58 protein-coding genes are annotated in these 51,257 nt (G+C 70.2%); 20 read left to right on the top strand and 38 right to left on the bottom strand.

Annotation, left to right across the window (positions count from 1 at the left end; translation table 11 throughout):
- Positions 1–1,005 precede the first annotated feature (1,005 nt).
- Positions 1,006–2,139 carry a pentapeptide repeat-containing protein gene (locus tag ABZU32_RS35560; protein ID WP_354929665.1) on the top strand — a complete coding sequence of 378 codons (1,134 nt, stop codon included), beginning with the start codon at positions 1,006–1,008 and terminating at the stop codon, positions 2,137–2,139.
- A 238-nt stretch (positions 2,140–2,377) separates the two neighbouring features.
- Here ABZU32_RS35560 and ABZU32_RS35565 read toward each other — a convergent pair whose 3' ends face one another.
- The 3 genes from ABZU32_RS35565 to ABZU32_RS35575 all read right to left on the bottom strand — a co-directional run bounded on the left by ABZU32_RS35565 (position 2,378) and on the right by ABZU32_RS35575 (position 3,859).
- Positions 2,378–2,902 carry a hypothetical protein gene (locus ABZU32_RS35565; RefSeq protein WP_354929667.1) on the bottom strand — a complete coding sequence of 175 codons (525 nt, stop codon included), beginning with the start codon at positions 2,900–2,902 and terminating at the stop codon, positions 2,378–2,380.
- Between the two features lie 194 nt (positions 2,903–3,096).
- Complete coding sequence (locus ABZU32_RS35570) at positions 3,097–3,297, bottom strand: hypothetical protein (RefSeq protein WP_354929670.1); 201 nt, start codon at positions 3,295–3,297, stop codon at positions 3,097–3,099.
- A 1-nt stretch (position 3,298) separates the two neighbouring features.
- Positions 3,299–3,859, bottom strand: coding sequence for a hypothetical protein (locus ABZU32_RS35575; RefSeq protein WP_354929673.1), 561 nt, complete (start codon positions 3,857–3,859; stop codon positions 3,299–3,301).
- A gap of 912 nt (positions 3,860–4,771) precedes the next feature.
- Here ABZU32_RS35575 and ABZU32_RS35580 point away from each other — a divergent pair.
- Positions 4,772–5,776 (top strand): helix-turn-helix domain-containing protein, encoded by a 1,005-nt coding sequence (locus tag ABZU32_RS35580; RefSeq protein ID WP_354929825.1) that lies wholly within the window; start codon positions 4,772–4,774, stop codon positions 5,774–5,776.
- On the opposite strand, the gene ABZU32_RS35585 is transcribed toward ABZU32_RS35580, so the two are convergent.
- Positions 5,691–6,302 (bottom strand): DUF4238 domain-containing protein, encoded by a 612-nt coding sequence (locus tag ABZU32_RS35585; protein ID WP_354929676.1) that lies wholly within the window; start codon positions 6,300–6,302, stop codon positions 5,691–5,693. The two genes, ABZU32_RS35580 and ABZU32_RS35585, sit on opposite strands and share 86 nt — an antisense overlap.
- Before the next feature lie 23 nt (positions 6,303–6,325).
- A complete protein-coding gene (locus tag ABZU32_RS35590) occupies positions 6,326–7,456 on the bottom strand; it encodes a tyrosine-type recombinase/integrase (protein ID WP_354929679.1) in 1,131 nt (376 codons plus the stop codon).
- 422 nt (positions 7,457–7,878) lie between these two features.
- On the opposite strand from ABZU32_RS35590, the gene ABZU32_RS35595 reads away from it, so the two are divergent.
- Positions 7,879–9,111 (top strand): pentapeptide repeat-containing protein, encoded by a 1,233-nt coding sequence (locus tag ABZU32_RS35595; protein ID WP_354929682.1) that lies wholly within the window; start codon positions 7,879–7,881, stop codon positions 9,109–9,111.
- Between the two features lie 257 nt (positions 9,112–9,368).
- Here ABZU32_RS35595 and ABZU32_RS35600 read toward each other — a convergent pair whose 3' ends face one another.
- Positions 9,369–9,941 (bottom strand): hypothetical protein, encoded by a 573-nt coding sequence (locus ABZU32_RS35600; RefSeq protein WP_354929685.1) that lies wholly within the window; start codon positions 9,939–9,941, stop codon positions 9,369–9,371.
- Between the two features lie 718 nt (positions 9,942–10,659).
- Positions 10,660–10,785 carry a hypothetical protein gene (locus ABZU32_RS35605; protein WP_354929688.1) on the bottom strand — a complete coding sequence of 42 codons (126 nt, stop codon included), beginning with the start codon at positions 10,783–10,785 and terminating at the stop codon, positions 10,660–10,662.
- Positions 10,786–11,099: 314 nt separating this feature from the next.
- Here ABZU32_RS35605 and ABZU32_RS35610 point away from each other — a divergent pair, with 314 nt between their 5' ends.
- The gene (locus ABZU32_RS35610; protein WP_354929691.1) at positions 11,100–11,867 is read left to right on the top strand and encodes a hypothetical protein; all 768 of its coding nucleotides are present in this window, start codon (positions 11,100–11,102) and stop codon (positions 11,865–11,867) included.
- A gap of 303 nt (positions 11,868–12,170) precedes the next feature.
- Here the strand turns inward: ABZU32_RS35610 and ABZU32_RS35615 are convergent, their stop codons facing one another.
- The 4 genes from ABZU32_RS35615 to ABZU32_RS35630 form a co-directional block, all read right to left on the bottom strand.
- On the bottom strand, positions 12,171–15,899 hold the full coding sequence (locus tag ABZU32_RS35615) for an NACHT domain-containing protein (protein WP_354929694.1): 3,729 nt from the start codon (positions 15,897–15,899) through the stop codon (positions 12,171–12,173).
- Between the two features lie 287 nt (positions 15,900–16,186).
- Positions 16,187–16,990: a Crp/Fnr family transcriptional regulator gene (locus tag ABZU32_RS35620; RefSeq protein ID WP_354929697.1), complete on the bottom strand. Its 804-nt coding sequence runs from the start codon at positions 16,988–16,990 to the stop codon at positions 16,187–16,189.
- Positions 16,991–17,760: 770 nt separating this feature from the next.
- Positions 17,761–18,225, bottom strand: coding sequence for a hypothetical protein (locus ABZU32_RS35625; protein WP_354929700.1), 465 nt, complete (start codon positions 18,223–18,225; stop codon positions 17,761–17,763).
- 264 nt (positions 18,226–18,489) lie between these two features.
- Entirely contained in the window at positions 18,490–18,618 is a 129-nt protein-coding gene (locus tag ABZU32_RS35630; protein ID WP_354929702.1) for a hypothetical protein, read from the bottom strand.
- A 1,306-nt stretch (positions 18,619–19,924) separates the two neighbouring features.
- Between ABZU32_RS35630 and ABZU32_RS35635 the strand changes: the two genes are divergently transcribed.
- The gene (locus tag ABZU32_RS35635; protein WP_354929705.1) at positions 19,925–20,239 is read left to right on the top strand and encodes a pentapeptide repeat-containing protein; all 315 of its coding nucleotides are present in this window, start codon (positions 19,925–19,927) and stop codon (positions 20,237–20,239) included.
- Between the two features lie 99 nt (positions 20,240–20,338).
- Here the strand turns inward: ABZU32_RS35635 and ABZU32_RS35640 are convergent, their stop codons facing one another.
- The 22 genes from ABZU32_RS35640 to ABZU32_RS35745 form a co-directional block, all read right to left on the bottom strand.
- The gene (locus ABZU32_RS35640; protein ID WP_354929708.1) at positions 20,339–21,304 is read right to left on the bottom strand and encodes a TIGR03086 family metal-binding protein; all 966 of its coding nucleotides are present in this window, start codon (positions 21,302–21,304) and stop codon (positions 20,339–20,341) included.
- Positions 21,301–21,624: a metalloregulator ArsR/SmtB family transcription factor gene (locus ABZU32_RS35645; RefSeq protein WP_354929711.1), complete on the bottom strand. Its 324-nt coding sequence runs from the start codon at positions 21,622–21,624 to the stop codon at positions 21,301–21,303. Before ABZU32_RS35645 ends, ABZU32_RS35640 begins: the two co-directional genes overlap by 4 nt.
- A gap of 21 nt (positions 21,625–21,645) precedes the next feature.
- On the bottom strand, positions 21,646–22,806 hold the full coding sequence (locus tag ABZU32_RS35650; RefSeq protein ID WP_354929714.1) for a helix-turn-helix domain-containing protein: 1,161 nt from the start codon (positions 22,804–22,806) through the stop codon (positions 21,646–21,648).
- Positions 22,807–23,230: 424 nt separating this feature from the next.
- Positions 23,231–23,530: a hypothetical protein gene (locus ABZU32_RS35655; RefSeq protein ID WP_354929717.1), complete on the bottom strand. Its 300-nt coding sequence runs from the start codon at positions 23,528–23,530 to the stop codon at positions 23,231–23,233.
- Complete coding sequence (locus ABZU32_RS35660; protein ID WP_354929720.1) at positions 23,527–23,727, bottom strand: hypothetical protein; 201 nt, start codon at positions 23,725–23,727, stop codon at positions 23,527–23,529. Before ABZU32_RS35660 ends, ABZU32_RS35655 begins: the two co-directional genes overlap by 4 nt.
- On the bottom strand, positions 23,727–24,098 hold the full coding sequence (locus ABZU32_RS35665; RefSeq protein WP_354929722.1) for a hypothetical protein: 372 nt from the start codon (positions 24,096–24,098) through the stop codon (positions 23,727–23,729). Before ABZU32_RS35665 ends, ABZU32_RS35660 begins: the two co-directional genes overlap by 1 nt.
- The gene (locus ABZU32_RS35670; protein ID WP_354929725.1) at positions 24,095–24,439 is read right to left on the bottom strand and encodes a hypothetical protein; all 345 of its coding nucleotides are present in this window, start codon (positions 24,437–24,439) and stop codon (positions 24,095–24,097) included. The genes ABZU32_RS35665 and ABZU32_RS35670 overlap by 4 nt, the downstream gene beginning before the upstream one ends.
- Positions 24,436–24,996 (bottom strand): Pycsar system effector family protein, encoded by a 561-nt coding sequence (locus ABZU32_RS35675; RefSeq protein WP_354929728.1) that lies wholly within the window; start codon positions 24,994–24,996, stop codon positions 24,436–24,438. Before ABZU32_RS35675 ends, ABZU32_RS35670 begins: the two co-directional genes overlap by 4 nt.
- Positions 24,997–25,094: 98 nt before the next feature.
- Complete coding sequence (locus ABZU32_RS35680) at positions 25,095–25,337, bottom strand: hypothetical protein (RefSeq protein WP_354929731.1); 243 nt, start codon at positions 25,335–25,337, stop codon at positions 25,095–25,097.
- Positions 25,338–25,377: 40 nt separating this feature from the next.
- Positions 25,378–26,049 carry a M48 family metalloprotease gene (locus ABZU32_RS35685; RefSeq protein WP_354929734.1) on the bottom strand — a complete coding sequence of 224 codons (672 nt, stop codon included), beginning with the start codon at positions 26,047–26,049 and terminating at the stop codon, positions 25,378–25,380.
- Entirely contained in the window at positions 26,049–26,174 is a 126-nt protein-coding gene (locus ABZU32_RS35690; protein WP_354929737.1) for a hypothetical protein, read from the bottom strand. The genes ABZU32_RS35685 and ABZU32_RS35690 overlap by 1 nt, the downstream gene beginning before the upstream one ends.
- Positions 26,175–26,333: 159 nt before the next feature.
- Complete coding sequence (locus ABZU32_RS35695) at positions 26,334–27,809, bottom strand: hypothetical protein (protein WP_354929740.1); 1,476 nt, start codon at positions 27,807–27,809, stop codon at positions 26,334–26,336.
- Positions 27,806–28,675, bottom strand: a complete 870-nt coding sequence (locus ABZU32_RS35700) for a hypothetical protein (RefSeq protein WP_354929743.1) — start codon at positions 28,673–28,675, stop codon at positions 27,806–27,808. Before ABZU32_RS35700 ends, ABZU32_RS35695 begins: the two co-directional genes overlap by 4 nt.
- A gap of 23 nt (positions 28,676–28,698) precedes the next feature.
- Entirely contained in the window at positions 28,699–29,172 is a 474-nt protein-coding gene (locus ABZU32_RS35705) for a hypothetical protein (RefSeq protein ID WP_354929746.1), read from the bottom strand.
- A gap of 13 nt (positions 29,173–29,185) precedes the next feature.
- Complete coding sequence (locus ABZU32_RS35710; RefSeq protein ID WP_354929749.1) at positions 29,186–31,057, bottom strand: hypothetical protein; 1,872 nt, start codon at positions 31,055–31,057, stop codon at positions 29,186–29,188.
- Between the two features lie 136 nt (positions 31,058–31,193).
- On the bottom strand, positions 31,194–31,418 hold the full coding sequence (locus ABZU32_RS35715; protein ID WP_354929752.1) for a hypothetical protein: 225 nt from the start codon (positions 31,416–31,418) through the stop codon (positions 31,194–31,196).
- A gap of 50 nt (positions 31,419–31,468) precedes the next feature.
- Positions 31,469–31,945: a hypothetical protein gene (locus ABZU32_RS35720; protein ID WP_354929755.1), complete on the bottom strand. Its 477-nt coding sequence runs from the start codon at positions 31,943–31,945 to the stop codon at positions 31,469–31,471.
- Entirely contained in the window at positions 31,945–32,376 is a 432-nt protein-coding gene (locus tag ABZU32_RS35725; RefSeq protein ID WP_354929758.1) for an ATP-binding protein, read from the bottom strand. Before ABZU32_RS35725 ends, ABZU32_RS35720 begins: the two co-directional genes overlap by 1 nt.
- Entirely contained in the window at positions 32,373–32,642 is a 270-nt protein-coding gene (locus ABZU32_RS35730) for a hypothetical protein (protein ID WP_354929760.1), read from the bottom strand. The genes ABZU32_RS35725 and ABZU32_RS35730 overlap by 4 nt, the downstream gene beginning before the upstream one ends.
- Positions 32,639–33,055 (bottom strand): SsgA family sporulation/cell division regulator, encoded by a 417-nt coding sequence (locus ABZU32_RS35735; RefSeq protein WP_354929762.1) that lies wholly within the window; start codon positions 33,053–33,055, stop codon positions 32,639–32,641. Before ABZU32_RS35735 ends, ABZU32_RS35730 begins: the two co-directional genes overlap by 4 nt.
- The gene (locus ABZU32_RS35740; RefSeq protein ID WP_354929764.1) at positions 33,055–33,996 is read right to left on the bottom strand and encodes a hypothetical protein; all 942 of its coding nucleotides are present in this window, start codon (positions 33,994–33,996) and stop codon (positions 33,055–33,057) included. Before ABZU32_RS35740 ends, ABZU32_RS35735 begins: the two co-directional genes overlap by 1 nt.
- On the bottom strand, positions 33,996–34,259 hold the full coding sequence (locus ABZU32_RS35745; protein WP_354929766.1) for a BldC family transcriptional regulator: 264 nt from the start codon (positions 34,257–34,259) through the stop codon (positions 33,996–33,998). The genes ABZU32_RS35740 and ABZU32_RS35745 overlap by 1 nt, the downstream gene beginning before the upstream one ends.
- Before the next feature lie 328 nt (positions 34,260–34,587).
- On the opposite strand from ABZU32_RS35745, the gene ABZU32_RS35750 reads away from it, so the two are divergent.
- The 6 genes from ABZU32_RS35750 (at position 34,588) to ABZU32_RS35775 (ending at position 39,063) form a co-directional block, all read left to right on the top strand.
- Entirely contained in the window at positions 34,588–35,127 is a 540-nt protein-coding gene (locus ABZU32_RS35750) for a UTRA domain-containing protein (RefSeq protein ID WP_354929768.1), read from the top strand.
- A 17-nt stretch (positions 35,128–35,144) separates the two neighbouring features.
- A complete protein-coding gene (locus ABZU32_RS35755; protein ID WP_354929771.1) occupies positions 35,145–35,864 on the top strand; it encodes a GntR family transcriptional regulator in 720 nt (239 codons plus the stop codon).
- Between the two features lie 179 nt (positions 35,865–36,043).
- Complete coding sequence (locus tag ABZU32_RS35760) at positions 36,044–36,793, top strand: ParA family protein (RefSeq protein WP_354929774.1); 750 nt, start codon at positions 36,044–36,046, stop codon at positions 36,791–36,793.
- Positions 36,790–37,596 (top strand): hypothetical protein, encoded by an 807-nt coding sequence (locus tag ABZU32_RS35765; RefSeq protein ID WP_354929777.1) that lies wholly within the window; start codon positions 36,790–36,792, stop codon positions 37,594–37,596. The genes ABZU32_RS35760 and ABZU32_RS35765 overlap by 4 nt, the downstream gene beginning before the upstream one ends.
- A 319-nt stretch (positions 37,597–37,915) precedes the next feature.
- Positions 37,916–38,794, top strand: coding sequence for a DUF2637 domain-containing protein (locus tag ABZU32_RS35770; protein ID WP_354929780.1), 879 nt, complete (start codon positions 37,916–37,918; stop codon positions 38,792–38,794).
- Positions 38,795–38,826: 32 nt separating this feature from the next.
- Complete coding sequence (locus ABZU32_RS35775) at positions 38,827–39,063, top strand: pentapeptide repeat-containing protein (protein ID WP_354929828.1); 237 nt, start codon at positions 38,827–38,829, stop codon at positions 39,061–39,063.
- A gap of 329 nt (positions 39,064–39,392) precedes the next feature.
- Here the strand turns inward: ABZU32_RS35775 and ABZU32_RS35780 are convergent, their stop codons facing one another.
- Positions 39,393–40,589 (bottom strand): tetratricopeptide repeat protein, encoded by a 1,197-nt coding sequence (locus ABZU32_RS35780; protein ID WP_354929783.1) that lies wholly within the window; start codon positions 40,587–40,589, stop codon positions 39,393–39,395.
- Positions 40,590–40,844: 255 nt separating this feature from the next.
- Between ABZU32_RS35780 and ABZU32_RS35785 the strand changes: the two genes are divergently transcribed.
- From ABZU32_RS35785 to ABZU32_RS35820, 8 genes are all read left to right on the top strand, one after another.
- Positions 40,845–41,021 (top strand): hypothetical protein, encoded by a 177-nt coding sequence (locus ABZU32_RS35785; protein WP_354929786.1) that lies wholly within the window; start codon positions 40,845–40,847, stop codon positions 41,019–41,021.
- 148 nt (positions 41,022–41,169) lie between these two features.
- A complete protein-coding gene (locus tag ABZU32_RS35790; RefSeq protein ID WP_354929789.1) occupies positions 41,170–41,730 on the top strand; it encodes a hypothetical protein in 561 nt (186 codons plus the stop codon).
- A 2-nt stretch (positions 41,731–41,732) separates the two neighbouring features.
- The gene (locus tag ABZU32_RS35795; protein ID WP_354929792.1) at positions 41,733–42,131 is read left to right on the top strand and encodes a pentapeptide repeat-containing protein; all 399 of its coding nucleotides are present in this window, start codon (positions 41,733–41,735) and stop codon (positions 42,129–42,131) included.
- Between the two features lie 246 nt (positions 42,132–42,377).
- A complete protein-coding gene (locus ABZU32_RS35800) occupies positions 42,378–43,856 on the top strand; it encodes a pentapeptide repeat-containing protein (protein ID WP_354929795.1) in 1,479 nt (492 codons plus the stop codon).
- Positions 43,857–44,015: 159 nt separating this feature from the next.
- A complete protein-coding gene (locus tag ABZU32_RS35805; protein WP_354929798.1) occupies positions 44,016–44,729 on the top strand; it encodes a hypothetical protein in 714 nt (237 codons plus the stop codon).
- 114 nt (positions 44,730–44,843) lie between these two features.
- A complete protein-coding gene (locus tag ABZU32_RS35810) occupies positions 44,844–45,107 on the top strand; it encodes a DUF1883 domain-containing protein (RefSeq protein ID WP_354929801.1) in 264 nt (87 codons plus the stop codon).
- A gap of 115 nt (positions 45,108–45,222) precedes the next feature.
- Positions 45,223–45,876: a hypothetical protein gene (locus ABZU32_RS35815; protein ID WP_354929804.1), complete on the top strand. Its 654-nt coding sequence runs from the start codon at positions 45,223–45,225 to the stop codon at positions 45,874–45,876.
- A gap of 835 nt (positions 45,877–46,711) precedes the next feature.
- Entirely contained in the window at positions 46,712–47,017 is a 306-nt protein-coding gene (locus ABZU32_RS35820; protein ID WP_354929807.1) for a hypothetical protein, read from the top strand.
- 287 nt (positions 47,018–47,304) lie between these two features.
- Here ABZU32_RS35820 and ABZU32_RS35825 read toward each other — a convergent pair whose 3' ends face one another.
- From ABZU32_RS35825 to ABZU32_RS35835, 3 genes are all read right to left on the bottom strand, one after another.
- Positions 47,305–47,532: a hypothetical protein gene (locus ABZU32_RS35825; RefSeq protein WP_354929810.1), complete on the bottom strand. Its 228-nt coding sequence runs from the start codon at positions 47,530–47,532 to the stop codon at positions 47,305–47,307.
- Between the two features lie 136 nt (positions 47,533–47,668).
- The gene (locus tag ABZU32_RS35830) at positions 47,669–47,962 is read right to left on the bottom strand and encodes a hypothetical protein (protein ID WP_354929813.1); all 294 of its coding nucleotides are present in this window, start codon (positions 47,960–47,962) and stop codon (positions 47,669–47,671) included.
- 785 nt (positions 47,963–48,747) lie between these two features.
- Positions 48,748–48,930, bottom strand: a complete 183-nt coding sequence (locus ABZU32_RS35835) for a hypothetical protein (protein WP_354929816.1) — start codon at positions 48,928–48,930, stop codon at positions 48,748–48,750.
- A 257-nt stretch (positions 48,931–49,187) separates the two neighbouring features.
- Between ABZU32_RS35835 and ABZU32_RS35840 the strand changes: the two genes are divergently transcribed.
- Positions 49,188–50,270 carry a tetratricopeptide repeat protein gene (locus tag ABZU32_RS35840; protein ID WP_354929819.1) on the top strand — a complete coding sequence of 361 codons (1,083 nt, stop codon included), beginning with the start codon at positions 49,188–49,190 and terminating at the stop codon, positions 50,268–50,270.
- A 530-nt stretch (positions 50,271–50,800) separates the two neighbouring features.
- On the opposite strand, the gene ABZU32_RS35845 is transcribed toward ABZU32_RS35840, so the two are convergent.
- Positions 50,801–51,004 (bottom strand): hypothetical protein, encoded by a 204-nt coding sequence (locus tag ABZU32_RS35845; protein ID WP_354929822.1) that lies wholly within the window; start codon positions 51,002–51,004, stop codon positions 50,801–50,803.
- Positions 51,005–51,257 lie beyond the last annotated feature (253 nt).

A 51,257-nucleotide genomic window follows, 5' to 3' on the forward strand; every position in this document is an offset into this window, starting at 1 on the left:
CGCCCGGCGGCGCCGGCCGGGACCGGCCGAAGAGCCGCATGCCCGGTCCGGCTGGCCGCAAGGGCGCGCGGCCCGGCCGCGCGGCCGCCGGCCGCCGCCCCTTGACAGCTGGTGCGGAACACGCGGGGCCGTGTCATCCCGGTCACGCCGCTGTCACGTCACGCTGGCAATTATGCGGTGAAAGGCCAAACGGGCTGCAACAGGGGCTCGCGGCCGGAAAGGAGTCGCTCATGTATGGAAAGCGACATCTGCTGCTAGGGCCAGCACTGCTGGCTACGCTCGCCTTGTCCCCAGTGGCATCACACGCCTCCGGCACACCCAGCTCAGCGCAGGTGACGACTACAACGGCCATCAACATCCTTCCGAAGGCGCCATCGTTGACACCAAAGGACGACGACGATGACCGCCGTAGCGAAAAGAAGAGGCGCGAAAGCTCCCAGTACTACTCCGGGTATGCAAACGGACTGGCACGAGGACTCCGCGACGGCCACAAAGACTGCGGCAAGAAGCCCAGATTCGCGAGGAAGAGCGGGGACTACAACAGGGGGTGGGCGGACGGATATATGACGGGATACACCCGCTACTGCGGCTAGGTCCGGCCGTACCCCTCCATCGAGGGCCGGTTCACCCGCAGGCGCATGTGGGGGAGAGTAGGCACCGGCGGCTAGCGCTGCCAGGCGAGCTCGCAGAGCGGTCGCGCCTGGCGCGCGCGGCCGCCGGTGTCGGGGGAGGCCTGCGGCCGCGGGCCGCCGCCCTTGATGACCTACTAGAACAATTCGGCAACGTACATGTGGCGGTGGGCTCGGCCATCGATCCTGAGCCCAGCGGAGGGGTGCAATAGGGGGTATGGCAGTTAGATCTCCCCGTGTGCCGCCGCGTGCGGTCATCGCCTCCGCCGCTACCGCCCGCGCCCGGCGGGCCGCTCGCACCGCGCCCCCGGCTCCGCAGAGCGCCCCGGGAGTTTCGCCACGCCGCCGATTATGGTGGCCGCTTCCGTTCCTTGTGGTGATCGCGGTCGCCGTCTGGGCCGCCTACACGCTGAACATCCCCGGCTGGGCTCGCTGGACGCTGGCCGGCGCCGCCCTAGCCATCGTCACCGGCCTGGCAATCGCCGTCCTGGTCGGTCCCGCCGCCCGGCGCCTGGCAGGCCAGCCTGCTCCCCTCACCGCGACCGACCTTGAAGAACTGACCGCAAGCGAACGCCTGGAAGCCGTCAACGCCGCCCGCCACACCCTCATCCAGGCCGCCACCGGCCTGGTCGTCATCGGCGGCGTCGTGTTCACCGCCCTCGGTCTGTGGTACACCGCCCGCACTGTGGAAACCGCCCAGGAAAGCCAGCTCACCGACCGCTACACCAAAGCCGTCGAGCAACTCGGCTCACCCAAACCGGACGTGCGACTGGGCGGCATTTACGCCCTGCAACGCCTGGCCGCCGATTCCCCCCGCGACACCATCACCATCGGCAACGTTCTGGCGGCCTACGTCCGCAACCACGACACCTGCACAACCAACGCCCCGCAGACCAACCTCCCCAAACAATGCACCACCCACAACGTCAAAACCTCCCAGGACACCCCCCTCGCCAGACCCGGCACTGACGTACTCGCGGCCCTTAGCATCGCCCTCGCCCTGACACCCCGCGCACCCGATGGCAGGCCAACCAGCCTCACTGACTTCACCCAAGTGCGTTTCCCGTACACAGACCTGACCGGCGTGAACCTGACAAACGCGGACCTGACCGGCGCGGACTTGACGGGCGCGAACCTGAGCCACGCGAACCTCACTCACGCAGACTTATCCGATGCGAACCTGACTAACGTGTACTCGTTCAGGGCGGACCTGCCCGGTGTGAGTCTGGCCGACACGGACTTGACCGGCGCGACCCTACTCGCCGTGAACCTGACCGACGCGACTCTGGTAGGCGCGAACCTCAGGGGCGCGGACCTGGGGGTTGCGAACCTGACCCGCGCGTACGTGGGCGCCGCGAACCTGACCCGCGCGACCCTGAACGACGCGGACCTGACCGACGCGGATCTGACCGATGCGAAGCTGGCCGGTGCCGACCTGCGACATACGACTGGGATGACCGAGAAACAGGTACGGGCGGTGGCCAAGGTCGACGCGACAACGAAGTTTTAAGGCCTACTTACGGCAACGAGCACACGCGTGCCGTTTTTCAAATAGACCCGCCAGGGCGGCGGCCGCATCGCGGCCGCCCTTGAAGACGTAAAGATAATTCTCATTGGATCTTGGTCGGGGGTCGTGGACGTGGGCCCGTGGATCGAGATGCATGGGTACATCGCGGGTCTGGCTCGTCTTTCGGCAATGGCGGCCGCTGTTGCCCTGGTGCTCGCCGGCAGTGGCCTGTCGCCATGGGTCACGGCTCGTACCAGGCCTCGAACTCGGGCACCGGATCGTCGTCGCCGAGCGGCTCGGTGTCGGCGTCGACCACGGGGGCCGGCCGTTGCTCCTCGCGCTGGCGTCCGCGTCGTCGGCGTCGGGTGCGGCGGCCGCGGGCGTTCTGGGAGATGGCCCAAAACTCCGTCACCGTCTCATCCAGCAGGTTCCAGGACTGGCGGGCGCGCGCCGAGATTTCGGCAACTTTGGCGCGCAGCTGCTCACCGCCGTCGACCTTGGCGAGTTCCTTGAGCATGTTGACGAAGGCGTGCAGGCGGTGCTCCATGCGGAACAGCCGGTGCACGGCCGCGCGGGTGTCGGGCGGGAACTCCTCGCGGGCGGCCGACAGCGCCGCGTCGGCCACGAACGCTGCCATGGTGAGGTTCTCGGCCGCGGCCGCGATCTCGGCGTACTCGCCAGCCGACAGCCGCAGATTCACCCGGGCCGTGCGGTGCCCCTCGTCGCGATCCCGCGCCCGTCGATGCGGCCCCTCAAATCTCGCCACCGCCGCCCCTCTCGACCGTTTGGGGTACCCAATGCACTAACTTGCTCCGCTGCCAAGACGTACCAGCCGAGAAGCCTGCCGGGGCGCAAGTCGGATTTACGACATAACTTGCTACACGGCACGGGCCGTGTTGAGCGACGAAAACCCCGCCTCGGCGGGCCGGGGCGGGGTCGGAGATTCGATCTGTAGTCCGGTCACCCGCCTGGTCGGTTGGCGGCGATCCACTCGGTCCATTCCCGGCTGTGGGTCACCCGGATGTAGTCCTCGAGTTCGGCCGGCGGTAGCGACTCGTCGTAGAGCGCGGCGCGGATCTCCTCATCGTCGCCGCAGCACTGCTCACACCCTTCGATGTGGGTGACCATGTCGCGGATCTGGGCGGGGGTGTAGGCGGTCACGTCATGCTCCTTTGGCGGCGCGGGCCGGGCTCGCCGGCCGGGCCCATCGCTCGTGGGCGGACTGGCGGGTGATGCCGACCGCTTCACCGATGTCGGCCCAGGAGTGGCCGGCCTCGCGTGCGGCGTGCACGGCGTCGGTCAGCCGCACCTGAGCGGCGGCGGCCTCCTGGGCGTGCTCGCGGACGGCCGCCAGCTCCTCGGCCGGGAGATGCCGGCGCCACTCGTTGCCGATGGCGTTCTCGACGTCGGCCGGGGCGTCGGCGTACTGGTCGAGGTCGGGCCACCAGATCCGGCGATCGGTGGTGTCGTGCTCCTGGGCGGAGTCGACCCGCTGCCACAGCGGGCCGCGCCAGCCGCACTCGCACATCCCGCGCCAGCCGATCGCCTCGCGGCCGTCGACCACCTCCGGAGGCGCCAGCCGCTGGGCGGGCAGCCGCCCCGGGCCCGGGCCGAACGCGCGCACCAGCGCGCCACCCTCGCCGAGCCCCACCGAGAACCGGTTCCCGGGAAACTCCGTGGCGGCCCACCCCTCGTGCACGCCGTCCTCGTTGGTCCAGGACATGACCCTCCCTCCACAACGTCAGGGTTCCCTGACACATGGAGGGTGACAGGGAACCCTGACACTCGCAAGCGGAACGGCGGAATCGCTTCACCGTCGGCGACGCCCTCGTGCCCGCCCGCGCGCGGTAGAGGCGTCGCGAAAGTCGCAAAACTGCGGAAGCCGGCGGCCGCGCGCCCGCGCTTAGAGCTGTCTCGAAAGTCCCGAAAATGCCGTCCCGCGCGGGCACGCGGTAGTGCCTCACGAAACCCACGAAACCTTGGTCAGCGAGGGGCGTTACGGCAGTTTCGTCAGAAGGTCACGCGCGGGCGTGGTCCGACGGGGTGAGCTTGGCGGGGTCGACGCCGGCGGCGGTGGCGGCGCGGCGCAGCGCGATGGTCATCCGCCGGCACGCGGGCGCACTTCGGGGCGGCGCCTGCGCCGACGTTGAACAGATCGAACTGCCCTGGGCGCGGCGTCGCTGCGGTGTTCCCCGGAATTCACGCGGTCCGTACGGGTCTCCTCTACAGGGAGTAAATCCGTGTTTCGCCAGCATCGCCACAGAGGAAGTTCACACCTGCGCCTTCTTGTGAATTTCTGCACGCTTTCTTGTCCGTTCCTGCACGGAGAGCGCGGATGGGCCAGGGCGGTGGCCTCGCCGGTGTCCGGCGCCTGGTGGTCGACGAACGCGGCCATCGGGTGGAACCCGAAGGTTTCGACGCGTCGCGGCCGACCAGCCGTACTACTCGGGCAACACCCCGACTCCGGCGATCGGCACGCGAGTTCCTCACCGGCAATGCGCCGGCCATGGCTTCATAAGGCTCAGCCGAAGTATGCTAATGCAGTGGACTGGAATGGAAGGCTGGCGATGAGGAGCGGCACTTAAACCCATAGAGGCATGACCGTTATCGTGGCCAGGACGAGGGATAACTGGTGATGAGTGTCAAGGGGATACGGACGGGAAGTTACGCGCCCCGAGATGAGTTCGCCCGCTGGCTCGAGCTGACCCAGCGCTCACATTTTCCTTCGCGGGTCACCTGTGATGATCCAGCCAATTTCCGCGCCTCAGCCCACGTGCTGGATATCGGTACGGCCCAGGTGTCCACATTGGCCCATCCGACCGTGGACGTTCACCGAACCGCCAAGATGGTCCGGCAGTCCGATCCAGAGGTATACCATTTGCATCTGGTCACGAGCGGATGTGGCCGCGTGGCTCAAGCCGGCCGGGAAACCGTTTTCAAAACGGGTGAATTCGTGATGCTGGACTCATCGCGAGTCTTCGAAGGCCGACGGTCTGCGACGACCGCTGGCCAGACCAGGGCGGTGGTGGCGCAAGTACCCAAGGCGGCTCTGGGCCTGCGCTTCCCCATGGACCAGCTGGTCGCGGCGACCTTCTCCTCCCGGCAGGGGATGGCAGCCGTGCTGGCCGCCCATTTACTGACCGTGATGGATCACACGCAGCAATACACCGCCGCCGACCGCGTCGCGTTGGGCGAGGTCACGCTGGATCTGATCGCCGCTACCTGCGCCCACCACCTGGACATCGCACAGCACCTGTCACCCGAAGCACGCCGACGAGCTCTGTTGGCACAGATCCACCGGTTCATCCAGCTACACCTGCCCGATTCCAGCCTGAACGCCGAACTCATCGCCGCAGCCCACCACATCTCCACTCGCCAGCTCTACAACCTTTTTCAGAGCCACGGCTCGGGCATGAGCGTCATGGCCTACATCCGTCACGCCCGCCTGGAACGCTGCTACCGCGACCTGGCCGACCCGAACCTGCGATCGCACACCATCCACACCATCGCCGCCCGCTGGGGCCTGCCTGACAGCGCCCAGTTCAGCAAGCTCTTCAGTGCCGCCTACGGTCTGTCGCCCCGCGAGTACCGCCATCAGGCGGCACCAGGGACTGTACGGTTTGGACCGCACCGGGTTTGATAGAGCCACGAGGACGCGGTGACGCAACAGGCGCGACGCGGGCCCGGCGGGCACGCTCGTCCAGGCGGGCCTCGGCCTCAAGGTTGTGCTCCCGCAGGCTGGCCGGAATCTCCTGCCACTCCAATTGGAGGTCGTCACCGGGCCCCAACGGCGCAGTTTTCTGGAGTAGGACGGCCGTCTCATCGTCGATGACGCCGAGCATCGCCTCGACCTGGTTGTGCGGCCCGTGCTGGGGGTCGGTGACCCTGTAGAAGTTCTCCTCCACGCAGGTGTCTCGCAGGCCACGTAGCTTGTCGAGTCCGTTCCTGGTGTCCAGGACGCGGACGCGTTTGCCGTCCGGGCTCCATGCCCGCAGGTAGGACTGGGGCACGTAGTGGTGTCGGCGCGACACGCAGTCACGCTTGGCCGCCACCTCCGCAACCCGGGCCATGTATGCCTGCACGTGCGGATCGACACTTTGGCCGTCCGCCGTCATCGTCACCCCACCGCAGGGGTTGGGCACGCTGCTAATGAGCTTCCACGCCATGACGCGTTCGTTTCCTTTCCCGCTCAGTGCTGCGGTCCGCCGGCGAGGATGGCCGCCATCCGGTAAGCGGCGTGGCCGTCGAGTTTGCGGCGGCCGCGGTTGTAGCGCTGGGTGGTGACCGGGGAGGCGTGGCCGAGCATCTCCTGGACATCGGCGATCGGCACGCCGGCGTCCAGCAGCGCGGTGGCGGCGGTGGCCCGGGCGGTGTGCGGAGTCAGCCGGGCGGGGTCGACGCCGGCGGCGGTGGCGGCGCGGCGCAACGCGGTGGTCATCCGCCACCGGTCGAAGGGTCGGCCATCGGTCCGAGTGAACAGCGGCTCGCCCGGGCCGCGGTCGGCCAGGAGCGGGTCCAGCAGGGCGCGGACTCGGGGCGGGATGGGCAGGTGGTCGGTCTTGCCGCCCTTGCGGCGGAACAGGATGACGGTGTGCCCGGCGTCGGTGGTGACCGAGCCGACGGTGAGCGCGACCAGCTCGCCGACGCGCACGGCGCAGACGGCCAGCAGCGCGACGGCCGCGGCGTCGACCGGATACCGGGTGGCGATGGCTTCGGCGCCGTCGACCAGGGCGGTCTGTTCAGTGACGGTGCGGGCCGGGGTGGTGCCGATCGCGGAGACCTCAGGGCGGTCGACGACGTCGGCGGGGTTGGTGGCCAGGACGCGGCGGCGCACGGCGTAGGCGTACAGGCTGGAGGCGTTGGACAGCCGCCGGGCCACGGTGGACGGCGCGAGCGGCCGACCGGGGCGGGACAGGCCGGCGCGGGCGATGCCGGTGGCGATGGTGTCGCGGTAGTGCGTCAGGTGGTCCTCGGTCACCGCCAGCAGCCCGACACCGGGCGCCTCGGCCTCCAGCCACCGGGCGAGCGCGGCGGTGTCGGCCAGGCGGGCCTGGCGGGTGGTGACGGCCTTGGACGCGCGCAGCCACGCCGCGACCGTCGACCACACCGCGCCCGGCAGCGCGTCGATGATGTCCACGTCGGCGCCGGGCACCTCCCCGCCGTCCCCGCGGGTCCGGCGCGGCCGCAGACCGGGAATGTCGCCGACGCTGGCCACCATCGGCGCCGGCAGCGCGAGCGCGCCCGCCCCAGCGGCGGCCGCCGAGGACGGGACGGGAGCGGTGGCGGGGCGGTGGACGGCGGTCGGGATGATCTCGGTCACGCCCGCGAGGATCTCACATAATCAGCATTGTGTGAGAGAAAATCCGGGCCGGGAACCGACTCGGAACGACACCCGCCGACAGGCTCAGGGAGCCGGCGCGGGACCGCCTCTTGCCCGGTCGCCCCCGACGCTCATGGGACCGGACAGCGACATCCACAGGCAGCAGCCGGTCGCCGGAGATCTCACGCCGGGCCAGCGCCGTGGCCCAAAGACCCCCCGCCGCCACCTCCAACCAGTCGGCCCGGCATGTCCGAACTTGGGCAAAGTCTGGCGCATCAGTATCCCCTGAGGTTCCTCCGAGCACGCCCGGCGCGCGAGGCTGGAGATGGGTTCTGCCTTCCGGATCGGACTTGCATAAAGAGCGCGGCGAGAAGCGGTGCAGGGCGCCGGGCCGCGCGAGGACCTCAAAGGGAGTGAGGAGCATGCCCCTCACCAATTCACGCACGCGGAGATGGCGAATCGTCCTGGCTGAGGGGCTGCTGGTGGTACTCCTGCCCCTGGTAGTGGTGGTAGCAGCGTGGGCTCCGTTGGCCTGGTACCCGCTCATCGTCACGGTCATGGGCGTATTAGTGGCGGTCGTACACCTCTCAGCGGCAGCTGTACACCGTCTGTACAGGTGGGCTTTCAGCGGCATCGATCCTCCCGTCGATGGCGACGCCGTCTCGCAGGCCGAGCAGCCCACGCCGGCACTGGGGGTGGCCGCGCCGAATCAGGCGGAACTGGATGCCCTACCGGTCGAAAAGCGGCTGGAACTGCTGGAACTGAACCGTCAGCGGGAGGACCGCGATCGTGACCGGCGAGACGCCGAGTTGGATCGGTGCCGGCAGTCTCGTCACCAGCGGCTCAACAGCATCGGCATCCTGGCCGGTGTGCTGTTCACCGGCGGCAGCCTGATCGTTACCGCTCTGACGTTCATGACCGGCCAAGAAGAGTTGCGCACCGCCCGCGAAGGACAGATCACCGACCGGTACACCAAGGCCGCCGAACAGCTCGGCTCTACCAAACCCGAAGTCCGCACCGCCGCGATCTACGCCCTTGAACGCATCACCACCGACTCAGCCCGCGACACCCTCACCATTCGCGACGTGCTCGCCGCGTACGTCCGCGAGCACGACCCCGCGCCCACCATCAAGGACGACGAACTCCCCCAGCAGCCCGATACCGACGTCGCCGCCGCCCTCACCATCCTGGCCCGCCGCCCTATCGACACCGTCGCAATCCGCGGGGAGTATGCCCCCGCCGCGCCCCCGAGTCTTGACCTGCACGGCATCCGCATCAGGGGCGCATCCTTCCCCTTATTCGCACACCTGTACGAGGCGAACCTGGCCGGCTCGAACCTGAACGGCTCGTACCTAACCCGCGCGAATCTGAACTTCGCGAACCTAAACCGTGCGAACCTAAACGGCGCGAACCTAAACAACGCGTCCATGCTGAGAGCGGACCTGACCCGCGCGGACCTGATCGGCGCGGACCTGCGCGACGCGAGCCTGCTCGAGGCGAACCTGACCGGCGCGAACCTGACTCACGCGAACCTGGCTCACGCAGACCTGACCGACGCGGACCTGCGCGGGATGGTGGGCGTTTCTGAGGCAGAGGTTCGCAAGGTGGCGAAGGTCAATGCGCATACCCGGTTCGGGGCAGCACCAGCCGACTGAAGATCACACTGGCCCGACGCTAGCCAACAGCGACCGAGATCGACGGCGGCGGCCCGACGGCCACCGCGTTGCTCGACGACAAGGTCGCCGACGCCGAGATCCGCGCCGCACGTCGACGCCGGGACCAGGAAACGCGCTTGGGAAGCTTCGCAACCAAGAACAGCCTCAGCTCCCTGTAATCAAGATCCATCTCAGCGCCAACGGCTGTCCGCCGGTTCCTCGCCCCCGTCATCGCACGGACCCGAGCGGAGGGCCTCCTACGGGAACTGCTTCTCCTCGCGGCCGATGTCGTCGATCGGGCCGAGGATCGTCCAGCCGGGTCCCAGGGGGCAGGTGGAGCGGAAGCCGCGGGCGTCCGCGTACTCCTCGGCCTCCTCCGCGGTGTCCTCAGGGGCGCGCATGATCGTGTAGCGCGGGGGGTCCTCGTGGTAGAAGCGGTAGAACGTGCGGCCCTCGTCCTTGGGCTGGTAGAGGATCACGCTGACGCCCCAGAGGGCGTCGTACACCTTCTGGTCGCGCGGGAGCGTCGTCGTGCACGTGTCGGAGGGGCGGCCGGGCTCGCGGACGCAGGTCCGGTACCGGCTCCAGCCGATGCGTTCGGCGCGGGGATGTTCCGCGATCAGCTCCCACATTCGGGCGTCGGCCCGGGCGAAGGCATCCTCGCGGCGGTCGTACTCCTGCTGCAGCCGGTTGAAGCGCTGCTCGTCGAAGCCGCTGCCGAAGTGGGCTTCCAGGCCCGCGAGGACGGCGACTCGCCAGGCCAGGTACCCGGCCGTCACGACGAGCAGCGTGACGACCAGGACCCGGCCTGGCGAGCGCTTGTGGGGCATCAGGTCGGCGAGGTCAGAACGTGCCGCTGATGGGGATCTCGATGTCCGCCTGCGCGATCGGCGGGGGGTACTTCCCGTCGAGCCGGTCATAGCGCTGGAGCGTAAACCCGTCGATCAAGCCGTACTCCGTGATCTCGTCGTCCGGGTCGAGACCGAAGTGGTCGTAGGAATGGTGTACGGGTGACGCAGCTCGCACCGGAGGTCGGGGCAGATGCCTGCGAGCCACTCGAACCACGATTACGCAGAGCTACCTTGCCCCTGGTGACGGCGACCCGAGCGCCGGGCCTGGTGGTTCGGTTGCTGCTCAACCCCCGCAGCCCGCCGAGTTGTGTCGCGCCTTAGGTGGCGCGGCCTGTGAAGGCGACGAGGCGGTCCATCACAGGTGCATTTCCGCTGATCGGGATCGCGGGGTCAAAGCCAACGCGCTCGCGCGGCCAGGACCCGGGCGCGGTGAACAGCTGCAGCCGGAACGTCGCCGGTGGCTGGCCGGCTGGTCGACTGCGAACATGTGATCATCGACCTGCGGTGGAACTCATAGTGTCTGAATAGGAAAAAGCGCAGACCAAGAGGAAGACAGCGACAGAATAATGCTCTAAAGGCTAGAAGAATATTCTAGGGTTCAGGTGATTAGCCGATACCCTGCATAGAACGGGCCTCCTACCTGCTGAGCTTGCTGGCTGCTGGTAGGAGGCCCGGCGCCCTACATCAGGCGCTGGAACTAACCACGGGGGTCCCAGAAGAACCAGGCCAGCCAGGTGATGACCCTGACGGCCGACGCCAGGTACAGGCGGGCCTCCCGGTAACGATGGTCGTCCCAATCCTCAGGACGGGCGTGCTTACCCAACTTGTCCCCTCCTTCCTCGCCGGTCCATCCGGCGACGGCGAGCCGGACGGCTATAGGCGGAGAAGGCGAGCGTCGGCAGTACCCCCATCCATTAGGAAATGGTCCCGCACATCACCAGGAGTCTGGGTGCGCTCCGATCGCCCAGGGTTAGGATCCCCCGCCCCAGGTAGGCTTCTTTCCCCTACAACGCGGCGGGTCGTGTCTGGCCACGGGCGGCGCAGCCTTCGGCGGGTCCAGGTCAGGTGGCCGCCCCCTGGGGGCCATCGCTCGTTTCACGTCCGGATGGACGGCGACCGGCTGGCTACCCTGTCGGGATGCAAATCCGTAGCCAGGTCCTCAGACTGATGGCCACCCCGCATGCCGACAGCCGCTTTCACGCCGCCTACCTGCCCCAGTCCATTGCGGCGGCCACCGGCTGCCGGCCGCACGAAGCGTGGGAAGCGTTATGGGGTTTGCTCGCCGATGGCCTGATCTATCTGGATCCCGAACGTCAACCGGCCAGTGACAACTGGCGATGGAAACTGTCGGAGCGAGGTCGCAGGGCGGTCGAGGGCGGGCCGTGGGAGCCTTACGACCCCGAAGGCTACCTACGCCGACTGCGCCGCCAGGTGCCGGACCTGCATCCCATCGCTTACCAGTACATGCAGGAGGCTTTGCAGTCGTTCAATGCGGGCTGCTACCTGGCCTGTTCGGTGATGCTCGGCGTCGCCGCAGAGCAGGTTTTCATCAGAGTGGCCGAGGCCATGGTCGCCGCGCTGGGCGACTCGGCCGAGAAGCTGCGCAAGGAACTGGACAACCCCAAGAGCTCCCAGAACGCACGCTTCCAAGCACTGCGCGCCCGTCTTGAGCCACTGCGGAACACGCTGCCGGACGATCTGGGCGACAACCTGACGATGGACGCGGTGGCCGACCTACTCAGGGTCACCCGCAATGAGGCCGGCCATCCCCGTGGGCGAGCCGTCGACGAGGACACCGCCTACACTCACCTGCAACTGGCCGCCCGTTACCTGGGAAAGATGACGGCGCTTGCTGAGCACTTCACCCGGCAGGTTGCTGCACGATCCACCGCCGCTGGGACCTGAGCAACGGCTCCGTCCCCAGAAGGTGCCATGCCGAGAGCCCCGCGGCCAGGGGGTCGCGACAGCCTCGGCAGACCCGACGAAAGATCACTGTTCAAGATCGCCACCAGCATCCGCCGCAGGGTCTTCTCGCGCAGCGAGAGCCGTTGCGAGCGGCCGCGGCCGCCAGGCCGTCCAGGGTCCGCCCGCTCAATACCGGTCACCAGCGTTTCGGGATCGGTTTCGGGACGGCCTTCCTGGGCGAACGCGGCGCCAGGCTGCTCGGCTGGTCGTTATCCCGTATACGACCGTTTGTGAGACAGTTCATTAGGGCTCCTTCGCCAGGTGCCAGGCGGCAGCATGATCGCCTTGATCGGCGCGGGCCCGGAGTTCCTCGACACGCCCCTCCTGCACAAGCAGCTCGGCCAGCTGCCAGGCCGCATCATGCTCGCCTTGGTCGGCGCGAGCGCGCAGGAAGGTGATGGCCTCCTCCGCACGTCCCTCCCGCACAAGCAGTTCGACCAGCTGCCAGGCGGCATAACGGTCGCCTTGATCGGCGCGGACACGCAGGACGGTGATGGCCTCCTCGGCACGTCCCTCCCCCGCGAGCAGCTCGACCAGCTGCCGGGCGGTATGACGGTCACCTTGATCGGCGCGGACGCGCAAAAAGGCGATGGCCTCCTCGGCACGTCCCTCCCCCGCGAGCAGCTCGACCAGCTGCCGGGCGGCAGCACGGTCGCCTTGATCGGCGTGGACGCGCAGGACGGTGATGGCCTCCTCGGCACGTCCCTCCCCCGCGAGCAGCTCAGCCAGCTGCCGGGCGGCAGCATCATCGCCTTGATCGGCACGAGCGCGCAGGACGGTAATGGCCTCCTCGGCACGTCCCTCCCGCGCGAACAGCTCGACCAGCTGCCGGGCGGCATAACGGTCACCTTGATCGGCACGGGCCCGGAGTTCCTCGGCACGTCCCTCCCGCGCAAGCAGTTCGACCAGCTGCCGGGCGGTATGACGGTCGCCTTGGTCGGCGCGGACGCGCAGGACGGTGATGGCCTCCTCGGCACGTCCCTCCCGCGCAAGCAGCTCGACCAGCTGCCCGGCGGCAGCACGGTCGCCTTGATCAGCGCGGACGCGCAGGACGGTGATGGCCTCCTCGGCACGTCCCTCCCGCGCAAGCAGCTCAGCCAGCTGCCGGGCGGCAGCATCATCGCCTTGATCGGCACGAGCGCGCAGGACGGTGATGGCCTCCTCGGCACGTCCCTCCCCCGCGAGCAGCTCAGCCAGCTGCCGGGCGGCAGCATCATCGCCTTGATCGGCACGGACGCGCAGGAAGGTGATGGCCTCCTCCGCACGTCCCTCCCGCACAAGCAGTTCGACCAGCTGCCAGGCGGCATAACGGTCGCCTTGATCGGCGCGGACACGCAGGACGGTGATGGCCTCCTCGGCACGTCCCTCCCCCGCGAGCAGCTCGACCAGCTGCCGGGCGGCATAACGGTCACCTTGATCGGCACGGGCCCGAAGTTCCTTGACACGTCCCTCCCGCGCGAACAGCTCGACCAGCTGCCGGGCGGCATGACCGTCGCCTTGATCGGCACGGGCCCGAAGTTCCTTGACACGTCCCTCCCGCGCGAACAGCTCGACCAGCTGCCGGGCGGCATAACGGTCGCCTTGATCGGCACGGGCCCGAAGTTCCTTGACACGTCCCTCCCGCGCGAACAGCTCGACCAGCTGCCGAGCGGCATAACGGTCACCTTGATCGGCACGGGCCCGAAGTTCCTCGGCACGTCCCTCCCGCGCAAGCAGCTCGACCAGCTGCCGGGCGGCAGCATCATCGCCTTGATCGGCGCGGACGCGCAGGAAGGCGATGGCCTCCTCGGCACGCCCCTCCCGCACAAGCAGCTCAGCCAGCTGCCGGGCGGTATGACGGTGGCCTTGGTCGGCGCGGACGCGCAGGATGGTGATGGCCTCCTCGGCACGTCCCTCCCCCGCGAGCAGCTCAGCCAGCTGCCGGGCGGCAGCATCATCGCCTTGATCGGCACGAGCGCGAAGGTGGTGGAGGCGTGCTGGATGGGCGAGGTGTTGCTGGAGGATGAGGTGGCGCAGTTGCCAGGTGGTTCCGGTCTGGCGGAGGGTGCCGCGCTGATGTTGGTCACGCAGGAAGCCGTGGAGGCGAGGCGGTAGCCGGTGCCGGAGGGCAAGGTGCAGGTGGGTCGCGCGGTACCGGAGCCAGGTCCATAGTCCGCCAGGGCATGCGGCGGTCCACCCGTACACCAGCAGCGCGGTGAAAGCCGTTTCTGCCGGGGAGTGCCTGCTGGTCAGCATGGTTGTGGTGGCGGTGATCGTGGCGCCGGGCAGCGCGTTAAGGATGGCGGCGTTCAGGGTGGCGCGGTGGTGGGCGGCGAGGGTGGCGCCGGGGGTGGCCGTGCGGGGCTGGGGTTTGATCCGGTCGGTGGGCAGCCACGCCCAGCACAGGGCCGAGCAAACGGCGCCCAACGCGGCCGTGGCCACATCGCTGAGGATGAGGCCGCTGAACAGGCTGCACCAGGCCCCGACCGCAGCTCGCGCCCAGCGTGTCTGGCGCCGCCGGATGCGGGCGGGCCGGTAGGTGGCGGGCTGGTAGGCGGGGTGGTTGTGCGGCCACACCAGGCGCAGGATTGCACTCGAGGCCAGGACGAATGCCCCGCCCACCACGATCGCCGCGCAGATCCCGCCCCACACCCCTGCGACCGGTGTGACGGCCAGAGCGGCCAGCGCAGTGAGCCCCACCGCCAGGCAGGTGCCGGCCAGGTGCACATGACGGGTGTACAGGTCGGGCCGCCACTGCCACCACACCAACTCCACCGTGCCGGACAACTCCAAGTTCAGGGCCAGGGTCTGCAGATAGCGGCGGGCGGCATCCGGCGTGTAGCGGCGTAGCGGAGCTCCGACCGGCGAGGCGGGATGGTCTGGATCATGGACGCTGTCGAGGTAGGTGTCCATCAGCTTGGCACGGATCTCGATCCGGCCGCCGGCACGCAAAAGCTCCCCCGGATCGGTGCTCGGCCGCTGATAGGCGACTCGGGCCAGCGACACCATCAGTGGTGTGGTCAGCACCGACGCGAGTGCCCCGCCGGGCTCGTCTTTCATGTGGGAGAACACCTTCTGCCAGCGGGGCCGGGAGGTGGCCGGATGGGACAAAAAGGCGATCGCCAGATCCGGGGTCACGGGCTGCAGCTCCACGACCGCGGCCCGGGACACAATGTGCCCGCCGGCCTGCACAGCCGTGTCGAACTCGCGGCTGCGGCAGGTCACCACCAGCTGCCGTCCCGCCGCCGCGTACTCATCCAGCTTCCGCACCGCCGCCGCATGCAGGGCCGAGGAGATCTCATCCAGGCCGTCCAGCACCAGCAGCAGCCGCCCCTGCTCCACCAACCGCCGCGCGACATCCCTGCCATCGCCGGCCCCCACCGCGTCGGGATAGTCCTCGGCCACACGACGCGCGGCGAACTCCGCCACGCTCTCCTTACCGGGACTCCAGGCAGCGACCGGCAACAGCACCGGCAGCGGCTCCCCCTCCACCGGGTCCTCCAGCAGGCCGAGCGTCAGCAGCAACGCCAGCACGCTCTTACCCGCCCCGCCCTCGCCGAGGATCACCAGCTGACGGTGCTGCAACTGACGAAAGCGCCCCACGATCTGCCCGGTATCACCGGTGAAAGGCCGCTCCTCCCAGGTGAGGTTAGGCTCATCGAGCACCGCTTCCCGGGCCGCGGCCACCGGCCGGCCCGTCGAGGACCATGTCACCCGCAACGGCATCGGCTGCCGCAACCGCCGCACCACCGCTTCGTGCTCCCACTGGCCCCGCACCCGCACGCGCAGCGCCGCCACCGCACGATCCTCCACAACCCCCGGATCGAACGGCCCCGGCCTACTCGACAGCCACCCCAGCAGCACCGCGGCCACGATCAGCACCCCGGTGGCCGTCCACACCGCCGGCCCCCACCACCCCGCCTCAACCCGCACCGTGCCTGTCGCCAGGTTCCCCACCAAGCCGATTCCGGCCCCTACCAGCAGACTCGCCACTGCCAGCGGCCTGGCCCACCGGCGCCCACCACCGCCCGCACCCGCCATCCCCCCACAATCACCGGCGCCCCCGCCCGGCAGCAACACAAACGACCCACCTCGTCCCAATCCGTAACCACCGTTTCCGGGATGGCCGCCTGTGTGGGACGGAACGCTCGAGTTCTACGACGAGAGCCTGCCGTCGGCTGAACTCGAGGACTACAGCCGCACACCGGCCCGCTTCTTCGTAGAAGACGGGCCGGAACCGGGGTTTCAGTCCTCGCACCTGGTACTCGAAGAGCCGCCTACTAGCTGGCCATGGTCTCGACAGGTGTCGTGAAAGGCAGGGACGGCAGGTAAGCCGAGTGAATGCCCGCGATCCGCATCAAGTCGCGCGGTCGGAGGACGGTGATAGCGCGGTAGTCAGTGCGCACGATGGACCGCTGCCGCCAACCCCGCAACGTCCGTTCGACGGTCTCGCGGGAGGTGCCGATCCAGGAAGCGAGTTCCGCCTGAGAGAGAGGGAGCGTGACCTTAGTCCAGTCGTTTCTCATCGCCTCGTTGTGGTCGATGAGAGAGACGAGTGCCCGAGCCAGCCGGCGATTGGCCGCTTCAGGAGCCACGCGGATTCGAGTTTCCGCCTCGTTCAGCCGGGTGCGTAGCTCCATCGCCAAGGCGACACCCGCGGGGGGATGAGAGTTGAGAAGGTCTTGAAACGCCATGGCCTCGACCGTTATGGCAGTTACCCGCTGCAAAGCTTGCGCGGTGGCACGACGGACGGTCGTCCCACCGCGCTGTAGGGCCTCGTCTTCCCCGAGCAGCTGGCCGGGGGAGCGAATGGACAGCAAGGTCTGCTGCCCACTGGCTGAGTCGGCCATCAGCTTGGCGTGGCCCCTCAACAAGATGAGCACGTAGCTGCTGGTATGCCCCTGGCGGTAGATGTAGTCCCGGTTGTCGTACACCTTGGGCTGGCCGCGCTGCAGCAACTTCCTGCGGCCAGCGGTGTCGAGCTCTGCCCAGAAGCTCTCGTACCGACCAGTCAACGTGGCCGCTGCCGTGGATACCTCATCACGGAGGTGTGGCGTCCAGGCGTGTCGCTTCGTCGGCATCATCGTCGGCCCCGCATGGCCTTGATGATCGGGGGAATGGCCGCCAAGAGTGCAGCCAGCCCGGTGAACGTTCCCGCGATAACGGTGGGGTCTGCAGGGGTGAGCCGGGTCACTGCATACCCAGCGAGAACAATGACGGCTAGGACCACCACAGTCCCAGCACAGATCATTGGCCAATCGTCTCTTCTCACGGCTAAGCCGCCTCCTTCGCCGAGCCCGACCCACCGCTCGGCAGATGAGTCCGGTCTCCTTGGTAGGAGGAGAGGCCCCTTGGTAGTAGAGGCGGAGAACTCACCCGTGAGCGGCGGGGTGCTTGACCTCCACGTTAAGCGCTGTGGAGGGTTAAGGGACGAGGCGATGGAGTCGACTGGTGAGGTGAAGAGGCACCAGTTCGGAGAGAAAAAGGGTATGGCAGGGCCTCCGGGCTACCACCCCCGGAGAGCTCCTGCCTGCGGCTATGCGTCGGGCTCGGCGAAGAGACTCGACCACGCCTGCACTTCAATGTACGTCCATTTAGCGCGAGCCGATTCCGGCAGATGCCGGAATCGAGGTTCTGTGACTTTTTTTCAACCGTCGGCAGTGGTAGCGCACTACCCCCTCCCTGCACAGAGGGTACATACGTGCAGGTCACCCACGGTAGTAACTATTTGTGAATGCGCGATCACCATACGAGTCGTCTCGCCTGTCACTCCTGCCACGAGCCGCCGTACAGATCCGCGTGCGTCACCATGGCCGCCGACTCCGGCCACACGAGCCGACACCAGCCAAGATCGTCAACGGCCCACGCGAGCGGCGGCCCTGCGGTGGGGCGGCTCGAAGTGAGCGGACTCCGATTCGACTCCTTGCAGCCACCGGGCGAACACCTTCTTCTCGCCCTGGCGGCGGTCCAGCGAATCGGCGGCGACGTTCACGTGCAGGGTGGTCACATCACCGCGGCGATGTTCGTCGTAGCGCGTCTCCCGTGCGGCCTCGTACACGCCGTAGCTGCTGATGTCGTGGCTGGACATCCGCCCGGCCCGGCCGAACACCAGCGCAGGCTCCAGGTGCTCGAAGAACACCCATGTCTGCCCAATCCCACCGCCCATGCCGGCCAAGCCGACCGCGTAGCCGTGCAGGACGATGTGGCTCTCGGTGCGCCGAGCGCGTGGCATCGTCTCGGCGCGGTGGATGTGGTCGTAGTTCGGAACCTTGCCGGACGTCCACGGCGCGCCGCACTTCGAGCATTCCTCAGGGATCATCCGCTCATCGTGACAGCAACGGCTGAGCTTGAGGTTCCCGCTGCACGCCCCTCCGGCAGGAACCCATGCGCGCATCTTCGCAGGTAGTAGCCGGTAAGCATGAATCGACTTGAGGTGGCGTTACCGCATTCATCCGGATACGCTGAGATCGAACTTAGGCACCATGCGCCTAGTTGGCAGGACGGTAAGACATGCAAAAGGGGCCCCGAACACTGGCTGGGCGGCCAATCGGGACCCCTCGTGTACTACGGGCTCAGGGGTGGGTCAGATCCACCACCTGGGCCCGCCGCCGTTGATCCACCAGTCCACGACGATCAGCACCCCTCTGCCCACGAGGGGCCACCAACCGTCCCGGCCTGACTTCTTACGGCTCCGCCGTCGCTTGCCATCCATCGGCCACACTCCTTCGCCCCCCTCTTTGGGCGAGAGCCCGACCGGCGGGGGCCGTCCGATCGGCCCCCGCGCGGAGGGCCGACGACCGACTTTCCAGAGTGTTGGCTTGGATGTACGACAAGACCGACAAGAGCAACGTTAGCGGGGCCGCCTAACAAAACGCGCCGATCTGTGCCCGGCCGCCATCGCCCGCGGTTGCCGGGAGTCCTTCGCTAGAACAACCCCGGCGCGTCCACTACGCCTGCGGCTATCGCGGCCGCGATGGCGGCCCCCACCGCGGCCCGGCCGACGCGCAACCACGTGGCATGCTGAATCCCCTCGGCGCGGCCGCGCGTCCCGCGCACGTCAGCGAGTGGGCCCCGGCTCGGCAGCGGCGCGCGAGGTAATCGGCGATGTTCTCGATACGGCTGCCGAGGCTCCCGTGTCCGGCGCTCTGTAGCGCTTCGCGGTGTCGACGAGCAGAATCCGCCACGGTACGCCCGTCGTCACACCGCGGCCTCCTCCCGCTCTGCTCGACTCGCCGTTGACGTTGCCGTCCCCGGCCAGCTGAGCCCGAACTGCTCGAACGGAGGTCCGCTCATCGTCGGCTCGCCAGTTTTCCTGTTGCCGGTCCTGCGAGCGGGCTCCTCGCCCCGGTCGACGTCGTCGACGTCACCGGCATGGAACGACGCCGCGGCCGGCCGGAGCAGCGGCGCCGGCCAGCCGGCCGTGGCGCAGAGGCCCCGATGCCGCACCGGGCGACGTCGGATCCGGGCCCGGCGGGCCAGCACTATCGCGGTGTACTACAACCCCACGCCCGCGCCAGCCAACTGCACCAGCGGTCCGGGGCGCCCGAAGAGCTTGCACGCCCCGGACCGAGCAAGGGTGACAGCGCTCGCCCCACACTCGCCCCACACTCGACGCACGCTCTGCGCACCTCGCCGCGCCTCCGGGGCGGGGGCTCGCTGCCGCGCTAAGACCTCGACGCTGGGGTGGGCGAACGCTGGGGCGAGTCTGCTCGCCGGGAACGACCCGCCCTGCCGTGCGTTCGCGTACAGCGCTGCAGGAGTGCTCTCCCTCACGCGCAGGTGCGCGCCTAGGCGCGTAGGTACGCGCGTACCCGCGCGGGCAGCTGCGACCGCGGCCCACCGAGCACGGTCTTACGCGGGGCGGAGGGCGCTGGGGTCGACGAGCTGGCGAACGGGCGAGGCGCTGGGCTCGCCGAGCGGCTCGGGGGAGCGCGCGAGGCGCTCGGCCAAGCGTTGGCGTAGCGCGGCCAGCTGCTGGATCTGGTCGCTGGTGGCGGGGCGGGCCAGGCGCGGCCGCGGTGTGGTGGACCGGGCACCGGTGGTGCGCGCGCTGTCGGCGAGCGCGGCCAGGCGCTCGGCGAGCGGGCCGCTCGTTCACCGGGGCAGCGCTCTTCAGCCGGACGGTGTTCAAAGACCAGGCCGTCTTCCAGCAAGCCCGGTTCGCGGGGACAACCAGCTTTGATGAGGCAGTGTTCGCAAGCGTGCCTGCCTTGCAGGAGGCCACGGCGCAGCCCACTCTCAATGCCCGACGATCCTGGCCCGCGGGATGGAGCGAGGCGGCCAGATCCGACGGATCAGAAACCCTGAAACTGGTGTGGCAGGACACCCCGTAGCAGGGCCGCAGAAGGAATACCACAGAAAAGTCCTTCCTCGCCTGGCCACGGGGCGACCGGGGGGCGCTGTGGTCGCAGCCCGCCGAGTTGTGTCGCGCCTCAGGTGGCGCGGCCTGTGAAGGCGACGAGGCGGTCCATCGCAGGTGCATTCCCGCTAATCGGGATCGCTGGGTCAAAGCCAACGCGCTCGCGCTGCTCGGGCGTGATGATCTGTTCGGCGAGGCCGAGGACGTAGGTGGCGACCTCGTCGGACACGGCCACCTTCTGCCCTGTGGCTGAGGCGAAGTCCCACGCGTGCACGAGGAACTCCACGGACAGGATGCTCGCTGCGATGGTCGCCGGCAGCTCCTGCGGTCCGGCCTGCACCGTGCCCTCGATGCCTCGTTTCATCCAGGTCTCCATCGCCTGCTGTGCCGCGCCGGCGATCCGGGACTCCAGGTCACTGGCTGACGCGGGCACGAGCGTGCTGCCGGCGAGGCTGGTCAGGGAGCTCAGCGAACCCAGCAGGTGCCCCTCGAGCTGGCTCACCGTGAAGTCGGTGCACGGCGTTGACTTGCTGAGGTCGTCTTCGCTTATGCCGCGCAGCACGTGCTGCAGCACGGCGAGCGTGGCGTTGGCGGAGGTGAGTGGGTTGAGGTCCGCCGGGGCGGCGGCCCACTCGTCTGGACCCGCGTCGCCGGTGACCGCGGCGCGCTCCAGCCGCTGGAAGAAGTGGGTCCAGCCCTCGAGGACGTCCTGAACCTGGTCCTCCGGAAGGCCCTGGTGGATCAGGCGTACGAGGGTGCCGCCTTCGGCGGGCTCGATCGTGATGGTCACCGTGTCCGTGCGGGGCCGGCCCGACTGCTCCAAGCCGAAGCCGAGCACGATCCGCCGGCCGGGGTCGACCTCGGTGACCGTGCCGGCCGCGACGGCCATGGGGGTGAGGGTCCAGCGGAACTCTCCGCCCGCACGCAGGTCCACCCGGGCGGAGATGGCGAGCCAGCGGCGCAGGCGGTCGGGCTGGGTGATGAGCGCGAATGCCTCGTCGGCAGAGACGGGTAGTAGCGCGGTCTTCTCGATGGTCATGAGCCATGCTCCTCGGGTTGCGTGGTGGCCCTCTTGGCAGCCTCGTCCGCCAAGAGATCGAGCTCGGTGCTCCAGAAGCGGTCGATCTCGGCACGCAGTTGGGTGATGCCGGCGGGTACGACGCTGTAGAGGCGCCGCCGACCGTCCTTGCGGGCGGTCACAAGACCGGCGTCGGCCAGCACCGCAAGGTGCTGGGAGATCGCCGGCCGGGTCACCGTGAACTGCTCGGCCAGCTCGCTGACCGTCCGCGGACCTGTCGCCAGCAGCTGCAGCAGGCGTCGCCGGGTCGGCTCGGCTGCTGCGGAGAGGGCGTCGATCACTCGAAATACGTTAGCCTAGGCTTACGCTTTTTCGCAAAGGGCCGCCGTGGTCACCATTTGGGTCAGGGTCACCACACCCGGGCGGATCGTCCGCGCCGCGACCTTTACATCGTAAAGGTGGGCGCGTGGGGCCGAGAGGGACCGCGGCTTGTCAGGCAGGTGGCGCTGACCGATGCCGCGGGCGGCCAGCATGGCGCGGGCCTGGCCGGCGTGGTGGTGGACGTCGACGAGTGCGGCGGCCGCCAGGGCGCGGGTGTGCTGCTCGCGGCGAGCCTGTTGGGCGGCGAGTTGGGCTTTGGCAGCGGCGGTGCGCTCGTGGCTGGGAAGGCGCACGCCGGGGCGGAGTCGGCCGTGCTCGTCGAGCCATACCGACAGTCGGTGGCGGATCCATCCGGGCAGGTAGCGGGGGGTGCCGGCGAGGGTCCAGGGCTTCCCGTCCGGCAGGTGGTTGATCATGTGGAGGGCGTCGCCGAGGGTGGCTCCGCAGGCGAATACGGCCCTGAGCAGGCTACGAAGGTGCCGGTCGGACACCCGCCTGAGCGTCAGGTCGGCCCGCCGGGCGGTCCGGCAGGCCTGGATCATGTCGCGCTTGGTCGCCGGCGTTGCGGACAGCGGCCAATCTGGGCCGGTGTCGTTGATCTTGGTTGCCTCGCGCGCGCGCCCGCGTAGGGCGGGACTCTTGTCCCCCTGCGGGGGACAAGAGGGGGTCCGAGTTTCCTCCACAGGGCTACGAGCTGGGCAGGCGTCAGCGCGAGAGGTGAGGGCCGGGACGGCTAGGACGTACTCGGCGGCCTCGTTGCCCCGCCCGTCGTCCAGCAGGCCGCAGGCGGTGCCGCGCCGGTAGCGCACGGTGGTGCCCGGAGTGACGGTGCCCAGCAGGCCGGCCCTGCGCAGCCAGGCCAGCCAAGCCGCCACCGTGGATCGGCCAAGGCCGGTGCGTTCCATCAGCACCGCCCAGGTCGGCCTGGTCGTCAGTGTCGTCCAGTCGGCATGCCGGGCCAGTGTCCACACCACCGCCATCAGGTTGCGATGTGCGTCCGCGCGTAGGGTCGCGACGTCGGGATGGGACTGCACCGCGTGCACCCACACGCCCTGGGAGGCCGCACGACGCGCCCCTTCGGGCAGCGCCCGGGCGATGGCCAGCCGACGGGAGGAGAACCCGGCCGGAAGCGCGGCAGCCACAGCGGCGGCCGCGATTCTGCGGCGGTGGGGGTGGGAAGCGGTGAGTCGGCCCGGCGTGTCGTTCGGGCATGGTGGGCTGACCGCCTGGCGAGCTGCTATCGTCGGCTCCAGACGTAGTAAGGCACGCCTCTTACGCCGTTCCGCTCGCTCGCCGCCAAGCTCAGGAGCAGAACGTCAAAGACGTGTGGGTTGTGAAGTTGTCTGGTGAGAAGCGCCCCTTCAACAAGGGCGCTTCTTTCTTTTTGCCTTGGGCGACTCCTGGTGCCGATCAGGTTTGAGATCGATTCAACGCCACAGCATGCCAGGAAGCCGGGCGCGACGTGCGCGTTGACGGCCCTGCAGGCATTGGCGTGTCGCATTTTGTGACCACGCGCCGACAGGCGGGAACCGATTAGGTTCCCGCCCGCCTGCATCTCGTGTTCACTCACGGTGCGCTGACCTGTGCTTCTGCGATCACGCACCGGCCGCACCAGCAGCGCGCCAACGGACAGTACGCCGCGGCCCCTGGTTCGGCCTCGCCGGCGAGCGCGGCGGGGGTGTGCTCGGGGCAGCGCGGGCCCACCAGGTACAGCCGCGCTCCGGGGGTGCTGCATCGCCCGGCCGAGGTCGACCACTGCCCGCACCGCCGCTCCGCCGCCGCCGCTGGCCGCGTGTCCGGCAGCGCTCGCAGCTCGGCCAGAGTGGTGAGGTCCCAGGCGGCGAGGGGCGGGGTGAGGGCGGTCATCGGCGGCCGCCGATCGGCCAGGGCCCCTGTTCGCCGGTCTGGTCGTGCTCGGCCAGCAGCACCAGGGTGTGCCGGTTGCGCTCGGCCAGCCGGGCGTCGGGGACGGCGGTGGCGGCGGCCAGCTCGCTGCCGGCGGCCACCTCGCACGCCCGGCCCTTGTGGGCGCGGCAGCCGCACGCCACCAACACGCGGCCCATCAGCACTCACCGCCCGGGCCATGCACGGCGCGGCGCGGGGCGTGCAGGTCGGCTTCCACCTGGCGGTAGGCGTCGGTGACGGCGTCGACGAGCACGCCGCGCAGCTGCTCGGCCTCGGCGCTGACGCGGTCGACGGCCGCGCGCACGGCCGGGTCGGGGCAGTCGCGCCCGGCGGCCACCAGCTCGCAGATCGGGGCGGTGGTCAGGTGCGCCCACAGCCCGGCGATGGCCATGGCCTCCACCACCACCGCCACCCCGGCGGCCGCGCGGTCGTCGGCGACCTCGGCCGGGCTGGCGTCCAAGGCGACCAGGTCGCCTCTGTGGGTGGTTGGGTCGCCGGCGACGTCGGCCAGCGCGGCGGGGGCGGTCATGACCTGACTCCCGCCGTCAGGCCTGCGGCGAGCATCTGGTGCTGGCGCTCCAGCGCGGTGACCAGTCCGCGGACGGCGGTCAGCGCGGCGGTGGCCTGCTGCAGTTGCTGCTGGGCGACCTGCTGCGCCTGCCCGAACGCCTGGACGGCCCGGTGGTCGGCGGCGCCGATGACCCACCCGTCGGCCAGGGCCAGGCCGTGTCGGACGGCCAGGGCGAGCACGGCCGCCTCCGGCCAGGTGGTGCGTGCGGCGATGTGCTGCACCTGGTGGCCGGACAGCAGCAACATGAGCACCTGGGCGACGTCGCCGGCCGGTGACGTGGCGGGGGCTGTGGCGGTCACCAGGTCACCCCCGCCGGCAGGACAGCCGCCAGGACGACCAGCGCGGCCAGCAGCAGCACGATCGCGGCCTGGAGCGCGCGGTACTTGGCGCGGGTGATGCGGGCTAGGTGGTGCAGGTCGGCTGCGGCCGCGGTGTGCGGGTCGACCAGGCGCGCCCCCAGATAGCCCATCACCTGCTCGGTGTCGGCGTAGCGGGCGATGGCCAGGAACCCGGTGGCGCCGCGGCGGGGCAGGCGCGGCCAGGTCGCGGCCAGCAGCACCGCGACCGCGCCGACCAGCAGCGTGACCGCCACCCACAGCCCGGCCCGGGCCACGCGCGGTTCGGCGGAGGCGAGCGCGGCGACCAGGCCGGCCGCACCACCCGCCCACGACAGCAGCAGGCCGGTCTTGGCGTCCACGCGGGCCAGTTCGGCCCGCACGCCGGCGAGCTGATCGGCCAGCAGCGTCCGGGCCTCGCCTTGCATCCGATCCAGATGGGCACGCATCCGCGGGGAGATGGGGATGGGCGGGGGCGCGGCGCCGGGTGCGGTGTCGTGCGCCTGCGGGATGGTGGTCATGATGGAGCTACCTCTCTGTGTGGTTGGAGGGGGTTGCGGGCGCGCCCGGCGTGGGCTTCTTGGCGGTTGGCCACGTTGGTGCGCGCCCGTCGTGCGTGTCAGCCGAGCAGCTCGCGCAGCTTGGTGCGGATCTGGTCGGCAGCGCGGTTGATGCCGTGGTGGTAGGGGCAGACGCCATGCGGCCAGCGCGGCCACAGCGCGTGCGCCACCTGGCAGGCGTCGCAGTCTTCGGGGTCGTCGTTGATGTCCAGCAGCTCGGCCGGCGGCCGCGGGTCGTCGTCCAGTACGGCGGCGGCCTCGGTATCGGGGCCGGCGGCCGGGATGGGCGGGTGAACGATCATCGTCAACGTCCTTTCGGGCGGAACCGGGGTGTTGGTGGGCCTACTGGCGGCCGCGGTGCAGGTGGCGGACGCGGGCGGCCGCGGTGGGGTGGGTGCCGGTCATCCAGCCGACGGTCCGGTACCACCAGGTGTCGTGGTGCTGACCGGCCCACAGCGTGCTGGTGGTGATGTCCAGGCCGGGAAGTCCGGTGCGGTCCAGCAACCTGACCGCATAAGCGTCGGCCTGGTACTCCTGCGTCCGGCTGATGCGCGCCCAGATGATGCGGGCGGCGACGCACGCGGCGAACAGCACCAGACACCACGGCGAGCGCAGCGCCAGGGCGAGCACGCCGGCCATCAGGGTGAGCTGGTGGCAGGCCCACCAGACCACCAGCGGCCGCGTCCGCAGATGCCCCAGCGCCTGGTGGGCCAGCTCGTGGGCCAGGGTGCCGGTCAGCGGCGCCAACGGTCCGGCCGCGAGCTCGGCGCCCAGGTGCACGATCGGGACATGTGTGCAGCGGGACTCGGTCAGCTGGGCGGCCGGGCCCAGCTCGACATCACGGCGCATGAGCACGCCGGGCAGATCGGCGGCGCGGCGCAGCGCGTCGGCCAGCACCGCGGCGGCCTCGGCGTCGGGGCCGGCGGCCGGGATGGGCGGGTGGACGGTCATCGTCAGGGGCCTTTCGATCAGGGGTGGGGTGGCCGGGCTGCTGGTGAGGGCCGGGCGGGTCATCAGCCGTGCTCGCGGGAGGCCTCGGCCAGCAGCTCCAGATACAGCTCGCGCTCGTTGTCGTCGCTGAGCGGCCGGCCTGCCGGGCTGTGGTCATCGATCGGGACCATGCGGGGGCGTGCCATCATGGATCTCCCTGTATGGGGGCCCCGGGGCGGCGTCTTTGGTCGGATTGACGCCCTGGGGCTTTGTCGTCTCAGGGGCCGATCGGCCCCCGGGGAGCGCTGCTGCTCCGGACACGCGCCCGGGTCGGGCCGGGCGGGCATCCGCAGCCTCCAGCGCCCACCTCAGCGGTCCATGGCGTACAGCCCCCTCTCCAGCCGGGCGACCTCGCCGGCGTCGGCCAGGGCGCCGAGGGTGTTGCGGACCGAGCCCTGCCGGACTTCGCGGCCGCCGTCGGCGTTGACGGCCTCGAGGATGTCGCCTGCGGTCATCGGCTCCTGCGCGGCGGCCAGGACGGCCAGGATGCGGTCCTCCAGGCGCGCGGCGCTGCGCCGCGGCTGCCCGCCAGGCCGTCCGCCGGGTTGCCCGCCGCCGAGCGGGACCGGCCTGCCCTGCTGTTGTTCGTACTCGGCCAGCACGGCGTCGCACAGCGCGGCCATGGCGGACGGGTCGTTGCGGGCGGCGTAAGCCTCGCCGGCGGCCTCGTGCGAGGCATCCTCCAGCCGGGCGGGCTCTTCTGGCCCGTACAGGGCGAGGATTTCGGGGTCCAGCCCGGGCATGGGAGCGATCGAGCCGACGCGGAAGTGCCGCATCAGCGCGGTGGGCCGTGGCCCGGACAGCAGGTAGGCGGTGCCCTGGGTGCCCGGCGCGTCGTCCTGGTCGTCGTCGCCGGCCGGGTCGAACTGGGAGCGCAGCACGCGCGGTGCGAGGGTCTTGGGGATGGGCACCAGCTGCTCGCCGACGGGCAGCAGGCCGTCGGCGACCAGTTGGCGCATCATGGACGACGACCAGCGCAGCAGCGTGACTTCGCCCTCTTTGAGCATGGCGCGCAGGGTGTCGGAGCCACCCATCTCCTCCAGGTGGGACGCCTGCGCCGACAGGCCGATGCCCACGCCCACCGACCGGCCGGTGCGGCCCAGCTCTTTGATCAGGTAGGTGCCCTCGTCCCGGTAGGGGGCGCCCTTTTCCAGCAGGCGGTTGGCCTCCTCGATCCACACGTGCAGCAGCGGGTCGACGCCCAGGAGGAAGGAGGTGCGGCCGGCGGCGCTGTAGCGGCGCATCCGTTCCTGGGCGACGGCCACCGCCGACCGCAGCATCAAGATCGCGGCTTCCTGAGCGCGCATGAACCAGTCGACGTTGCCTTCGGCCTCGGGCACCGACTGGCCGAACTTCAGATCGGCGACCCAGGAAACGATGCCGTTGACCTTCTCGGCGATCAGCTGGATTTGCAGGGTGCGGGACTTGCCGCCGCCGGTGGTGCCGAACAGCAGGAACCGCTGCGCGCTGCCGGTGGAGGGGTCGAACAGGCGCTTTTTGACCGGCAGGCCGTTGTGGTAGGCGCCGACCACGATGCGGCCGTGCCGATCCATCACCAGGTCCTCGCGGGTGACCGCCCTCACCTGCGCCAGCGGGTTGGTCGGGTAGATGGTGACGATCGCACGGCGGGACCCGTCGGTCTCCACCGCGATCCGGGTCGCATCGGTGATGTCCAGCGCCGAGCACAGCGCGGCCAGGTCGTAGCGGACCACCTGGCCCCGCGGAACCTCCAGCATCAGCTCGACCACCTCGCCCGCGGCCACGGCCGGGGCGGCGGCGCTCATTGGCCGGCCTCGGGAGTGTGGGCGGGGCGGCCGATGCGGACGCTGGTCAGCACCGCGCCCGGCATCGCGGTCGGGGCGATCTGCTGCGCCCACACCGTGGCGGGGTCGGCGTGCATGTCGGGGGTGCCGATGGTCAGGCGCCGCATCGAGGCGCCCCGGCCGGGCACCGGCCCAATGCCGATCTGGTCTTCGGGGACGTCCATCAGCGCCGACAGGGCGCGGATGGAGATGTCGGGGACCGGGCGGCCGGCCACCGCCGAACGTATGACCGCCCGCATCGCGCTCTCACCGGTCTGTTCGATGTCCTGCAGCAGTGTGCCGGGCGCCGCGCCGTCGTCGACGGCGACGTGCCGGGCCCACCACCAGGCGGCCGGGTGCTCCTCGACCACGCGCGCCGGGACCACCACCGCGGCCGCCGGTGGGGGCAGGAGGGGGGCGCGCATGCGGCGGGCGGTGCGGCCCGGGCGCAGCACCCAGGTGGCCGTGGTCCAGGTGCCCAGGGCCAGGGCCTCGCCCCAGTGGATGCCCGCCACCGCCTGCTCAGCGACCAGCAGCGCGGCCAGGCCCGCCCCGGGCATCAGGTACAACGCGGTGGCGGTGGCCTTCTGGTGGCCGTCGGGCTTCCACAGCCGCAGACTCGCCAGCCCGGCCAGCGTCGCCGCCGCGGTGCCCAGCAGGCAGGCGCCGTACAGCTCACCGGTGAACATGCCGACCGCCGCCAAGGCGCCGCCGGCGATGGTCGCCACCCGGCCCGTGCAGCTGCGCACGGTGTCCACGCGGCGGCGGGCCCGGTCCAGCCCGGGCCAGGCCGGCACCGCCACCTCCACCGGTGCCATGGCCGGCACGGTGCGCGAAGTCGGGGGCATGGTCCTCTCCTCTCGGGTCGGGGTCAGCGGTTGCTGTAGAACTGCGCGTCGGCCATCGGGACCGGCATCGCGTGCACGGTGTCGGCGACCGTGCCGTAATCGGCCTGGTGAGCGGCGGCGGTCTGCCCGAACAGGCCCGCCAGTTCCTCGGTGGCGGTGGCCATCGCCTCGGCCTCGGCCAGCACGCCGCGCATCACCGCCGCGGCCTGGTGGTGCTCGCCCACGGTGTCGCCGTCGACGGCCAGGCCCGCCATCTGCTCAGCCAGCCGATCAGTGCTCGTCGAGCAGCCCTCCACATACCGGTAGGTCGCGCGGACCTGCTCCGACAGGCCGCGTAGCCGTATCCCGGCGGCGGCCAGCTGGACGATGACGATGCCGTAGGACACCACCGTCTCCAGCACCCCGCCCGCCGCCGCCACCACGGCGCCCCCCGTGCCCGGACCGGCCACCTGACCGCCCTGGCCGCCGGCCTGGCCGGTCGTCTCCAGCTCTTCCATCAGGACCCTCCTGCTAGTCGTTGTGGTAGTCGCGCTCGGCGGGACGGATGTGGCCGGCGTCGCGGACCGCATCGGCCAGCGGCTGGTGACGGACCGCGGCGTTGGCACCGGCGATGGCGATCGCCTCCGACGCGGTGGGCAGGCCCGCGGCGATGGCCTCGGCCTTGGCCTTGACCGTGTTCGTCTTGTCCATCAGGGCGACCACCAGGCCCTCCAGCACGCCCGGCACCCGCAGCTCCACGACCTTGGCGTGCAACGCCTCCAACCGGGTCATCAGCTGATCGCAGCCCTCGGCGGCCGCCACGGCGTCGGCGACGCCCTCGGTGATCTCCTCAGCCATGTCGGCGTCAGCGTCGATCACGTCGTAAATCGTCAGCTCGGCATCGGCGTACTGGGTGTTGGTCCGAACCGGCACCCCGGGCACCACGGGCACGGCGCTGTCTCCTTCCTGCGGTTGCGGCATCTGCGGCATCGAGGTCTGCGACGGCACGGCGCTGGTGTCCGGCGACCCGGGCGCGGGCAGCGCCGTCGTGGGCATCGGCAGGGCCGCCGCCTCCGGCTCCCACCGCCGGCCGGGCTGGTCGACCCGCTCCACCGTCACCCGCACCGGCTCCTCGCCCGCCGGCGGCGGCCGCATCCACTCCCACCGCGGCGGCGGAGGGGGCGGCGGTGGGGGCGGGCTGTCCTGCCGTCTGTCCCCCGGCCTGTCCGTGCGCTGCCACCGCGACCGGCCGCCGGCCTCACGACCACGGCCGCGGCCGTGGCGGCGGGGCGAACCCTGCGGCGTCGTGGTCTCCTCCGCCGACGTGGTCTCGGCCGCCGCGGGCGTGGACGCAGCGCGCGACCTGCGCCGCCAGCGCCTCACCCACCCGGCACGTTCGGCCAGCCGGCGAAACCGCCGCCTACCAGGTCCCTTGGACCGCAGCTTGCCGCCGCCCTCCGCGCCGCCCGTCAAGCGCTTGAGACCCTCAGCCCCGGCCTTGAGCATCCGCCGTGGCGTGCCCCGGTCCACCCAGGTCGTCCTGCCGCCCGGCCCGGCCTTGGGCACCCTCGCCCCCGGCGTGCCCTTCGGCGCCGTGCCAGGCCCGGCGTCCGCACGTCGGCGCGGCCACCACCCGCCGCCGCCCTTGCCGGTCTTGCCGCGGGCCTCGGTGGTCTTGCCGCCCCGGCCGGTCTTGTCCCTCGTGGACTTCGGCGCGCCCGCGCCGCCGAACAGCCCCGGCCCCTTACGCGACCCGCGATGTGCGCCGCTGTGCGGGCCGCTGGCGGGTTTTCCCGCCCCGGCCGGACGACCAGGCCCGCCAGGCCCGAAACGGCCGCCCAACGGGCGAGAGGCGTGCGCGGCGCCCGGAGAGCGGAACAGAGACGAGCCCTTGGAGCCCGGGCCCCCGTGCGAGCCGGCCACGTGCCGCGCGCCGGCCGCCGCCCTGCCCACCGACCGGTCGGCGCTGGCCCGGGCCTGGTCGGCGAGCGCCTGGCGGTGCCGGGCCCGATGCCACATGCCCTGAGCGGCGGCCACGCCCATGGCCGTCACCAGCGCCATGCACATCGCCAGGGTCTCCCGCATGGTCGGGGCCTCAGGGTCCTCCGGCGCCGGCAGGGCGAACCCGCCGTCCTGCTCGGCCTCATCGCTGTCATCGGCGCTGTGGATCAGCGCGGGCAGCTCAGGCATGGGCAGCGGCGGCCTCATCTGCGCGGCCGTCGGCAACGCGGGCCAGGAGCCGGCCGCGGGCTCCCCGCCGTCCTGCTCCTCAGCGGGGCCGCCTCGGGGAAGGGCCGGGATCAGGGGGCGGGGCTCGGGAGGCAGCGGCGGAGGCGGGACCGGCGGGCCACCCGACCGGGGCCGCAGCCGCACGACGTTGATCTCGTCGGTGTCGTCGCTCACGATGTGCGCTCCTCTCAGGGTGTTGACGGACAGTGACCGGAATGGCTACTCTCGCGCGCGCACGCGCTCGCGCGCTCGTGCGCTCGCATTACGCGCACGCGAGGACCGATCCGGTGATGAACATGAAGATCGCCGGTCACTCGCTGTAACGTCGGCAGTAGTTGGCGAGAGTCAGCGCCAGGTCGTTCCACGCCCCCTCATCGCCCTGGGCGGCGCGGTCCCGGGCGATCTTGCGGGCCTGGTCCCACCACAGCTCGGCCAGCCCCTGCGAGCCGCGGTCGGCCACCAACTCCCGGCGACGCTCGGCGTGCCGCCGCTGGTTGTACGCACGCCGCTCGGCGTTGGTCATCGGCTGGTTCACGGCATCTCCTTCAGCAGGTCAGAGCAGGCAGCAGGTCGGGGGCCCGGCGGTCAGGCCGGGCGGTCGCGGCGGATCATGTCCATGAACCCGTCCTCCGCCGCGGCCGGGGCCGGGCGCGATCTCCGCGGCCTGGGCTGGCCCGGACGACCGGCGGCGGCCTGACCGCGCGGGAGCGCCGGAGCCTGCCGGGCCTGGGCGGCGGCCTGACGAGCGGCGGGGATCTCGTGGCGGCGGCGCCGGTAGCGGGCCTCCAGCGCGAACGTCAGCCGCGCCGCCTTCTCGATGTGCTGCTGAATCTCGGCGAACGGACTGGCCACCCGGCGGTGCGCCCACCACGCCTCGAACGAGCCGTAGCCCTCCGGCGGGTTGGCTCGCCACATCGCCTCGGCATCCCGCCGGATCCGGGCCACGTACTCGGCCTGCTCTGACAGCAGCCGCCGCAGCTGCGTGGCGAACGCCTCCACCATCTCGGGGCGGTCCAGCATGTCTCCCGACCACTCCGGCCCGGACGACGCATTCGTGCTCATCACAGGGGTCCTCCCAGGTCAGGGCCGACAGGGGTCGGCCAGTCCAGGCGGCACCAGGCGGTGCGCCCGTGCTCGGTCACTGTCATCTCGTAGGCGTCGGCCAGCTCGGCCACCAGGGCCAGGCCGTGCCCGCCCTCGCCGTCGGGGCGGCGGGCCGGGACCAGCGCCGGGCCCTGGTCGACCACCGCGACGGTCACCGCGCCGGCCTCCAGCTCCACCCGCACCGTGAACGTCCCACCGGCGGCGCCGCTCGCGCTGTGCAGCACGGCGTTGGTGGCCAGCTCGCTGACCACCAGCAGCACCTCATCCAGCCGCCCGAACCCCGGCAGCATCCCGGCGACCAGGGCGCGGGCCTGGCCCACGCTGAACGGGGTGCCGACCAGGCGCAGCTCGGCGCCCACCGCGGCTGCGGGGAGGGTGAGCGGGCTCATCGCTGCCTCACCTGCCCGGCCATCCGCGCGGCCGCCGTCACGGCCAGCAGCTCCACCGGGCGCGCGCCTGCCGGCGGGAGCTGCCCGCGCTCGGCCAGCTCGTGGCGGATGAACGCCAGCGGGTCAGGGTGGCCGAGTTCGGCGGCCGCCACGCCGGCCCGGGCCGCGGCCAACAGGGCGGCGTGCTCGGCGGCCAGCAGCACCAGCCGCTCCCGCTCACCCAGCACAGCCCCAGCGGTCACGGTGGCAGGGGTCAGGGTGGTCATGCCGCACCCCCGAACACCTGCGCCAGCTCGGCGTCCCAGTCGATCCGCGCCGACTCGGTGCCGACCGGCACCGCGGCGTAGGAGGCGGCCAGGAACTCCGCGACGACCTCGCGCTGCACCAGTAGCGGCAGACCGCAGTCGGCCTCGGGGTAGATGACCAGGGTGATCCAGCCCTCCTGGTCGATCCGCACCCGCACGTCACCCTCGCCGACCTCGCGGCCCAGCTCCACGGCGTCGACCAGCAGCTCGCGCGCGAACCGCCACTCAATGCCGGGCGTCCGCCCCGATGGGCTGGCGAAACACACGGCGACCGCGTACGGGTCGGCGACGTCGTACACCAGCACCGCCTGGCGCGTGTACATCGACGGCGGCGGCTCCCACAACATCACCGCCCGCTCGATCAGGGAACCCATCACGCACCCCCTGCCAGGGCGTCCCGGACGGCGCGGGCGTCGTCCATCCCGCACCGCAGCGTCCGCCGGATCAGGGTGGCGCTGGGGTTCGCCGGCAGCGTCCCCGCCGCGATCAACTCGCGGACCCGAGCCATCACCGCATCGACGTTCGCCCTGTACGTAGGACCAGTAGGGGCAGCAGTAGGCAGCACGGCCAGCACCGACCACAGCGTCGGCAACGTCCACACCGCCACCACCGCGGCGACCGGGCCCAGACTGTGCACGATCAGCGGCAGCAGATCGAGACGCCAGACCCCGGCGAACGCAGGCCAGCAGTTCAGCACCAGCGTCAACGCCAGGAGAACAGCCTCCGTGCGGGCCAGCTTGCGGCCCTCGGCGCTCTTGCGGTCCACCACCCGGCCCCGCATCGCCGAGTACGCCTGCACCCCGACCGCCGCCAGCAGCGGCAGCGACAGCGCGGGCTCCACCCCGAACGCCGCCCACCAGGTAGGCGAACCGTCCTGCAGGGCCAGGCCCTCCGCGACGGAGTGCTGCACGCCGATGGAGCTGACCGCCAGAGCGATGCACGCGGCGGTCATCGTCATCACCGTGCTGACCCGGCGCACCCGCTGGTCGCGGTAGGCCAGCGCCGCCGGGTCGCTCGCCAGCTCATGCAGCCGAGCGGCCTCGTAGGCAGCGCGACGGCGCTTGCGCACCCTGGTGGTGTCGACCAGCAGCGGCGCCTCGTCCTCCTGAAGCTCCACCAGGCGGTGCGCCTCGGCCACCGCCGCGCGCAGCTCCCGGACGCGCCTGGTCTCGCCTGCCGCCTCAGCGGCCACGGCCGAGGGCGGGGGCGGGGGCGACGTGCTGGGCGCGTAGCCGGCGACGTAGCGCTCGATCGCGGCCAAGCCCTGCGCGACATCGTCCGGCTCAGGGGCCGAGATCGGAGTCGGAGTGCTCATCAGGCACTCACCGCCAGCGCGGCAATGCCGTCGGGCTCCTGAACGGCGGACTCCTCCGGCACGGTCACGGAGACCTCGAGCGCGGCCCGCACATCGGACTCGCGGTACCGGATCAACCGCCCACCAGGGGTACGAATGCCCGCGATACGGCCCTCGCGAGCCCAGCGGGCGATGGTCTTGGGGTCGACACGGAACACGGCGGCGACCTCTGCGGAGGTCAGCAGCGGTTCAGTGATCGAGCGTGCGTCAGCGACAATGCGCATGAGTCGGTTCCTCTCGACGATCTCGACTCACGCGGCCTCGGTGCTGGAACACCGAGGCCGCAACCATGTGCGCGCTTGTCGACGGGTCGATGTGGGGACAGGCCACCGACACTGCCGTCGATTCGGGCGTTAGGGCATTCGAAGGCCTCGCCTTACTGAAAATCCCTTAACCCTCTAGGCGCTCGCGAGTTACCTTACTGCCATTCATGTAAGCCAGCAAGGTTCTGTTGTACGATTCGCCCGGAAGGTCCTGCCGGTAATGCCTTACTGCCTGCCGAGTAAGGTGGAGAGGCAGGAGGCCGTGGTGTCGGACTGTGCAGGAGGCGGCTTGAGCGAGCACACATGGGTGAGCACCTCCACGCCGTACGTCCGTCCTCGCTCCGCAGGACAGGGGGACGCCTGGTCCGAGGAGGCGGCCCAGCATGGCGGCACCGGCACTCAACTGCTTCGCGAGGTGGTGGAAGCCGTCGCTCCTGACGATGTCGCCGAGCGGCTCCAACTCCCACCAGGCAGCCGCGTGATCGTCCGCCGCCGAACGGTGCTCCTCGACGACCAGCCGGTAGAGCTCGCCGATTCCTACTACCCGCTCGTCGTTGCCCGGGGTACGGGACTGGCGGAGAACCGCAAGATCCGTGGTGGAGCGGTAACGCTGCTGAGGGAGCTCGGTTACGAGCCACGAAGCGCCGAGGAGGACGTCTCCGCCCGGCCTCCCTCCGATGAGGAACGGCAGATGCTGCGGATGGACGCACACGGGTGGGTCCTGGTGGTGCTGCGGACGCTGCGAACAGAAGACGGCACGCCGGTCGAGGTCAGCGACATGAAGATGATCGCGCCGGGGCGTCATCTGCGCTATGACACGACTCTGTGATTGAGAGGCATTCTCACGTGGCCCGAAAGTCGGACAAGCGACCCCCGCAGCTGAAGATCGCCGCCGACCTTCGCGCCAAGATCATGTCCGGTGAACTGGAGTCGGGCGCGAAGCTCCCCTCGACCGCAGAACTTGCCGAGACCTACTCGGCCGCCCCCGCCACCGCGCACAACGCGACCAAGCTCCTGCAGGCGGAGGGATTCGCGTACGGCCAGGCCGGCAAGGGCGTGTTCGTACGAGACCGACGGCCGTTCGTCGTGCGTACGGCGGCCTACTTCGATCCTGCCGAGCGAGGCGTCACCTACAAGCTGCTCGACGTGGCGGAGGTCGAAGCGCCCAAGGACGTCGCCGCCGAGCTCGGCGAGGACCACGCCGTACTGCGGCACCGTTTGATGCTCCGAGACGACGAGCCCGTCGAGGTGTCCTGGTCGTACTACCCGCTCAGCCTCGTGGCCGGCAGTGCCCTGGCCCGTCGTGGACGGGTGCCGGGAGGGGCGCCCGCCGTCCTGACGGAGCTCGGCCATCCCGAGCGGGAGTTCGCGGACCGCCTGTCCGTGCGTCCTCCCACCGTCGAGGAGGCGGAGATGCTGGAGCTGCCCGAGGGGATCCCGGTGTTCCGCCAGTTCCGCGTCGTCTACTCCGACGACGCCCGCCCGGTCGAGGTGTCCATCCTCATCAAGGGCGGCCACCTCTACGAGCTGATGTACCGGCAGACAATCCCCGATCGGCAGTCATAGCGGCACCACGGGGCATGTCCTCGTAGCGAAGCGTCTCCGACCTGTGCACACCTCCGGAGACACCGACGCGCCGTGTCCCCACCAGGTTCTTTCCTGTTGCGTCGTTTCCTTGGGATAGTCGTCTACCGACATCCGAAGTACCAGCCTGCGGCTGGGAAGCACACGGAACAGGATTTTCTATGGCCAAGGTCACGACGGTCCTCAATCAGAAGGGCGGCGTCGGCAAGTCGACCCTCGCGGTCAACCTCGCAGCCGTCCTCGCCGAGACCGCGCACCCAGACGAGAAGACCGTCGCCGTCTCCATCGACCCGCAAGGCTCCGCCACCTGGTGGTCGGACCAGGTGACCCGGGTCTTCGAGGAGTTGTCCGAGACCGACCCGGCACGTGCGGAGTCCCGCGCGTTGCCGTTCGACTTCGTCCAGGCCCACGACGACGTCGCCGGACTGGCCACCATGCCCGACCTGGCCGGCGTCGGGAACGTCGTCGTCGACACCCCGGGCTGGATCGACCTGTCTGGGTCCGGCTCCTCGGCCGACCCTCTCGGCAGCGGCGATGACGCCAAGGCGCTGCGCGTCGTGCTGGACAGCACCCACGACGTCCTAGTTCCCGTCGAGCCCGAGCCTTTGGGGTTCCAGCCCACGTGGAACACCATCGAGAAGGTCGTCAAGCCGCGCGGGCTGTCGTTCCTCGTCGTCATCAACAACTGGGACCCGCGCGACGGCCGCGCCGACCTGGAGCAGACCGAGCAGTTCATCCTTCAGCAGGGCTGGCCGCTATCACGCACGGTTATCCGCCACTACAAGATCCACACCCGGGCGAGCGCCGAGGGCTTGGTCGTCACGCAGTACCCGAAGAACCGGGTCGCAATGGAGGCTCGCGAGGACTTCTACCGGCTGGCGCTCGAGCTCGGTCAGCGGAGCAGCCGATGAAGGGCGCGGGGAAACGCACGAGTTTCGCGGCGCTCAACGTCGGCCAGGCCGACAGGGCCGCCCCCGAACCGGTGCACGCGCCGGCCGCGCCCGCCGCCGTCGAGCATGTCGTCAGCGGAACCGTCGTACCGCCGTCGACCGGCATCCCGAAGGAACCGGAATTCACGCCGTCGACGGCACAGGACCCTGCCGAGCAGTTCGTCCACTACGAGGGCCTCATCTCGCGGGCACGCGTGAAGGTCGAGCGTGCCCTCACCGAAGCGGAGCGGTACTGGCGGCTGACGGCCGGGCCGGCGTTGAAGGAGATCCGCGACAACGGCCTGTACAAGACCGCGGGGTTCTCGTCGTTCGAGCGCTACGTCGCCGACCGGTGGGACATGTCGCGGCCTCGCGCGTATCAGCTCATCGACTCGGTCCGCGCGATGAAGTGGCTGGAGGGCGTCGCCGGCGAGGTGCCGAACGAACGACAACTTCGCGCGATCCTTCCGGTCGGCGACGCCCACGGCGAGGCGGCCGCGCAGCAGGTGTGGAAGCTCGCCGAGGAACGCGGCCGCACGTCGGGGTCCGCTCTGGAGCGGGCGGCGGCGGATCTGGGCTACCATGCCGCGATCGAGGCGCCTGCCGACAAGCAACCTGTGCCGGTGTGGGCGCGCTATGAGCCCGTATTCGGCGCCCTGGAAGACCTGCGGGGTCTGCGCCTAGTGGCGCTGGAGGCCCCGGATAAAGCACGGCAGCTCGCGGCGCGCTTCCGGCAGGCGGCCGCAGAGCTGGAGGCGGACCTGTCGCCTGCCGACGAACAATGATGATCTTGTCTACCAACTTCTGTTTTTGGTAGACAAGATCAACAACGGAGGGGTGGCGGACGCGCTCGCTGCCACCCCTATCCAGAGCATCGACGCGCTCGGCGCGCGCTCCGCGAGCCTTTCTCACTCGTTCCCCGCTCGGGGCGAGCGCTTGGCGATTCTCCCCGCTCGGAGCGAGCGCTCGGCGAGCCGGTGACGACTCGGCGGCTCGCTCGGACACCGTCGATCCCGGTCCATGTCGCGATGCTGGCGCGGGTCCGGGTTTCGCTTATGACGCTTCGAGGCACACGGGCATATCGGACATGGAAGCATGCCTCGCGTGAACGAGATCAGACAGGCCCGTCGGGGTGGGGATCAGCTGATCCGGGTGTCGATGACCGTCGTGGTGCTCGCCGTGGCGGCGGTGGCGGCGTGGGTGTCGTACTGGCACGCCGTGGCTGTGATCGAAAGGTACGGCGCCGAGGACGAGATGTCGGCGCATCTGGTGCCGGCCACCGTGGACGGCATGATCTACGCATCTTCCATGGTGTTGCTGTGGTGCGCACGCTACCGGCTCAAGGTGCCGGCGCTGGCCCGGTGGGCGCTCGCCCTTGGAATCGCCGCGACGCTCGCAGCCAACATCCTGCACGGCATCGAGCGCGGCCCGCTCGCCGCGGCGCTCGCCGCGTGGCCGGCGATCGCATTGGTCATCTCCTACGAGCTCATCATGTGGGTGGTGCGCTCGGGCCGCGAACTCGCCGACCGAGCGCTCATCGACTCGGGTGCACCGAGCCGCCCACTCGCTGACGCGGCAGAACCGAACCGCCTGCCCAACGACGCGGGGAGGCAAGAGCAGACGCCCGCCCTGAGCCGAACAGCGATCGCATCCCAGAGGGAACAAGCGGAGCAATGGGGCGAGTCACCCAAGGAACGAGCGGGTGGGGTGGCCGAGCCAGTCGCGCGGGCGGCGGCATCCGACTCAGGCGAGCCAGCGACGTATGTCCCCGAGTCGGCACCAAGGTCGGCCTCGCCGACGCGCGGTGACGAGCCGGTGCGTGATGGGCAAACCGAGCGGGACCGGCGAGCCATGGTGGCGGGCCTGCTCGCTCAAGACCCGAGCATGAGCGGAGCCGCGCTCGCCCGAGCGCTCGGTGTGCACGAGACCACCGGCCGCAAGTACCGCCGCGAGGTACTCAACGGCAACGGTCACTCGGTTTGACGAGCCCCGCCCTCAAAGGCAGCCCTATCGTGATGATCGACGCGAAGCTCACCGACGCGAGGCTCGCCGGCGTGAAACTCGACGGGGCGCTGCTCGCCGACGCGGACCTCACCGGCGCCGACTTCGACAGGGCGTGGCTCAGCGGCGCGAACCTCACCAGCGTGCACCTCAGCGACGCGACGCTCACCGACGCGAACCTCACCGACGCGATCGGGCTGCGACTGGGGGAAGGCGGTAGGGCGGCCTCCGGTGCAGAGTCCGAGGGATGACAGCGGCCGGCCGCCGATGGCTCACGGGAATCGGGCGCGTTTCCCGCGCCTTACCGGGCGATGGTTCGGAGCTATCGCCCTCTTCTGTCGCAGTTCCAGCGTCACTCAGGGCTACTTGCGGCTGGTGACACGACCCCGAGCGGAGGGCCAAGTATGGCTATCAGCGGGGTGGAGCAGACGACGCACCAGCTGAACACTTACGGGACCACGGGGTCCCCGTATCCCCGTACGTCCCCGGCTCCCTTGCTCAGACCGTCATGTCCGCGTCACTGGCCAAGAGAGGGCGGCGGCCGGTCCAAGCCCGACGACGTCGGCAGCGCCGATGACGCCTAGCGATAATTGCGTCGCCGCGCCGTTTTCTTCCAGAAGGCGAGTTGTAGCCGGGTGGTCAGGGTATCGGGGTGTTCGGCGCCCAGCACCCGCTCGCGCACCGGCAGTAGCGCGGCGAACTGGTCGCGGGCGGCTGCCGGGTCCCCCGCCTTTCCGGTCAAGTAGGCGAGGTCGTACCGGATGGTCAGGGTGTCGGGGTGTTCGGCGCCCAGCACCCGCTCGCCGACGTGCAGTAGCGCGGCGTATTGGTCGCGGGCGGCTGCCGCGTCCCCCGCCTCCCTGGTCCAGTAAGCGATGTAGTGCCGGGTGGTCAGGGTGTCGGGGTGTTCGGCGCCCAGCACCCGCTCGCGCACCGGCAGTAGCGCGGCGAACTGGTCGCGGGCGGCTGCCGGGTCCCCCGCCTTTCCGGTCAAGTCGGCGAGGTCGTACCGGGTGCGCAGGGTGTCGGGGTGTTCGGCGCCCAGCACCCGCTCGCGCACCGGCAGTAGCGCGGCGAACTGGTCGCGGGCGGCTGCCGGGTCCCCCGCCTTTCCGGTCAAGTAGGCGAGGTCGTACCGGGTGCGCAGGGTGTCGGGGTGTTCGGCGCCCAGCACCCGCTCGTACACCGGCAGTAGCGCGGCGAACTGGTCGCGGGCGGCTGCCGGGTCCCCCGCCTTTCCGGTCAAGTCGGCGAGGTCGTGCCGAGTGACCAGGGTCTTGAGGTGCTCTGGGCCGTGGTGGGTGGCGAACGCGTGGTGGATCTGGGTTTGCAGGGTGCAGGCCAGATCGTAGCGGCCGATGCAGGCCAGTTCTTCAGCCACCTGTGCCACGATCCGCCACCGCTCGATGTCGATCGTGCCGCTCGGTGGCTCGGATGTGTCGAGTGGTGGTGGCGGCGGGCTGGTGTGGAGTTCGGCGAGTCTGACGCGGTTCCGGGCGCGTTGCCAGCCGGTGGGATCGGTTTCTCCGCAGGCGAGCACGAAGGAGGTCAGCACGGCTTTGGAAGGCAGCTTGCGGCCGTTCAGCATCTCCGAGACGGTGGTGCGGCCCAGAGCCGCCTGTCCAGGGATCACGCGGTTGGCCAGGGTGCGCAAGGAGGGCTCGTCGGCGCGGATGTGCAGGACGCGCAGGGCGGCGGCGAGCTGCTGGCGGGTGCGGATGGCCTCCAGCGTGATCGCGCCGTCGGCGTCGGCCGGTAAGGCGGGGTCGTGGTCCATGGTGGGCTTCCTGCATCGTCCGCTGCTGTCCGTGATTGTCCGCTCACTTTATTGCCTATGGGGGTGATCTGTCCGTTGATCGCCCGCGCCTGCGCCAACCTGTCCGCCGCCGAGCGTTCCCTGGCACTGCATTGGCGCCGGTGTGTCCGCTGACCTGGCCTTCCACCGCAGAGCGGCGATGTGCTGGAGACGTTCCCCCCTCGTTACGTGGTGGCCGCCTATGCGGCTGCCGCTGGTGTTTGCCAGGAGGCGTCGATGGTGCAGGTGCTGGAGATCGCCGGTCAGCTGGTGCAGCTGGCCGGCGCGGGTGTGGGGTTGTACACCGCGGTGGTACTGGCCCGCCGGGCCCGGGGCCGGCGCCGCCCGGTGCGGCGCGAGCGCTCGGCGCCGCGGCCGGGCGGTGCGGACGAGCGGCGAGATGCGGGCGCATGACCGGCCTGCCAGGCGGCGATCAGTTTCGGGATCGGGCGCGTTTCTCATCAGTAGCGCCTCTCCCGGTGCCGTCACCGGGCGGTCACGATCGGCGAACGCTGCGGCGGAGGCCGGCCGCGGCGGTGGGCGGATGGGTCAGCGTTGGGGGATGAGGCGTTGGCGAGGGTTATCCCGGGTCGTCCTGGCGGTGGCGGGCCTGGTCCTGTTGGGCGGCCTGGTGTGGGTGCTCGGCCCAGGGGCAGCGTGGGTGCTGGCTCACTTCGACGGCGTGACCGGGCTCGCTGGCAAGGATCTGGCCGCGGCCCTGGACGCGATCCGCGGGCGGGCGCTGGCCGTCGCGACTGGGTTGATCGCGCTGGTGGCGGTGTACTACACCGCGCGCAACGCCGACACCGCCCGCCGCACCTACCAGCTCAGCGAGCAGGGCCATGTGACCGACCGCTACACCAAGGCGATCGAGCAACTCGGCTCCGACAAGCTCGACATCCGGCTGGGCGGCATCTACGCCCTGGAGCGGATCGCCCGCGACTCCGCCCGCGACCACCCCACCGTTATCGAGGTACTGGCCGCGTTTATCCGCGAGAACTCCCGACCTCCCCTCCCAGACAGTCCGACCGGCGCCGGCGAGCCGCCGCGCACGAAAGTCCGGACGACATCCAAGCCGCGCTCACTATTATCGGCCGACGAGCCCTCGACCGTGACCTCCTAGGGATGACAATCGACCTCACTGGCGCAGACCTCACTCGCGCGAAGCTCACCTTCGCGCACCTCACCTTCGCGCAGCTCATCGACGCGGATCTCACTGGCGCGGACCTCGCCGACGCGCACATCACCTTCGCGAAGCTCATCGGCGCGGACCTCACCGAGGCGGACCTCACCGAGGCGAAGCTCACCGAGGCGAAGCTCAATGGCGCGCAGCTCATCGGCGCGGACCTTACCCGCGCGGACCTAACCGGCGCGGACCTGACCGGCGCTGACTTCACCCGCGCGTACCTGACTGGCGCGGCCCTAACCGGCGCGGATCTAACCGACGCGGATCTAACCGGCGCCGTCGGGTTGCCGCCGGGGCAAGGCAGTGGGGCGGTTTCCGGTGCGGAGCCCGAGGGATGACGGCGGCCGCGGGTGCGACGTGGCAGCTGACCGCGTACGGGGATACGGGGTCTCCGTGGTCCTGTGGGGGCCCACATGATCATTCGGCAGTGGCGTACTGGTGCCGACGGAGCGGCGACGCTGGGGTAGCGCCGCCGACGCGGCCGCGCTGCCGCAGGGCAACGTAGTGGGGCGGTCTCAGGTGCGGAGGCCGAGGTGAAAGGCGTAGCTGTGTAACACGGCCGGGATCTACGCGTATGGGCCGGTATGGGCGAGGTGGAGAAGTCCGGTACCGGTGAGCCTCCGGACCCGCAGGCGACGCGGGTGCCGGCGGAGCTGCCCGGGTTGCGGTTGATGGGAATCGGCTCGGCGCTGGCGGTCACGGCGGCGGCCGCGGTGGTGCTGCTGGGCGGGGTGATCGTCGGCGGGCTGGTGCTGTTCGGCGTGCAGGGACTGAAGCCCGAGGCGCAGGTGAGCGCGGCCACGTTGTTCGACTTGTTGAAGATCGCGTTCGCGGTGGTGGCCGGGGTGGGCGGGCTGGTGGCGTTGGTGGTGGCCTACCGGCGGCAGAAGGTCGCCGAGGCCGCACAGAAGCTGGCCGAGCAGGCCGAGCAGCGCGCGCATCAGGTGGAGTTGCGGGCGCTCCGGGGAGAGCAGCGCGAGGCGACCAAGCTGCACAACGACCGGTTCACCACCGCCGCCGGACAGCTCGGCCACGACTCGCCCGCGGTGCGGCTGGCCGGAGCGCACGCTCTGGCCGGGCTGGCCGACGACGCACCCACCCGGGAGCTGCGCCAGACCTGCATCGATGTGCTGTGCGCCTACCTGCGCATGCCCTACACCCCACAGCCCACCGCCGACGCCCCCGAGGCTGAGCGGCTCGCCTTCGCCGGGCTGCGCGAGGTCCGGCACACCATCATCCGCCTGATCACCGCCCACCTACGCGAGAGCGCCCCGGTTTCCTGGCAAGGCCATCACCTCGACTTCACCGGCGTCGTCTTCGATGGCGGCGACTTCTCCGACGCGGTGTTCTCCGGCGGCACGGTCGACTTCCGCGGCGCGGAGTTCTCCGGCGGCACGGCCGACTTCCGCAACGCGGTGTTCTCCGGCGGCACGGTCGACTTCACCGGCGTCGTCTTCGATGGCGGCGACTTCTCCGACGCGGTGTTCTCCGGCGGCACGGTCGGCTTCGTCGGCGCGGAGTTCTCCGGCGGCAGAGTCAGCTTCGTCAGCGCGGAGTTCTCCGGCGGCAGGGTCGACTTCGTCGGCGCGGAGTTCTCCGGCGGCACGGTCGGCTTCGTCGGCGCGAGGTTCTCCGGCGGCAGGGTGAACTTCGGTCGCGCGGTGTTCTCCGACGGCACGGTCGACTTCATCGGCGCGGAGTTCTTCGACGGCACGGTCACCTTCTCCGGCGCGGAGTTCTCCGGCGGCACGGTCGACTTCTCCGGCGCGGAGTTCTCCGACGGCACGGTCACCTTCTCCGGCGCGGTGTTCTCCGACGGCACGGTCGACTTCATCGGTGCGCTGTTCTCCGGCGGCAGGGTCGACTTCGGTCGCGCGGTGTTCTCCGGCGGCACGGTCGATCTGAGTGCGCCCCGCCGGTGGGAGGTGCCGCCGCGGGGTTTGCCTGATCTGGTGCCGGCGGGTCTGCTGTTGCCGGCGGTGGCCGTCGCGGTGCCGGATCCGGATCCGGGGTCGTCTGGTGCGGGCGGGGTCCCGCCGGAGGCGGCGGCCGCGGGGGAGTGAGCCGGGCGGGTGAGGCGGTGTTTCACCGGATTGCCAGGGGTGCACCAGCTGACCGGCGATCTCCAGCACCCGCACCGATTCGCAGGACTTCTCGCCGGGATCGATGTAACCGTGTCATGTTGACACCCTTGACCCCCTCATGTTCAGGAGGGCACCACGGTGGAGCGCATGACCCCGGCGGCCGACTGGCTCGAGACCCGCTACCAGCAGCTTCAGCAATGGACCAACGAACGATACGGCTCCTCAGCGCACCGCGCCTGGATCGCGATCGGCATCGTGATCGCGCTGGGCGTCCTGGCCGTGGTCGGAGCGGTCCTCGCCATGCTGGCGTTCGCCATCTCGGCAGTGGTGGCCGTACTCAGCGCTGTCGCCGAGGGCGGGGCAGCGCTGGTCAACGGTGTGACCGACTGGAAGGTGACCGCCGTGGTCACCGAGCCGGTCCGCAAGTACATCACCACGAACGCCGCGAGCCTGGGCGCCGACGCCGGAGCGATCTGGCTGACCTGGGCCGTCTGCGGGATGGTGTTGTGGGTGTGCAGCCTGTTCCACTCCTGGGCGGCCCGGGGCGGATGGACCCTGTTCGGCGCCGCCACCACCGCGATGGTCTACATGGCCAGCCCCCCCGGCAGCCAGTGGCTGGCCGCCGGCGTCACCGTCATGTACTGGGCCGTGCTGTCCTTGTTCGCCTTGTCCGGCCTCAGGCGGCACCCCCGCACCGTGATCTCCGTGCAGCCCTCTCCAGCCCCTCCCCCGCCCACCGACGACCTACGGGAGAACCTCGCCGAAGCCACCCGGCGCCTGGAACAGCTTGAGGCCGCCGTCAACGACGCAAATCGCGGCGACTGGCCGCCGCCACGGCCTCGACGCCGATGACAGGGGGCGAGACGGGGGCGTCCATGGGTCGTACCCGTCAAGGTGTCCCGACCGACCTACGAGCCCATCTGGGCCGGGGATAGCGGCGGCCCGATCCGGTCGGGAGCATAAGGCGTGGACCATCTGTACTGGGAACTCGGATCGCGGGCAGGCGGCGCCTGCTTCGAGGTCGAGCTGCGCGGCTCGGCCGCCCGGGTCTGTCTCATGGACATCGACCACTACCAGGCATATCTCGACGGCGACGAGTACGAGTACTACGGCGGCTTCTATGACGTCAGCCCCGTCGTCCTGGAAGTGCCCTACGACGACTACTGGTATCTCGTCGTCGACAGCAACGGCCACCGCGTCAAGGTCTGGGTCACCGAGGTCTTCGACTGACCGCGTCCGCAGTGCGGCGGCCTGATCCGGTCAGCGGAAGCGAGCCTGCGGCGCCAGCTCTGCTCCGCCTCACATGGACGCCGCTTGGTCGTCCGGCTCGGTACGGTAACGGTCCATGAATCCCCCTTCACCGAGCGCAACACCAGACTGGACATGGCTCGGGTTGAACTTGGACCGCTGGATCGCGATCGGCGGCGCCGTAATCGCCGCAGTGGGCGTGATCGTGGCTTGGCGAGCGTTGGTGCAGGCACGACGATCTGCTAGTGCCGCCGACAGGTCAGCGGTCGCGGCAGAAAAATCAGCGACCGAAGCAGCCGCCCTCTCTGAGATCGAAGGAGAACGACGGCAAGACGAACGCGAGGAAACGCACCGCAGCCTGCACCCCACGCAGCAGACCGCCATCGTCACGTCCCTCGACGGCCCGACCGGCGCGAAGAATCTGTTCGGCACCATTGAAGTCGACCGCCCGGTACGCGCGCACGCCACCGCCATCCTGGCGAACGGTGCCATGGCCCCGATCAGTCTGCCGGTTCTGCTGCTGCCGAACCGCGGATACCGGTTCCACATCGAACAGTGGCCGGACGACCGCAAAGAACCGGTAACCGACGAGGTGCTGTTCAAGTTCTGGCCACCGGTCGCGGCGGTCGACGGTGACGACTGGACGTGCAGCTGCGGCCGGCCGATCATCCCTGGCGACGGTTCCAAGGCGCATTGGTGGGTGCGCCTACCGGTGAGCTACAAGCGGAAACCGAAGGCGTACTCATTCTGAAGAACAGAGCGCCGACAGTCACTTTCACCGTGGGTAGCGATAGAACACGGGGGCATCCATAGGCCACTGAGGGCCTTTGTGGGCCCTCACCCACGGCCAGGGCAGAGCCCCGACTTCACGGGCCCCCACGGCGGCGGGGAGGCCGTCTCTGTGGCGATGACGTACTGAGCCGAATCTTTCGGCAGTGTGCTTCAGGCGTCGGGCGGCGGCCCCGTTCGGTCGGTCGGAGCGCGCCTGGCGGCGCCGGCCGGGACCGGCCGAAGAGCCGCATGCCCGGCCGGCTGGCCGCAAGGGCGCGCGGCGGCCGCGACGGCGGCCGGCCGCCGCCCCTTAATACCTAAGAGCGCAATTCGGCAATCCGCTCAGGCGTGCTCGTCGTCCTGGTGCTCGTCGCCGTGCAGCTGCTCGCGGTCTTTCGGCAACCCCGCGGCCGTGCTGGAAACCCGGGTTTCCAGTTCTCGTTCAGTCCTCGTCGTCCTGGTCCTCGTGCTCGCGTGGATCTGCTTGTGGCCGGGCCTCCCTGTCAAGGGCATCCCAGGCGCTCGCGCTGAGCCGCGCGATGCGTTCCAGGCGGCGCGCCATCGCGTAGCTGCCTCCCGCGGTGTTCTCGATGAGGGCGGGGAATGTGGGTCTCCAGCCGCTCGAAGACCTTGCGCCAGTTGTCGAATCCCACTTGCGGATCGTCACCCTTGCGGACGTGGCGGGTACCGGAGTGTGCCGATCGTCCAACCTCAGCCGCGTCGACGTCGGCCCCCCGTGAAGCGTGTAGGGGGCCCCAGCGCCTCTGAGAGCCACTGTGGGGCCTGGTGAGGCCGTTGGCCTACCTTCGGCCAGGATGCTCGACGGTGGGCGGCTCCTCGTCCTTTCCGCCGTCCCCCTTGGTGCTGGCGTCGCCGACTGGATCGATCGGGCGAAGGACTACGAGCATGATGGCCAGCATTGCGGCCTCAGGAGAAGCTCCGGCCATGAACGGCCGACATTCCACTGGACGATGAAGCCCAGAGTGATGATTCCCCACGTGCCGATGAGCAGCCGGCCGGCGCGGTACCCACGCCGCCACCGTTCCCCGGCCGCCAAGGCCAGCACCACCGGGGAGACCGCCAGCCAGAGCGCCGTCACCCACGCCCACAACGCCGGCTGACCAAGCCCTCGCGGAGACTCTGCCCAGGACAACGAGTCGGTGAGCGAGGGCGCCACCACCAGCACCGCTCCCGAGGCAATGACGGCAGCACGCAAGACCAGTAAGCCCCATCGTGCCCATGCGGGCTCGCCCGGCGGCGTCTTTCTCATCGCCGCTACTTGGAGCTGGAGGGGCTCGACGACGGGGTGATGGCCGTCGACGGCGAGGTGCTCAGGTCGGACAGGTCATCGGGCACGGGCTTGCCCGAAACGCACGAGTCCACGAAGAACTCCTTCACCTGCGTGCGGTCAATCACGGAAGGTGGGCTTGTCCGCCATGAAGGCCAGCGCGTTGCCGATGCGCTCCAGGGCGGCCGCGACCGCCAGGGTCGCCTGAGCTTGGGCGCAGATCGCCAGAGCCTCGCTGGCAGGGTGTTTCGCCGCGGCGGCGCTGGTGGCCTGGTCGATCAGCGAGTTAGCAATGTTCGCATGGGCTTCGGGGTCAGCCATCGTCATGGTCTTACCGTAGATCGCCACCCGCCTTCCCGCTCGACATGCTGACCGGCTTGCGAGGGCCGATTCCGGAGCCTGCCAAGAGGAGCCGCTAGGTCGCTAGGCACCTGGCCGGACCCGGTGATCGGGTGCTAGCGGGGGTGCCAGGTCTAGCAGCGTTCTAGTCGCCCCAAGTAAGGAGTCGTTCATCGGTGTCCGGGACGGTTCGTGGCTCGGGTACGTCGAGCCACTTCCTTTGGACGGCGTGGTTGACGACCGAGCCGAGCACAGGCAAGCCCGCGAGGAGACCGGTCGCGGAGGTGAGGATCCGTCCGGCAAGGTCGGCGTGGAAGATTCCCAGCGCATACAGCGCGCCCAGGGCCGTCATGCCGACGCCGAAGAACGTCGTGAGAACGGTGAGGATCACCCGGTCCGCCAGGGATGACGGGGGCACCGGGGGCGTTTCGCTCGTCATACCGCAACTTTACGGAGCGTGCCCGCGCAGTGATATCCCCGTGCAGGGTACAGGGCCGATCCCGAGAGGAGGCGGTTCTGCGTGGATCACCTTGATGCTGGGGGGTGCCTGCGGTGCCAGCCCGTGAACGCGAAGAAGCGCCCCACCATCCCCTCGCCGGGGGATGGTGGGGCCGTGCGGTGGTCCGCAGCCTGGGGATCTAGCGGTGGTCTAGCAGGGTCGGCCTCTAGAGATCGACCCGGTGCTCGAGAGCGGTCTGCGTCTTTCGGCAATGTGCTCCAGGCGCTCGGGCGGCGGCCTGATCCGGTCGGCGGGAGCGCGCCCGGCGGCGCCGGCCGGGACCGGCCGAAGAGCCGCATGCCCGGCCGGCTGGCCGCAAGGGCGCGTGGCCCCGCGCCGCGCAGCATCGAGTTCCACGATCACAACCTCGGCAGAGGCATGCTGTGAGGAGATCTCCCCTGCCGCGGACGAACAGGGGGTACGAGAACCCAACCTCGGTAGAGCGTGCTGTGCGGCGGGATCCCGTGCAGTGCGTGCAGTGTAGGAGATCCTGACCGGTTCGCCTGCTGACCACGGTCACCATGTTCGCGATGCATGACCATGCGGGGCGGGGCGGGCAGTCCTGCGACCCTCTCAGATACTCTCCCAGGTCACAGGCTCAGGCTTACCGGTCAGGGCAACGGTTCTGTCCCGTTATTAGGGGGGCGGCGATACGGTGCCGACCGAACACCGCGAGGGAGGGACGGCCGAAAGGGCGATCCCTCCCCGCGCCGCACGTCTGCGCTTCACGCGGCCCGGTCGCCTTGAGCGGCGGGTCCGTCCCCACCGCCCGGGCACGGCCGCCGCGCATCCCGCTCGGGCTTGCGCCGGCCCCGGGCCCGGCGGGCCAGCACCACCGCGGTGTACAACCCCACCCCGGCGCCGACCAACTGCACCAGCTGACCGGCGATCTCCAGCACCTGCATCATCGACGCCTCCTGGCGAACACCAATGGCGGCCGCGCCGGCGGCCACCACGCAACAAGGGGGAACGCCTCCAGCACATCCGCGCCGCATGGTGTCCGGCCAGGTCAGCGGACACTCCGGCGCCATTACGGCGCCAGAGAATGCTCGGCGGCGGACAGGGGATCGCAGGTGCGGGCGATCAGCGGACAGATCACCTCACCAGGCCATAAAGTGGGCGGACAATCACGGACAGCAGCGGACACCGCAGGAAACCCTCACCCATGGACCACGACCCCGCCTTACCAATCGACGCCGACGGCACGCTCACCCTGGAGAGCATCCGCACTCGCCAACAGCTCGCCGCCGCACTACGGGCCCTGCACATCCGCGCCGATCGCCCCTCCTTACGCGTCCTGGCCAAACGCGTGGTCCCCGGGCAGGCCGCCCTGGGCCGCACCACCGTCTCGGAGATGCTGAATGGCCGCAAACTCCCCTCCAAAGCCGTACTGACCTCCTTCGTGCTCGCCTGCGAAGAACCCGACCCCGCAGGCTGGCAACGCGCCTGGGAGCGCGTCATCCTCGCCGAACACCACACCGGCGGACAGCAAAACGGCACCAACGACATCGACCGATGGCAAACCGTGGCGAAGGTCGCCCAAGAACTGGCCGACATCGGCCGGTACCACCTCGCCCGCACCCTGCAAAGCCAGATACATCATGCGTTCGCCACCTACTACGGTGCTGAGCACCCCGACACCCTGACCACCCGGCACAGGGCCGCTTACTGGACGGGGAAGGCGGGGGATGCGGCCGCCGCCCGCGACCAGCTCGCCGCCCTGCTGCCCGTACGCGAGCGGGTGCTGGGCGCCGAACACCCCGACACCCTGACCACCCGAAGCAACCTCGCCGGCTGGACGGGGCGGGCGGGGGATGCGGCCGCCGCCCGCGACCAGTACGCCGCCCTGCTCCCCGTCTGCGAGCGGGTGCTGGGCGCCGAACACCCCGACACCCTGACCACCCGACACAGGGCCGCTTACTGGACGGGGAAGGCGGGGGATGCGGCCGCCGCCCGCGACCAGTACGCCGCCCTGCTCCCTGTCTGCGAGCGGGTGCTAGGCGCCAAACACCCCGACACCCTGACCACCCGAAGCAACCTCGCCGGCTGGACGGGGCAGGCGGGGGATGCGGCCGCCGCCCGCGACCAGTACGCCGCCCTGCTCCCCGTCTGCGAGCGGGTGCTGGGCGCCGAACACCCCGACACCCTGACCACCCGAAGCAACCTCGCCGGCTGGACGGGGCGGGCGGGGGATGCGGCCGCCGCCCGCGACCAGTACCCCGCCCTGCGCCCCTTCTACGACCCCTGACCACCCGGGGCAACTTCGCCAGATGGACGGGGGAGACGGGGGGATGCGGCCGCCGCCCGCGACCAGTACCTCGCCCTGCGCCCCGTCTGCGAGCGGGTGCTGGGCGCCAAACACCCCGACACCTGACCACCCCGCCCACCATCGCCTACTGGAAGAAGATGGCGCGGCAACGCCTGTCGACGGCGCGCGAATGTTGGCTCTGGCACTGATTCAACCGTCGTCGAGAACGCCCGAAAATCTGACAGGAGGGAAGATTCTGTGTCGTTACCCGGGGGTAGCCCTGCCTCGGTCGCCATGAGGTGTCCGCCAAAGCGTGTCCACCAAAGCGGAGAAGAAGCTACGCTGCATGGCCGTCGCTCCGGGTTTCTCTCTGCGAAAAACCCCGTGATCACGCAAGCACCCACGCTTGCGTGGTCGCTTGCGTGATCGCCAGCGAAGGACCTCGAGAGCGAGCACGAGAAGGGCCCCCGTCGGACCTTGGCCAAAATGAGGCTTTGGCCAAGGCTCCCGGCGGGGGCCCTGAGTCCCTGTCAGAAGGGACCGAAGCGGCCGCGGTTCCAGATGCACTGGATCACGATCCAAACACCGGCTTTGGTGAACTCCAGCACGGTGCGGATGCGCCAGTAGCGATCCGAGCCATCGGCACGGGCGTCGCCCATGAAGGCGACCTCCTCTCTCCAGCCGACCGCGGGCCGACTGGTGCCCTCACCGGACCATCCGGCGATCGCGCGCATGGTCTGGCGGAGAAGAGACGGCAGGGGACATTACCGGGTTCGGGGCTCTGTGTCCTGGCCTCCCCGGAAATGCAGGACAGCCGTGCACAGCGACAGAGCGAACGAAGGGCTGGGTCTTTCGGCAATGTGCTCTAGGCGTTGGCGGCGGCCTAGTTCCAGTCGGCGGGAGCGCGCCCGGCGGCGCCGGCCGGGACCGGCCGAAGAGCCGCATGCCCGGTCCGGCTGGCCGCAAGGGCGCGCGGCCCGGCCGCGC

The sequence above is a fragment of the Sphaerisporangium sp. NPDC005288 genome, assembly GCF_040607475.1.
In the GTDB taxonomy this organism is placed as follows: Bacteria; Actinomycetota; Actinomycetes; order Streptosporangiales; family Streptosporangiaceae; genus Sphaerisporangium; species Sphaerisporangium rhizosphaerae.

Bases quoted from the DNA above. Each gene is read 5' to 3' on its own strand.
- ABZU32_RS35660 (WP_354929720.1), bottom strand. From the start codon at position 23,727: ATGGGCCGCGTGTTGGTGGCGTGCGGCTGCCGCGCCCACAAGGGCCGG.
- ABZU32_RS35840 (WP_354929819.1), top strand. From the start codon at position 49,188: ATGGACCACGACCCCGCCTTACCAATCGACGCCGACGGCACGCTCACC.
- ABZU32_RS35815 (WP_354929804.1), top strand. From the start codon at position 45,223: ATGAATCCCCCTTCACCGAGCGCAACACCAGACTGGACATGGCTCGGG.
- ABZU32_RS35685 (WP_354929734.1), bottom strand. From the start codon at position 26,049: ATGACCCGCCCGGCCCTCACCAGCAGCCCGGCCACCCCACCCCTGATC.
- ABZU32_RS35675 (WP_354929728.1), bottom strand. From the start codon at position 24,996: ATGACCACCATCCCGCAGGCGCACGACACCGCACCCGGCGCCGCGCCC.
- ABZU32_RS35595 (WP_354929682.1), top strand. From the start codon at position 7,879: ATGCCCCTCACCAATTCACGCACGCGGAGATGGCGAATCGTCCTGGCT.
- ABZU32_RS35620 (WP_354929697.1), bottom strand. From the start codon at position 16,990: ATGATGCCGACGAAGCGACACGCCTGGACGCCACACCTCCGTGATGAG.
- ABZU32_RS35820 (WP_354929807.1), top strand. From the start codon at position 46,712: ATGCTCGACGGTGGGCGGCTCCTCGTCCTTTCCGCCGTCCCCCTTGGT.
- ABZU32_RS35780 (WP_354929783.1), bottom strand. From the start codon at position 40,589: ATGGACCACGACCCCGCCTTACCGGCCGACGCCGACGGCGCGATCACG.
- ABZU32_RS35775 (WP_354929828.1), top strand. From the start codon at position 38,827: ATGATCGACGCGAAGCTCACCGACGCGAGGCTCGCCGGCGTGAAACTC.
- ABZU32_RS35600 (WP_354929685.1), bottom strand. From the start codon at position 9,941: ATGCCCCACAAGCGCTCGCCAGGCCGGGTCCTGGTCGTCACGCTGCTC.
- ABZU32_RS35655 (WP_354929717.1), bottom strand. From the start codon at position 23,530: ATGACCGCCCTCACCCCGCCCCTCGCCGCCTGGGACCTCACCACTCTG.
- ABZU32_RS35580 (WP_354929825.1), top strand. From the start codon at position 4,772: ATGAGTGTCAAGGGGATACGGACGGGAAGTTACGCGCCCCGAGATGAG.
- ABZU32_RS35720 (WP_354929755.1), bottom strand. From the start codon at position 31,945: ATGAGCACGAATGCGTCGTCCGGGCCGGAGTGGTCGGGAGACATGCTG.
- ABZU32_RS35790 (WP_354929789.1), top strand. From the start codon at position 41,170: ATGAGGCGTTGGCGAGGGTTATCCCGGGTCGTCCTGGCGGTGGCGGGC.
- ABZU32_RS35740 (WP_354929764.1), bottom strand. From the start codon at position 33,996: ATGAGCACTCCGACTCCGATCTCGGCCCCTGAGCCGGACGATGTCGCG.
- ABZU32_RS35845 (WP_354929822.1), bottom strand. From the start codon at position 51,004: ATGCGCGCGATCGCCGGATGGTCCGGTGAGGGCACCAGTCGGCCCGCG.
- ABZU32_RS35690 (WP_354929737.1), bottom strand. From the start codon at position 26,174: ATGATGGCACGCCCCCGCATGGTCCCGATCGATGACCACAGCCCGGCA.
- ABZU32_RS35705 (WP_354929746.1), bottom strand. From the start codon at position 29,172: ATGGAAGAGCTGGAGACGACCGGCCAGGCCGGCGGCCAGGGCGGTCAG.
- ABZU32_RS35585 (WP_354929676.1), bottom strand. From the start codon at position 6,302: ATGGCGTGGAAGCTCATTAGCAGCGTGCCCAACCCCTGCGGTGGGGTG.
- ABZU32_RS35725 (WP_354929758.1), bottom strand. From the start codon at position 32,376: ATGAGCCCGCTCACCCTCCCCGCAGCCGCGGTGGGCGCCGAGCTGCGC.
- ABZU32_RS35680 (WP_354929731.1), bottom strand. From the start codon at position 25,337: ATGATCGTTCACCCGCCCATCCCGGCCGCCGGCCCCGATACCGAGGCC.
- ABZU32_RS35835 (WP_354929816.1), bottom strand. From the start codon at position 48,930: ATGATGCAGGTGCTGGAGATCGCCGGTCAGCTGGTGCAGTTGGTCGGC.
- ABZU32_RS35765 (WP_354929777.1), top strand. From the start codon at position 36,790: ATGAAGGGCGCGGGGAAACGCACGAGTTTCGCGGCGCTCAACGTCGGC.
- ABZU32_RS35745 (WP_354929766.1), bottom strand. From the start codon at position 34,259: ATGCGCATTGTCGCTGACGCACGCTCGATCACTGAACCGCTGCTGACC.
- ABZU32_RS35785 (WP_354929786.1), top strand. From the start codon at position 40,845: ATGGTGCAGGTGCTGGAGATCGCCGGTCAGCTGGTGCAGCTGGCCGGC.
- ABZU32_RS35610 (WP_354929691.1), top strand. From the start codon at position 11,100: ATGCAAATCCGTAGCCAGGTCCTCAGACTGATGGCCACCCCGCATGCC.
- ABZU32_RS35625 (WP_354929700.1), bottom strand. From the start codon at position 18,225: ATGATCCCTGAGGAATGCTCGAAGTGCGGCGCGCCGTGGACGTCCGGC.
- ABZU32_RS35795 (WP_354929792.1), top strand. From the start codon at position 41,733: ATGACAATCGACCTCACTGGCGCAGACCTCACTCGCGCGAAGCTCACC.
- ABZU32_RS35665 (WP_354929722.1), bottom strand. From the start codon at position 24,098: ATGACCGCCCCCGCCGCGCTGGCCGACGTCGCCGGCGACCCAACCACC.
- ABZU32_RS35830 (WP_354929813.1), bottom strand. From the start codon at position 47,962: ATGACGAGCGAAACGCCCCCGGTGCCCCCGTCATCCCTGGCGGACCGG.
- ABZU32_RS35575 (WP_354929673.1), bottom strand. From the start codon at position 3,859: ATGTCCTGGACCAACGAGGACGGCGTGCACGAGGGGTGGGCCGCCACG.
- ABZU32_RS35735 (WP_354929762.1), bottom strand. From the start codon at position 33,055: ATGGGTTCCCTGATCGAGCGGGCGGTGATGTTGTGGGAGCCGCCGCCG.
- ABZU32_RS35800 (WP_354929795.1), top strand. From the start codon at position 42,378: ATGGGCGAGGTGGAGAAGTCCGGTACCGGTGAGCCTCCGGACCCGCAG.
- ABZU32_RS35695 (WP_354929740.1), bottom strand. From the start codon at position 27,809: ATGAGCGCCGCCGCCCCGGCCGTGGCCGCGGGCGAGGTGGTCGAGCTG.
- ABZU32_RS35700 (WP_354929743.1), bottom strand. From the start codon at position 28,675: ATGCCCCCGACTTCGCGCACCGTGCCGGCCATGGCACCGGTGGAGGTG.
- ABZU32_RS35630 (WP_354929702.1), bottom strand. From the start codon at position 18,618: ATGGATGGCAAGCGACGGCGGAGCCGTAAGAAGTCAGGCCGGGACGGT.
- ABZU32_RS35760 (WP_354929774.1), top strand. From the start codon at position 36,044: ATGGCCAAGGTCACGACGGTCCTCAATCAGAAGGGCGGCGTCGGCAAG.
- ABZU32_RS35730 (WP_354929760.1), bottom strand. From the start codon at position 32,642: ATGACCACCCTGACCCCTGCCACCGTGACCGCTGGGGCTGTGCTGGGT.
- ABZU32_RS35640 (WP_354929708.1), bottom strand. From the start codon at position 21,304: ATGACCATCGAGAAGACCGCGCTACTACCCGTCTCTGCCGACGAGGCA.